Below are 57,671 nucleotides of genomic sequence, written 5' to 3'. Positions count from 1 at the left end.
GCTTGGAAAGCAACATCCACCTTTCGGGAAAAAACCTGGTGGTTTTGGGCACCGCGAATAAATACCAGATTTCGCCGATTATCGCGCATTTGCACAAATTGCAGGATGAGCTTTCTTATCGGATTAATTTGTTTGGACACCCCAACTGGTCCAAATTGGCGTTTGATGAACATGACGGATTGAGCAACTTTCAAGCTGCCATCACCACGTCATACTATATCGATAGCCAGGCATCGGACGTCCGCAGATTTGGTCTGCGATATCAGCAGGAATTCGGGATAGCACCCACCGAATTTGCCTACAAGGGGTACGACGCTGCCTATTATTTCGGCGGGTTGTTGGCTAAATATGGCGCCGGATATAAAGAGCACATCGTTCAGGAAGAATACGTCGGGTTGCACAATGCATTTAAATTTGAGTATAACCCATCCTGGGGCTATGTAAACAATGCGATAGCAATCCTGCAGTACCGGGACGGCGATTTCCGGCCGCTGAAATAACGTTGTGCCGCAATGTCTACGGAGAAACGGACAAATCAGCAAATCCGTACAGTTGACCGGCTATTGTCGGCATTCCGGCAGGAGCGCATGGGATTGCCGTTGGCCCGATTCCTTACAGGATATTATAAACAGCATCCCGAGATGGGAAGTAAGGACAGGCGTGCGGCTTCCCGCTTAGCTTACCACTATTTCCGCTTAGGCAACGCGGCCCTTCAATCCGAAACCTCTTTACGGCTGGCCATCGCTGAGTTTTTATGCAGCGACGAAAGTGCCGTTGCCGAGCAGTTATTGCCGGCGCTTTACCCGGCTATTCGTAGTTCTTTGGAAGAAAAGATATTTCTGTTGGAGCAGCATACGTCCTTCCGTCTGGCAGACGTCTTTCCTTTCCGCGAGCACTTATCAACGGGTATTGACCCACATAGATTCGTCACCAGTTTGTTTGAACAGCCGGCCCTTTTTCTCCGGTTGCGTCCGCATACCCAGGCCGAGGTACTTGCTGCGTTGGAACGAGAAGGTATCGATCACCGAAGCTTCGGAACGGCTACCGTTGCATTACCTAATGGTACCGCATTGGCACGTGTCGCCGGTATCGCCGGTAAGTACGAAGTGCAGGACTACTCGTCCCAGGAAACCGGCCGGTTTTTCAGGGCATCTGCCGGCGAAAGCTGGTGGGATGCCTGTGCGGGGGCAGGAGGGAAGTCGCTCCTGTTGTTAGACAACTACCCCGGCGTGCGACTCCTGGTGTCTGACATCCGCGGGAGTATCCTGCGCAACCTCGATGAGCGCTTTCAGGCCGCGGGCATTAAATCGTACCGGCAGAAAATCATCGATCTCAGCAAAGGGAATACAACCGCAATACTTGGACAGGAGCAGTTTGACGGTATTATCCTCGATGTACCGTGTTCCGGATCGGGTACGTGGGGGCGGACTCCTGAGATGATTACCGCTTTCCAGGCGGGGAGCATCCAGCGTTTCAGTGCGTTGCAGCGTCAAATCGCCGGGCAAGTAGTGAAACACCTGAAGCCTGGTAAGCCACTAATTTACATCACTTGTTCGGTATTTGCTGACGAAAATGAGCATGTCGTGCAGCATTTATTGGCGCATCATTCGCTTCATCTTGAACATATGGAAATCCTGCGGGGTTATCATCATCGGGCAGACAGTATGTTTGTGGCACGGCTGGTAGCGTTGTAAAGTTTATGAATAAAATAAGACAAAAGAACCTGTTTTGTGAACAGTATGACCTGGTAAGAAGTTCCAGACGCGTGCTGCTAGATTATTGCGGTACACTGCATGCAGCAGATTTTGTCAAGCAAGTTGTTTCATTCGGCCATGGTGGGAGCATCAGAAATACGTTGGTGCATATTGCCAATGTTTACGAACACTGGATTGCCCGCTTTACCCTGAAAAAAGATATTGCTTATTCGGCCCAGGACGCTTTTGTCGATACTTATGCTGTCGCTGGCTTGTTCAGTACCGTCGACGACTTTGTGAACGAGTTTATCAATATCATCAGCGAAAGCGATATGCGTACAATCGAAGGGCAAGTTAACGGCGAGTTACGGAACTTCACACCGTTGGCATTGTTTACCCATGTTATCACCCACGAATATCATCACAAAGGACAAGTTTTGTCGATGAGCAGGCACTTGGGTTACACGCCGGTAGATACAGACATGATAAGGTAATTCGCACTATATTCAAGAGGAGCTGGTGAGGCGCTTATAGACATTCTTTCCGGATTTCCTGCCATGCCAGATAACCTCCATCCAGCTCAATTACCTGGACAAAACCCATTTCGTTGAGTAATTGGGCGGCATGGTGGCTTCGCTTGCCACTTCTGCAATAGAGGAACACTGGCTTGTTCCGATCCAGCTTAGCTACTTGTCTTTTGAAGCGCTTTTCGCGGAGCACATCGCGATTGGTAAAACCTTCGATATGGCCTTGCTGGTATTCTTTTTTTGTGCGTACATCTACCCGTTGTGCGTGGGGGAAGCTATCGATCAGCGATGCGAACTCCGCAGCAGGGATGGTTTGTATGGTATCGGGTGACTGAGCATATCCCGTAATGCCGATTACAAGCAGCAGTCCTATCAACGCGATGTTTCGTCTCCAAATCATAGTTACAAAGCTTGTTTATACGTTTTCCTTCAGCAGTCGCTCCAGTTCATTCGCCGGAAAAACGCCCGACTGCCGCCATTTGATGGCGCCGTTTTTAAACAATATCAGCGTGGGCACCCCGCGGATTTGGTATTTGGTAGCGACCTGCGGGTTTTTATCCACATCTACCTTGATGATAGATGCTGCATCGCCAATCCGTTGTTTTACTTCTTCAAGTATGGGTGCCTGCGTTTGGCAGGGGCCGCACCATGTGGCAAAAAAATCCACTAATACAGGCTTTTTGCCGTTTATCAATTCATTGAATGTACTCATTGCTTACATCTCCTTGTAGTCAACCTGTTTTTTTTCCGATTGTTTTTATGATTCCATATGGCTTTCCCGTATATGGCAGTTGATACATGCCTGTACTGTTAACCCTACAAATATGGATAATTTTGTTGATTGCAGGAACAGGTTTGGATACACTTCTAAATTTAAATTATCAGCGATACTCCTTATCTTTACCGGTGAATTTGTGTATGTGTGCAACTGTCGCATCCGCAAGTGTTAGTTTGATGAATAAGGATCTGATTTTACGCGAACGACTTGCCTTGCAACGCACGATACTGGCTAACCAGTCGACATTCCTGTCTTTCCTGCGCACAGCCATGTATTTTGCGATAGCCGGTATTTCCATAGATCGCTTGCTTGACGTCCCCGGCGGTCATATCTATGAATATGTTTTTTTCGCTATTTCCATTACGGTGCTGATCGTCGGCGTAGTTAATTACTTCGTCCACAAGAAGAAAATCGCGCGAAGTGAAAAGCACATCGGTGACTACAAGCTTGATTACGAAAGACAGGACAACTGATGTTTGTGTCAATGCGGTAGTCTGTCCCTCACTTTGCCGTATACCCAAGTACCCGCTATCGCACTCAATAAAGCAACGGCCACTACGGTTGCCCCTGTGCCAATTTGGACGAATAACGGCCCTGGACAGGCGCCTGTAAGCCCCCAGCCCAGTCCGAATAGCAGTCCACCATAAATCTGTCCTTTATTAAACTGCTTTGGCGAGAAGGTAATGGGTTCACCGTAGATGGTTTTGATATTAAATTTCTTGATCAACCACACCGAAAGTGTGCCCACGATGACGGCCGATCCAATGATGCCATACATGTGAAACGATTGCAGGCGGAACATTTCCTGGATGCGGAACCAGCTGATGATCTCCGCCTTTACGAATATAATGCCGAACAGGATACCCACGATAAGGTACCTGATGTTGTGGTATCCTTTGTGCTGCAATTGCGATTCATTGACGTACATCGTATCCTGTGTGCGTACCTCAAAATCCGTGTTTGGAACGTTTGAATTGTTCATGATTATCCTAAAATAAAGGGAAGTAGTACATTCGCCATTAAAAAGCCACCAGCCATGAAGCATACCGTGGCCACCAAAGAAGGCCATTGCAATGTGCTCAGTCCCATGATGGCATGTCCGCTGGTGCATCCACCCGCATAACGGGAACCGAACCCGACAAGGAAGCCACCGCCAACCATCAGGATAATGCCTTTCACTGAAAGTAAGTACTCCCAGTTATATAGCTCCTGGGGCACCATATTCGAATAGTCGCTGATGCCATATCCTGCAAGCTCTTCGGCCAAAGCCGGATCGACCACGACGGGGTTTGGATTGGCCAACCACAAGCTGGCAATCACACCGCCGCCGAATGCGCCAGCTACAAAAATGAGGTTCCATAGCTCTTTTTTGTAGTCATAGTTAAAGAACTTAATGCCCGACGGAAAACATGCCGCGCATATATGGCGGAAATTCGCAGAAATGCCGAAGTGTTTATTTCCAAGTATCAAAAGGGCAGGAACAACTAATCCTACCAGGGGGCCGGCTATGTACCATGGCCAGGGTTGTTTAATAAAATCGATCATATACTTTTTAGTTACCGAGCATAAAAGCGCATTTTCAATGCCCGATTTGCTGTTTTTGATTTTAACGCGGTTATCATATTGTACCCGGACAAACATAATCGCTTATTGCAAATTTACCTGATTCTTTGATAGTTTTAATACGTCCTTTTATTTCGATGCGATTTAATATCCTCTTGCGTGCATATATCCACCGCGAGCAGGATGGAGCTGAAAATCATGGAGCGGTATCCACCTTGTGGTATTTGAGCCGGGGGTATACTAGGCAAGCCTTTTTTGTGATTCAATAAAAAATAAGGTAGATTTACCATTCATTCAAGTATTACCTTGGTTTGCTTAAGTTTGATAATTGTAGTCCTATTCGTTTTGCTATGAAACAATATTACATCAGGTTAACTCCCGTATTACTCATTGCGCTCGTGCTAAGTTCCTGCCAAAAAACGGCGATGCTCGAAACCGAACCCGACACTTTACAGCTTGAGATTGCCGGGGAGGGTGGAGAATCGACGGTGGAGCTGGGGGAGGGCGATTGGCAGATCACCCGCGTCGTCAATAACAATGGTAACCTGCGGATGTTTGGCGACATATATGCACTCGATGGCAAAATTATCCAACGGAATCAACTTTTGGAGTTGGCTGGATTAGGCGCATTGGCTTCATCCGGACCGTACAGTGGATTCCGTATCACGCACGAGACACCTGGCACTATCAACGTGTCGTTGCAGGAAAATGGCTTAAGGCAGCCACTTAATTTTGTTATCGTGGTCAGCAACGGTAGCGAAACGCGAGAAATCGTCATTAGCCAACCCCAGTCGGCAGGATACAGCTTTGATAGCATTGTGTATTTTTTGAATTTGGAAGACGGAGACGGGGATTCCATTTATGTTCGAAAGCAGATCGTCCAATATCAATTCAACCTTCTTGAAGCGAGACCGGTCGAGATTTCGCCATTTAACGGGCCGGATGTGGTTATCAATTCCAATTTTTTAAGCGACGACCCGCACGCCTTTGTCTGGTTGGCAGGAGACTCGGTCAAAGTCCCCGTACCATCCGATATCGTCGATGGCGAAATTCAGCTTTCTGATCATAAGGAGGTTTACGGAGCTATTTCCAATCAGCCGTATGGGACGGGTGCTGCCGTTACGATATTGGCACCAGCTGGGCAATCCATATATGCGGCCGATGTCGAAACGCGCAGACGAGCTGTGTCTTATAAATTGATCATGACCAATAACCGAACAGGTGAATCCAAGCAAGTCCTTGGTAAATGGCTCGAAACCAGCCCAACCGGTATTTATGAAATCAGGGAGATACGTTAAACTCCTGAATTGTTCCGGTTATATATGGCGGTTTTATAACGGGGATTTTGGTTTGTGGTGGAAATTCCTATTCATTTTCTTTTCTCCATTAGTTTTTCCATCGATGTCGTATAGATTTTATCATGTCCCCAATCCGCACTTTTTTCGGCGGGACTTTTGGTGGGATTTTTTTTCATGATAAAAAAAGCGCGATTCTGATATAGAATCACGCTTTTTTCCGTGCCCGGAGAGAGACTCGAACTCTCAAGGGACTGCTCCCAACGGCTTCTGAGACCGCAACGTTTACCAATTTCGCCATCCGGGCGGGCAAAGTCCCAAACCACGATTAGTTTGGGACTGCAAATATATACTTTTAGCGGATAATAAAAATCAAAAATATAATTTAACGACTATCCGTCGTTGATTGCCGGTCACCGGCCACTTACCATTACTCTTCTTCATCATCCGTGTGCAGCAAGTCTTGATGTTCTTCGGGCTTGTAGCTGGCTTGAAGTTCCGCTAATTTCTTTTTGCCGTAAGCCATCTTGGTAATCAAGACAAACAGAACAGGCACAATAAATATTGCAAAAAGTGTAGCAATCAGCATACCGCCGAATACCGTCCAACCGATTGTTTGGCGGGCGATAGCTCCGGCACCTGCGGAGTACATGAGCGGTACAATCCCCAGAATAAAGGCAAACGACGTCATGATGATGGGACGTAGACGCAGTTTGACCGCTTCCAGCGTGGCTGTGAGCAAGCCCATTCCGATATCCACCCGCTCTTTCGCAAATTCTACGATAAGGATGGCATTTTTGGCCGCTAAACCGATGATGGCAACCAACCCAATCTGGGCGTAAATGTTGTTGTCCAGCCGCGGAAGGAAGATGAGCATAAGAATGGCTCCAAACACACCGAGCGGAACGGACAGCAGGATGGAAAACGGTACGGACCAGCTTTCGTATAACGCCGCGAGCAACAGGAATACGAAGATGATACATAGGGTAAAGATCATGATTGTCATATTGCCTGCTTCTTTTTCCTGCAAGCTTAACCCTGAAAATTCGTAGGTATATCCTGCACCCAGTGTCTCCGCAGCGATTTCTTCCAGTGCTTGCAGTGCATCGCCACTGCTGTATCCCGGAGCCGCGCTTCCCATCACTTCGATTGAACGGAAGATGTTGTGGTGATTGATAATCGAGGGACTCTCGATTATCTCATGTGATACCAGCGTACTCAACGGAACGGCATTGCCCTGCTGATTTTTTACGTACAATTTGTTAATATCGGCGATGTCCATGCGGAATGCTGTGTCTGCCTGAGTCACCACCCTAAAGCTCCGCCCATAACGTGTAAAGTCGTTGACGTAGCTGCTGCCGAGGAAGGAGGAGATGGTACTGTATACGTTTGAGACCGGAACGCCCATGCGCTTTGCCTGTTCACGATCCACTTTCACCAGGTAGTTCGGGGTGCGCGAATTAAACAATGTATAAGCCATTCCGATTTCGGGACGTTGATTGGCGGCCATGAGGAACTTGCCCACCTGTGCTTCAAAATCCTTGATGTCGCCGCTGCGCTGGTCGATAAGCTGGATGCTGAATCCTCCACTCGTACCCAACCCGGGAATCGCTGGTGGCGAGACGGGCAAAATGGTAGCCTGTTGGAACCCCGCGTATTTTTGCTGGACGCCGGCGATGATTTCCTGTGCGGTACGGCTCCGTTCTTCCCACGGATGCAACTGGATGAAGAAAGTACCCCCGTTGGGCTTGAATGAGCGGTTCAACAGGTTGATGCCCGCGATACGCATCACGTTCTTGATCTCCGGATTGTCTTTGCGCAGGGAGTCGGACAATGCGTCAAGCACGTTGGCTGTGCGTTCGGACGATGCACCCTCAGGCAGCGTGACACCCACCATCATGACACCTGCATCTTCCGTGGGGATAAAGCCGGTAGGTTTAGCCGAGAACAGCCCGATTGTGCCCACATAAATGCAGACGAGGAGAATGATAACCAGTGGTGCCCGCTTGATCGCTACCCGTACGCCGTTTGAATAACGCTTGGTCACCCGCTCAAACCACGTATTGAACTTATAAAATAGCCGATTGAGGCCTTTCGATTTTTCGTTGAACTGCGACGGCTTCAACAACAATGAGCAGAGCGCAGGGGTAAGGGACAGGGCCACAAATGCAGAGAGCAATACAGACACGGCAATGGTGATGGCGAACTGCTGGTATAGCTGACCTACCATGCCCGGTATAAAGCCTACGGGTACAAACACTGCTGCCAAAATCAATGCGATGGCAATGACAGGCGCGGTGATTTCCTTCATTGCGCGCCGCGTCGCCTCGGGTGCGGGCAATTTGTCGTGATCGATATAATGCTGTACGGCTTCCACCACCACGATGGCATCGTCTACCACGATCCCGATGGCTAACACGAAGGCCAGCATTGTCAGGTTGTTGATGGAAAAGCCGAACAGGTTGAAGAAGATAAACGTGCCAATAATCGAAACCGGGATGGCGAGTACGGGAATCAAGGTGGCTCGCCAGCTCTGCAGGAAGATGAACACCACCAGTGTCACCAATATAAGGGCCTCTACCAACGTATGGAGTACGTTGCTGATGGACTCTTGGATAACCGTCACGGTTTCGTAGTTGACCACATAGTCCATGTCGCTCGGAAAGTCGGCCTTGAGCTGCTCCAATGCGGCATAAATGCCTTCGGCAGTTTCCACGGCGTTTCCGCCGGGCATCTGGTTGACCATCATGCCTGATGCGGTTAATCCATTAAGCTTGTTGGTAATGGAATAGGCAAATTCACCCAGCTCCACGCGTGCCACGTCCCTAAGGTAAACGATTGAACCGTCGGCATTGGTCTTGACGATAATCTGTTCAAATTGCTCTTCGAGGTTGAGATCGCTATCGAGGATGACGTTGTATTCGAAAACCTGCGTGTTGACCTGGGGGCGGCTGCCCACGGCGCCACCAGGCATCCGGATATTCTGTTCCTGGATGGCGGCATTGACATCGGCGGGGGTAAGTCCCAGGTTGGAGAGCTTGGTGGCATCAAGCCACACCCGCATACTGAACGGCTGGCCGAAGGCCATGACATCACCTACGCCCTTCACCCGCATCAGCGCATCGCGTACGTACAAGTTGGCATAGTTCGCTAGAAATTTCTGGTCACGGGTGCCGTTGGGTGAAATCAAGGAGATCATCATCAAGGCATCGGTGTTGGCCTTGCGGGTGATGACTCCGAGGCGCCGTACAGCTTCGGGTAGCGACGGCTCGGCGATACCCACACGGTTTTGCACATCCAAAGTAGCGATATCGATATCGGTGCCCACATCAAACGTGACGGTGATGGCTGACCGACCATCGGAGGTACTGTTGGATTGCATATACGTCATCCCCGGCGTACCGTTGATTTGGCTTTCGATGAGGGTCGTCACCGTCTGTTCTACGGTCTGCGCATCAGCTCCAGTGTAGGTTGCCTGTACCTGCACGGTGGGCGGCGTGATATTGGGATACTGACTGATGGGCAGCGTGGTGATAGAAATAACCCCAATCAACGTAATCAAAATAGAGATGACGATGGATGTAACGGGTCTTCTTATGAATACTTCTGAAATCATGTTGGTTCTGTCCTAAATAACGTTTGATAGTCGTTGTTCGCCCTTACTTTGTTGTCTCGGTGGGCTGGTTGATCTGTACCCTGGCGCCCGGCCGTAAGTTGATGATACCATCGGTTACTACCTGTTCGCCCTTCGACAATCCTTCGTTGATGACGACGCGATCAGCAACTTTCAATCCCAGCCGTACGCCGCGTTGTTCCACGGTGCTGCTGTCGGTCAGCACATAGACGGACGTTTGGCCCAGCTGCTCGATGATGGCCCGGTAAGGGATCACCAATTGGTTGGATTGCGATTGGTTGCGTACGCGCACGGTCGTATTCATGCCCGGCAGCAACGTATTGGCTTCATTGGGGAAGCTGGCCCGTACGGTAATGGTACCCGTATTGCGGTCTACCGCGCGGTCGATGGCGGTAATCCGGCCAGGGTGGGGGTATGCCTGTCCGCCTGGCAACGTAATGCTGATGCTGGAATCGCTGGCCGCACCCGATTGGCGCAGTGCATTAAAGCGTGTAATATCCCGCTCGCTCACAGGGAAATCCACGGCTATCGGGTTGGTCGAGGAAATGCTGTTAAGCAGCGTTGTTCCAGCCGATACCAAAGCGCCCATGCGTACTTGCGAAATGCCTATCGTGCCATTGAAGGGCGCCGTAATGATCGAGCGGTTTAAGTTAGTCTGTGCGGTGGTAAGTGCGGCCCGGGCAGCAATCACTTGAGCTTCTGCATTGTTAAAATCCGTTTCGGCATAATCCAGTGTTTGCTTGGCTATGGCATCCTGTTCGGCCAACTTCTGGTAGCGGCCCAAATCCCGTTTCAACCGGGCAAGATTAGCTTCGGCTATTGCCAGGTTTGATTCCGCTTGTTCGACCTCGGCAGCGTACCGTGTACGGTCAATTTCATATAATTTCTGGCCCTTGGCGACCGAAGCACCGTCTGCGACCAAAATTCCGGTGATGTATCCGCTCACTTCAGCACGTAGCTCCGTCTCGTTCAACGCGACCACGGTACCCGGATAATCGCTTACACCAACGACCGTTTCCTCGGTGGCTTCGGCTACAGTCACGGGGATAGCCTGCTGGCCGGGGGCCTGTTGCTGTTGATTGTTTCGGCAGGAGGCGATAAAACTTGCCCCAAAAATAAGTAAGCCGATGGTGATATGATTGCTGTTCATGGTTATGGATTTCGACATGTGTTTAATTCAGACAATTAGTTTGTTTGCGGTTCGATCTGACCCAGCGCCTGTTGCACGTCCAGTTTTCCTGCAAGTACGGCAAATAATGCATTGAGGTAATTGATTTGTGTCGTGCGGAGGTCGGTCTCGGCGGTCATCAAATCCAGGTAGGTCTTAATGCCTTCGTCATACTGCAATTTGATGGTATTGTAGACCTCTTCAGAAAGCGCCACATTTCGCTGGGCTACCTGCCAGTCATTCAGGTTGGCTTGGTAGGTGGCCATGGCCATTTCGTATTGCGTATTGATCTGGTTTTTGAGGTTGACGATGTCCCAGTCGATACGCGTTTCCTGTAATTGCGATTTGCGGATCTCGTGGATGCGTCTACCACCCTGGAAAACCGGGATATTCAATGTGAGCCCGAATACCGAACGAGGGAAAACCTCGTTGAACAATCCAGACAATTGTGGATCCCTGAAATCCCAGGCATAATTGTAGAAAGCCGACAAGCTGGGTAAGAAAGTCCATTTATTGTACTGTGTGTTAAGTTGTTGCAATTGTTTTACCGTCTGGATCTGCCTGAACTCGACGCGTTGCTCATAGTTTACCGTTTGTGTGGTGTCGAGCAACATTTCTTTTTCCATGGCGGATACACTGGCAAGCGATAGGGTCAGCTGCTGTTCTGCAGGGAGGCCGATGAGCTCCTTCAGGAAAGCATACTTGTAGGTGAGCAGTTCGTTCACTCGTTTCTGTTCGGCCAGCGTATTGCTCAGCGTGATTTGGGCCCGTTTGAAATCGGTATTGTCGACAATCCCGGTCTCATACCTTGCCTTGGCATCGCTGAGTTGCCGCTCCAGGCGCTGGATGTTTTCCTTGATAATGTTGAGCTGCTCTTCACTGGTGAGGATATCGTAGTAAGCTTTGCTGACCTCTACCACCGTGTTGATATAGCTGTTTTCCGTGTTCAAGGCATTTTGCTGGCGGATATACTTGGCCGCTTTGGACGCTTGGATAAGGCTCGGATTGAGGATTTGCTGGTCGGCCTGCAATACCGCGGCACCAACATGGCTTTGCCCCAGCTGGATGACATTGCCCGCGATGACATTCGTCGGTATTTTGATGTTCCAGTTATAAGTACCCGTGGCATTGATTTGCGGAAACCAGCCCGACAGGGCCGAGGCGATATCCCGTTCGCCGATCTCTTCATCGATTAATGCCTGGTGTACGGCTGGCCGGTTTTCGAGCGCATAAGATACGACGTCTTCCAAGGAGGCCCTCTCCGGCAACGAGGGCCGGGTTTCCTGTCCGAATAAACGTGTAACCGCAGAGGTGAGTACAACGGTAAAAACTAAGCTATTTCGCAATTTTCTATACATTGTCGTTCGTGTCTGAAAAAGATTCTATTTTTTAATTCCATCCCATATAATGGAGACCATTTCGTTCATGGAGGATTCGTCAAACGAATAGTGGCCGTTGATGTGCCGCTTTGCGGTAGCGGTCACGGTACCGATGAAGGCAGCACTGAGGATATTGATATCCAGTGGTTTGATGTGGTGTTCCTCGATGCCTTGTTGAAAAAAATTGGATAATTCGTTTTGCATCTGTACATTGCACCCATGGCCATGAATGGCTTCGACGTACGGCGATGAAAAAAACTGTTCCATAAAACTCAACACCTCCGGATGTTGGATGTAAAAATGTACCAAGTTTGTCCAGATCGCGACAAAGCGTGCCGGATAAGGTAGTTGCCCTTCTTCTACTTTAAACATTGCACTGCCTATTTTGTATTTGCAATGTTTAAATAATTCGACTATCAATTCATCTTTTGAAGAGAAATAATGGTAGATGGTACCCGTTGCAACACCTGCTTCCTGTGCTATCTGACTCATCGGGCTACCATGAAACCCTTGCTTCATAACCAATCGAAGCGTGCTTTCAAATATAGCACCTTTCTTGTCTGTTGTATGTTCCAATTGAATGTTCATTCGGTCGGCAAAGGAAAGTATTATTTGCGAAAAAAGCGTTGCTCTCGCTATTCTTAACGGAAATTTGACAAAAGCGGTCAAGAGGTCAATTCTTTTGTATGCGTATAATCTGCTGAAATTGCGTACTTTTGCATTATTATTTAACGAGATATACTTTGACGTTCAGCGATTTTAATTTTGATGACAGCCTTTTCGAAGGACTAAATAGCATGGGGTTCAAGACACCCACCCCCATCCAAGCCGAAACCATCCCGATTATCCAGAGCAAACATGACCTGATCGCCTGTGCGCAGACGGGTACGGGTAAGACAGCTTCGTATTTGTTGCCGGTCATGGACGCTATATGCCGTATGGAACACCGTCCGATTATTTCGGCCTTGGTGCTGGCCCCGACGCGCGAACTGGCAGTGCAAATCGATCAGCAGGTGGAAGGCCTGGCCTATTTTACCGGGATCACGTCTATCGCTATTTATGGCGGAGGGGACGGCATTGGTTATGAACAACAGCGTAAGGCATTGCGTGACGGGGTTGATATTGTGATAGCTACTCCCGGACGGCTCATCGCTCATTTGAATTCTGGGGCGGTGCGCCTGGATGAGATCAAGTTTCTCGTGCTCGATGAGGCCGACCGCATGCTGGATATGGGATTCAAAGATGATATCAACCGTATTGTACGGCAGGTTTCAACGGAACGGCAGACCATGTTGTTTTCTGCAACGATGCCGCCAAAAATACGCACATTTGCCAAAGCTTTGCTCAAGCATCCCAAGCAGGTCAACATCGCCATCTCGAAACCCGCAGAGGGTATTACGCAACGGCATTACCGTGTGCCAGATGAGCAGAAAATAGCTTTGTTGAAACAGCTCTTGCAGTCGGGGACATACAGTAGCGTGATCGTGTTTTCATCGACAAAAGAGAAGGTTAAAATATTGGGCCGCGAACTGGGAAAATTGGGATTGTCCGTTGAACCCTTCCATTCAGACCTTCCTCAGGATGAACGGGAAAAAATCCTGCTCCGTTTTAAAAATAAGCAGCTTCCCATATTAATCGGCACCGACGTGCTGTCCCGTGGTATTGACGTCGAGGGCATCGACTTGGTGGTCAACTATGACGTGCCGCCCGATCCGGAAGACTATATCCATCGGATTGGGCGAACTGCCCGTGCGGCACGCACGGGTACAGCCATAACGTTTGTAAACCAACGTGATACCAGACGTTTTGCCGCCATCGAACGGTTGATGGACAGCGAAGTGGAAGAAGGGCAGCTTCCTGAAGGCATGGCTGTCGAGCGGACAGCAGCAGCGACAGCAAATACGGCAAAAAGACGAAGCAGCAAACCAAAGAAGAAGCGTAATTTCAGGCAAAAAGGCAGAGGGAATGGACAACCGGCTGCCGAGGGCATGAATAATGCAACGGATTCGAATGCCGGCGCGAATTCGGCTTTGTAGAAGCGTTTTTGTTCGTTTGTTATAAATGGCAGTATTTAGGCAGTTGGATTTTAAATTGTTAAAATTCTGTAATTAATGATGAAAATTTGGAAATAATCTGATTTCTGTCATTAATTTTGCGGCAATTAAGACTATGGCTAAAAGAAGAAAAAAAACCGCCGAGGAGGTGGATGTAATTCTTATCGGCGCGGGTATCATGAGTGCCACCCTGGGCACACTGATCAATGAACTGCACCCCCGCGCAAGCATCGAAGTTTTTGAGCGATTAGATGAGGTGGCGGCCGAGAGTTCGGACGCTTGGAACAATGCGGGTACAGGGCATTCAGCACTATGTGAATTGAACTATACACCGCAGCGGCCAGATGGTTCGGTGGACATTAGCAAGGCGATCAAAATTGCTGAAGCGTTTGAAATATCCAAAGAATTTTGGGCGTACCTGGTTGCAAACGGATTGGTGGATCAACCGGAGCAGTTCATCCGCAGTGTACCCCATATGAGTTTTGTATTTGGTAAGTCAAATGTTTCGTTCTTACGCAGGCGATATGAAACCATGCGGGACCACCACCTGTTCCAGGGCATGGAATATACGGAAGACCATGAGGTGCTAAGGCAGTGGGTACCGCTGATCATGGAGGGACGGAATCCGGATGAGCAGCTTGCTGCCACAAAGATCGACATTGGAACGGATGTCAACTTCGGTGCGTTGACCCGCTCGCTATTTTTCCACTTGGCGAGGAAAAGCAATGTCAAATTGCGTTTGGCGCATGAGGTCCGTGATATCGAGCGCGCTGCAAATGGCCGGTGGGAAGTCACGGTAAAGAATCTTACCACAGACAAGAAACGTACTGTATCGGCGAAATTCGTATTCATCGGTGCAGGCGGCGGGTCGCTGTTGCTGCTTGAAAAATCAGGTATCCAGGAAGCCAAGGGCTTTGGCGGATTCCCGGTAAGCGGGCAATGGTTGAAATGCACTAATCCGGAGGTTATTGCGAAGCATCACGCCAAGGTGTATGGCAAGGCGGCCGTAGGGTCGCCTCCGATGTCGGTACCTCATTTGGATACCCGTGTCATCGACGGAAAGACAGCCTTGCTATTTGGACCGTATGCTGGTTTTTCTACTAAATTTCTGAAAAATGGCTCATGGCTGGATTTGCCTGCTTCCATTAAATTCAATAATATCAGGCCTATGCTCGCCGCCGGTATGGACAACATCCCATTGACCAAATACCTCATCAACCAGGTGCGGCAAAGTCCGGACGATCGGTTGGCGGCGTTGAAAGAATATGTGCCTACCGCTCGGAAGGAGGACTGGGAACTTGAAGTAGCCGGGCAACGGGTGCAGGTGATTAAAAAAGATGAGAAACATGGTGGGATACTGGAGTTTGGTACCGAAGTTGTGAGCAGTGCCGACGGTTCCATCGCCGCGCTTTTGGGCGCGTCTCCGGGCGCATCCACGTCTGTATCCATCATGATTGATTTGCTGGCGAGGTGCTTCCCCGAGCGGGCAAAGACCGCGCAATACCTGACCAAACTGCATGAGATGATCCCATCCTTTGGCCGTTCTATTGCCGCCGATGAGCAGCTCTGTAGGGAAATCCGGGAACGTTCGGCGGCGATATTGAAACTCGAGGGAACGCTTGAATCGGTTTAATGGTGATAGGCGAAGCCCTACCCGCTGATTGGATGGATGAACTGGTTGTACAGCTCACGGGAACACCGTTATTGCACTGGGTAGGGGTGGCCTGCGGTGTAGTTCAAGTGCTGCTGGCCAAAACCAATAATGTGCTGCTTTATCCTTTTGGCATAGCCAGTATCGTGATCACGATTTATGTCTTGAACGAGGCTGGATTATATGCCGAGATCCTGTTGAATCTTTACTACCTTGTGATGAGCGTCTATGGGTGGGCCTATTGGCTTAAGCGCAGCGGCGACGAACCAGTAAAGGCATCGTATGCTTCAGCAAGGGAGTGGGGGATCGCGCTGTTGATTGTCGCGTTGGGCTTCCCGGTTCTGTATGGTGCCTTGGTGCGTTTTACCGACTCAACGGGGCCGGTATGGGATGCCTGGGTAAGTGCCACCGCTTGGGCGGGTATGTGGCTGCTTGCTAAGCGCAAAATAGAGAACTGGATATTGCTCAATGTCAGCAATGCATTTGCCATACCCTTATTCGTTTATAAAGGGCTTCATCTTTACGCGTTATTAACCCTGTTTTTGTTTATCGTAGCGATCTTCGGCTATTTCGAATGGAAACGGATCATCAATCGGGAGCGGGCAGGCGCATGATTGCTGCGCGAATAGCCACGTTGCTTAGCGAGTTGTCGCGCCATGCGGAGACGAATGGCTGCCTGACATCCGAACAACTGGCCATTATTTATGACCAGCGATGGTTTAAGCTGTTTGTACCAAAACAGTATGGCGGACTGGAATTAACTGTGCCCGAAGGGGTTCGCTTGGAAGAAGAATTGGCATGTATCGACGGCAGTTTGGGGTGGACGGTGACGCTCTGTGCTGGGGCGAACCTGTTTGTGGGTTACATTGATCCGTCGGTAGCGGCGTCTATATTTTCGGAATGTACGGTATGCTTTGGTGGGAGCGGGCAGGCGTCCGGCAGGGCGGTGGTTGAAAACGGTGGCTACCGTATTACGGGCGTGTGGCGTTACGCCACCGGTGCACCCCATCTGACCCATTTCACGGTCAATTGCGTGCTTGAACAACGCGGTGTACCCTTGATGGACGATGCAGGCAACCCCCTGGTCCGGTCGTTTTTCCTTGCCAAGGATAACGTCCGGATTATCGAAGATTGGAAAGCCTTTGGGTTGAAAGCCACGGCGAGCCATTCGTTTGAGATTGCTGACAGCCGGATTGATGAATCCCAAGCGTTTACCATCGCGCCCGAACGAGCTACATTTCCCCATCCGACCTATCGGTATCCCTTTTTACAATTTGCGGAAGTCACATTGGCAGCCAACACGTTGGGTATGGCGCGCCACTTTGTGGCATGTGTGGCGGCAATAGATAAGGCCGATGCGGTTCAAGCGGCCGACATGGCGCAAAACCAGCTGGTGAAAGCAAGAGAGTTGTTTCTTCAAGTGGTGGACGCATCATGGGATGAATTGCAGCGGTTGGGAACAATAGCGCCGTCGCAGCTCCAGGCGGTAAGTGACAGCAGCAGGGCCCTGGTGCATAGGTGCCGGCAGCAAGTGATGGCGCTTTACCCCCTTGCCGGGATGGTGGCTGCCGACGCCGGTACCGAAATCAACCGGATATGGCGCGATATCTTCACGGCCAGCCAGCACAGTCTCCTTCGTTAGTCAGCCGCGCAATCCACCGGTTCGTAAGTCACCGAAAAGCCGCTAGTATCCCGTGTAACCTGCCGGCCGGTCAGCGAGTCTACGCTTAAGGGTTTCTGCATGAGCTTGCCGTCTCGTAATGTAAACACCACCCGCATGGTGTCTTGCATCCCTTCTTGCGAATATGTCCATACCAAATCGAATACATGGTCTTTGCGCTGCCCCAGCACGGTACCGCGCCGGGCATCTTTTTCATGAGGAATCGTATTGTAAATGCCGCTAACGGTCTCGCCCCTGATGACCAGTTGCACGTAAGACGAGTCTTGGCGCTGTGTGCCTTCCGTTCGCAGGAAGCAGTATTTTTGCTCCTGATCTTCCGGTAACCTGTCGGCTTGTAGCATGGTGTCATTGGCCGCCGTCTCGTTCCGGTTGCCGCTTTGGCATGCCATGCATAAGGCAAGGCTCCCCATTAGGAAGTAAGCGCGTATGTTCATCTCCATGCGAATTAATTTTCGAACGATCAACAATCAGCTGCCCGAATTGTTTGCCGTCGTCATGAATATCCGCTGGCAGACAGCTGTTAAGGTACTGCAAAACGTGCATGAATGGTTACGTACAATTGATGGAAATAAACACTTGTGAAAAAAAGCAATTTTGTCTTAGTTTGCAGATAACGATAATTAGACGATCTCATGGATAGAAAATCAATCATACAGCAATATTGGCAGTTTGCCGCCGAAAAGGAAGGATGGTATCCACCCTATGCGGATGCACTTCGGGACGTCGATGCATCACTGGCCTCCTGGAGGCCGGAGGGCGTGGCGGCAAATACCATCTGGGAAACCGTGGCGCACGTCATATACTTCAAAGAGCGGCTGATCAGACGGATAAAGGGATTCGCAGACCAGCCACTTTCGGGCAACGACGAAACCTTCGTGGTAAAAGGTAGTGGGGAAGCGGCATGGCAAGATGCGGTTGCAAAGTTGTTTGACACGCATCGTACCTTGGGGCGACTTTTACAGGATATGGAAGATGGCGACCTTGATACGCCGGCGCCAAGTGAGCCCATAGGTGCGCAGTTTTTGGATTTGACTGTACATGACGCCTATCATACCGGGCAGATCATTTTTATCCGCAAGCTCAAGGGGGCTTGGCCGTCGCATCGGAGTTTTTCTTAACGACAGGAAGTATGGTGACCTTTGCCAACGCAAAAATCAATATCGGACTTCAGGTGCTCAATCGCCGTGACGACGGATACCATAACCTGGAAACGGTTTTTTACCCGCTGAAAATCTACGACGTGCTGGAAGTGGTCGAGGCGGCAGAAACACGATTCGTCCCGTCCGGTTTGCCCATACCCGGGGATAGCCATGACAACCTGTGCCTCAAAGCCTACCATCTGCTTCGTGCGGCGTATGATTTGCCGCCGGTAACTATTTATTTGCATAAAACCATTCCCATCGGGGCCGGGCTCGGCGGGGGCTCGGCAGACGCTGCTTTTTTATTGAAACTGCTCAATTCGACATTCGGCCTTGGCCTCGAAGAACCGCAACTGATAACGTATGCACGCCAGTTGGGTGCTGACTGTGCTTTTTTTATCCGGAATACACCGGTCCTGGCCACGGGCATCGGCGATGTTTTCGAGGACGTGAACGTGGATTTATCGGCATACCAGCTGGTGCTGGTCAAGCCCAATGTGCATGTTTCCACCGGCGAGGCCTACGGTACGGTGATTCCCAATCCGGAAGGTAAACAATTGGCATCGGCCATTACCCGTCCGGTAGAAACCTGGCGCGACACCATCGCTAACGATTTTGAGCCGGGCATTTTTGCAGCCCACCCGGAAATCAGGGCACTTAAAATGCTTTTGTATGAGAAAGGAGCTGTGTTTGCCGCAATGAGTGGGAGCGGATCAGCAGTTTACGGCCTGTTTAATGAATCGGTAAGGTTGCAAGAGTTAAGCAGCTCTTGTGACGTACTTTATGTTGATTTAAGTAAAGCAGGATGACAGTGGAATTTCAAGCAGCGATACACCGATCGGAAACCCACGGGGCAGCCATGGTGGGGTGGGCGTATGTGGATGTGCCGTATCATATTGCCAACCAGCTTAAGCCGGACTACCGGCAGGCCTACCGTGTGCGCGGTGAAATTGATGGGCATCCTTTTTCGGGGCTTTCCTTAATGCCCAAGGGGGAAGGCGATTATTTTTTAGCCATTAATGCCGGTATGCGGAAAGCGTTGCGGAAAGGGGTGGGCGATGTCTTGGTCTTGCGGCTGGAGGAAGATAAGGATTTTGTTATCGAAGTACCGGAAGACCTCGAGATCTGTCTGCTGGACGATGAGGCAGATTTAATGGGACGCTTTATGGCCCTGGCCAAATCGCACCGTAATTACTTCATCAACCACATCAATGGCGCCAAGACGGCGCCTACACGCGCCAAGCGCATCGCCATGACCGTGGAGGCTATGGCGATGGGGCTTGACTTCGGCGCCATGATTAGGCTTGATAAAGCCAGGAGGCGGAGTGAATAAGTAACAACGATCACGGAGTGAGGACAATCAGCAGATTAGTGATCATGGTCGCCTTCAACGACATGGACCTCCACGTTGAGGTCGAGGTCATTCACCCCGCTGAACTGCGTATAATTGGGGTTGTTCCAATCGTCAGCCGTGATGCTGGATTTCACCCCTTCATTTAAATGACGCAGGATCAGGTTAAAGATAAAGCTGTCGGACGCTCTCAGCACGTGTAAATAACCGGTTATGCCTACCCGGGCATTATTGGGATCCGCATATTGGTAATCCAATACGCCATCGGGAGCACCTAAAAGGAATACTTGGTGGATATGAGCTTCATTCACAAATTCGTGCTGGCTTTCCCTGCCGGCAAAATCGTAGGTCGTCAATTCAAGCCGATAGGTCTTGCCGGCGTTTAAATGTAAGTGGGCGCCGACAGGCGGCAACCCCTGTGCGTCAAACTCAACTTCCACAACCTCGGGATTTTCGAGGTCATCCGCATGATCACCGTGCCATGCTACTTCGGTAAACGTCAGCCTGGCTCGGCCGACTTCTTCCTGTGGGATTTCAGGTGCGGGATCGTCTTTGCTGCAGGACGAGAAACATGCGAAAAGCCCCAATGCGATGGATGCGAGGGCGATCGTTTTGAATTGCTTTTTCATATCGATAATTTTTATTTGTTACTTATTGAATATCAGTGCCTATACGTGTGTTATTTAACGTGGTATTGAAAGCGTGTGGCTCAAAAAGAATACGATAACCGGATACCGACTTCACGGCCTAAATTGTGGCTGTAATAGCGGAATCTATTCATATATTCGCGGTATGCCGTATTGAACGCATTATTGAGCGAGATCCCGACATCCAGTTGGTGGCTGCCCACAGCAAGTTTGCTGCCTGCATATAGCGCGAACAAATGGTAGGCGGGCGGTGGCGGTGCGTAGTCCGAGTCAGGCTCATACCGTTTCTGCTCAAACACCCATCGGTGTTCAAGGGTAACGTAGGTATCACTGGCAACCTTATTCATTAACGGAATCTGCCACCGCACGCGGTGGTTAAGCCGGTCTGCGGGGATATAAGGCAGGAATACATCATTCCGGCTATCGCGTGCGCGGATGAGCGAAGCATTAAGCTGGTAATCCAAACTGTAAGGCAGCTCGTACGTCACGGAAAGGTCGGCGCCGAAAAATGTCGCGTCGGTCTGCCTGTACCTGAATACGGGGAATGTACCCCGGATGGTTTGAATAAACTCGCCGGGCGAAGGCTGTGCGTAGATGTAATGCTGTACGTATTGTGCATAGAAGTCGAGATCGACGCTCACCCGGCCCTGCACGTACGAAGGGCTTATCACCCATTTATAGCCGTGCTCGCTTTCCAGCTGGGCATCTCCGATTTCGTATAAGGCCGCACCATGATGCAAGCCATTGCTGTATAATTCATTTGCGTTGGGTGCCCGCCAGGCCAGGCCGATGTTGCTGCGCAATTGCCAAGCCGCGTTGGGACGCCAGATGCCACCGAACGATCCGCTGACGTTATGGAAGTCGCGCTGGCCTCCATAAAGGTTTTGGTTCCGGTCAAATCCTGCGGCATCGAATGCCCTGAAGTCATAGCGGATGCCCAATTCCCACTCATGGTTGTTTTCAATGAACCGTTGGATGGCGAAGGCTCCAGCGGTGAAACTATCATAATTGGGGATGAGTGGCGTGTTTAGCGTACCGGGGACATTGTTGTTTACCTGTAATGTGAGGTTTGTGCCCGCCTGTGTCCGCCATTTGCCATACAGAGGTGTCTGATAGGTCGCGTCCAGCGTCTGCGTGGTGAGCACCATATCGAGCATGGGCAAAGCGTCGCGGCCTGCGCGTCGGATATCGTACTCCTGGCGGTGGTTACGCTGAATACCATATTGGATATCCAGGCTTCCGCCGCCGGCGTGGTCGCGGTGCCATTTGAGCTTACCCAAGTCATGGGTGACACGTTGCCTTGGTGCATTGATGGCATATGTAAACGGATAGCGTTCGAACGGTTCGCCGGCTTCTACGCGGGCTTGTATATCTGCGATGGTGCCAACATGGGCTCCCGTGAAAATGCCCAGCGACGTCTGGAAACGGCTGTAATACGCTTCGAAGGCCGAACTGGTATGGTTGTAACGCACCGCTGCCGAAGCATTGTATTCAGCGACCCCGGTATTTCCTAGGTGGTAATCGGCCGTGCGCACGTTGCCGCTTCTTTTGGCCGTGCCCTGTACACGCCAGGCCAAGCCGCTAATGCCGTTGACGCCGGACTGCAGCATGCCGGATATTACGCCTCCCCGTCCGTTGGTCTGGTATATAGCGTTCAGTTCGCCTGATAGGTGGGGATCGATCGGTAAGGGCGGCGGGGATGTGATGATGACACCACCAATCGCATCAGCGCCGTAGCGTACGCCTTCCGCGCCCTTTATCAGCTTAAAATCCTTGGCAATGAACGGATCGATTTCCGGAGCATGCTCACTGCCCCACTGCTGCCCCTCTTGCCGGATACCATTATTCAGGATGAGAATGCGGTTGCTATGCATACCATTAATGACCGGTTTGGCAATGGTCGTGCCGGTCTGTAGCATGCTTACGCCGGGCAGCGTGCTAAAGATATCGGCCAATGTCTTACCCTGTACCTGCGCAACCTGCTCCCGGGACGTTGTTGTTACACGGTTTGTCGTGGCAATGGTCTGCTGATGGCCTACCACGTCGACGTCATGTAAGTGGATATGGCCGTGGTGTAGCGCAATGGTGACGATTTCGTCGTGGTCGAGCGGAAGGCTGATGGATAGGCTATCGAAGCCGATACTTGTGGCAGTCAGCACATACGGTGTACCCTTGCAGAGTTGCGACAGCCGGAAATAACCATGGCCATCCGAGATGACTTGGTATTCGCCGGGGCTAACACGTATCGTAACTCCGGATAATGGAAGCTGCGTATCGCTGTCGATGACCCTACCCCTGATGGTCAACGTACAATTCGCCGTTTGTGCATAAACCGTCGTCAAGAATAATAACGAAGCCAGAAATGTAGCAAGTACTTTTTTTATTTGCATCTGTGTTGCAATAGTCGGCTCAAAATTACGACATCGGTGCTTTAATACATAAATTAAATGCAACAAAATTTCATTAGTAGTCGATGTTACGAACGTGGGTGGTATTGCGTGATGACGGAATACAGGTAATCGCGGTCGACATGTGTATAGATTTCGGTTGTGGTGATGCTTTCGTGGCCCAACATTTCCTGGACGGCTCGCAAATCAGCACCTCCCTCGACCAGGTGACTGGCGAAGGAGTGGCGGAAGGTGTGGGGGCTGATTTTCTTTTTCAGTCCGGTGGCGTTGGCCAGTTCTTTAATAATGAGGAATACCATTACGCGGGTAAGCGGCGATCCACGTCGGTTAAGGAACACAAAGTCGGCACATTCCGCCTTTATTTTTTGGTGGATACGTACTTCTTCTACGTAGATGCGGAGGTGTTTGATGGCTTGGCTGCCAATGGGGACGAGGCGTTCCTTGTTTCCCTTGCCCGTGACCTTGATAAATTCGATGTCGAGGAATAGGTTGGATAGCTTCAGTCCGACCAATTCGCTGACCCGCAAACCGCAGCCATATAACACTTCAAGCATGGCCTTGTTGCGTATGCCTTCAGGCGTGGATAGATCGATAGCGGCGATGAGGCGGTCTATTTCCACGATGTTGAGTACATCGGGGATCTTGCGTCCAAGCCGCGGAGCCTGAATCAAGGCGGTGGGATTTTCGATTAGTCCGTATTCGAGGCTCATAAACAGGTAAAATGTCTTGATGCCCGACAGGATGCGCGCCTGACTATAGGCAGACAGCCCGAAGCCGTTAATCCATGCTAAGAAATCCTGCAGTTGGCTTGCGGTGACCGCATCGGGCAGAATACCCCGCGGTTCGGCAAACTGACACAGCTTGGTCACGTCATTGAGGTAGGCTTCCACGGTGTTGGCCGATACGGCCCGCTCCAATTGAAGGTAGTGCTTGAAATCGTTGATGGCGTGCTTCCAATCCATGGTCACCTGTCCGGCCGTACCCATTTTCGTAGCCGGTTTAAACAAATTTCGGGAAAAACACAATGATATGCAAATTCATTCCGAATTGTTAATTTTACAAACTATGGAAAAGATTGAGCTGGCATTAGAGCGCATTACCGAAGCGGTATTAGCCAAAGTGCCGAGTTTGTTGCTTGCCGTCGTGTTATTAATTGTCGGTAGCTGGCTTATTCGGTTGATACTGACGATTATGCGTCGGCGGTTTGAGCGGCGTAATGTGGATTTGTCGCTGCGGGATTTTGTGGCCAGCATCGTGAAAATTGCGCTGTACATCATGCTTATCCTGTCGGTTGCTTCGATGATAGGCATACAAACAACCTCGTTTATCGCGGTATTAGGGGCGGCTAGCCTTTCCATCGGCTTAGCCCTGCAGGGGAGTCTCTCGAATTTCGCCGGCGGAATGCTGATTTTGCTTTTCCGCCCTTTTCGGGTAGGTGATTATGTAAGCAGCGCAACGGGGGCATCCGGCACCGTAGAACGGATAGACATTCTTTATACGACGTTGCGTACGGCCGAGGGCATAGCCGTGTTTGTGCCCAACGGCCCCTTGGCTAATTCGGTCGTTACCAATTATTCCAGTATTTCGCAGCGACGCATCGAATACCGAATAGGCATTTCCTACGAGTCGAACATTAAAGAAGCACGTGCGGTCATTCTAAACGTGCTGGCCGAAGACAAGCGAATATTAAAAACACCAAAACCGGAAGTACATGTCGGCGAACTGGCCGATAGTTCGGTAAACTTGATTATCAGGGCCTGGGCGCCCAAAGACAGCTATTGGGATGCGTATTACGCTAATTTCGAAAACATCAAGTTGGCGTTAGACGCCAATAACATCACCATACCGTATCCGCAACAGGAAATGCGGATCGTCCATATGCCCGATGCCGGAAAAGCCGGGTAATGTAGACCTGTTGCCGTTAACGCCGCAGTTCCATCATACGTGCCACGTACTTACCGATAATATCAAATTCAAGGTTGACGGTATCGCCTGCGTTGACCTGTTTAAGGTTGGTGTGTTCGTAGGTGTAAGGAATGATGGCGACTGAAAACTGGTCGCGCTCGGAATCGACGACTGTGAGGCTGATCCCATTGACGGTGATGGAGCCTTTTTCCACGGTAATGTTGCCGGACGCATCATTATACCGGAATGTATAGCGCCAGCTGCCTTGTTGTTCTTCCACGGCGAGGCACTGCGCGGTCTGGTCGACGTGTCCCTGCACGATATGGCCGTCCAATCGGTCGCCCACCCGGGTGCAGCGCTCAAGGTTGACCAGGCTGCCTACCCGCAGCGTGCCGAGGTTGCTTTTCGACAGCGTCTCGGCAATCGCTGTGACGGTATGCTCGCCCGGCGACAGCCCCACTACCGTCAGGCACACGCCGTTGTGCGATACGCTCTGATCGATTTTTAATTCGTCAGATAGAGAGGAAGCAACGGTAATATGCAGGTTTCCTGCTTCTTGCCGAAGGTGGGTTACGGTACCGATAGTTTCGATGATGCCTGTGAACATAATTATTGATTACGACGTTTCCAACGTGTAGACAAGGCCAATAAGGCAAATACCAGGCTGCCTGCGCATCCGGCGTAGGCGAGGTAATCCCCTGCCTTCACGTAATATGTGATCTCCTCGTTGAGGTTGATGTCCTGTTTGAGGGCGGCGGGTACCCACCATTCCGTTCTTTGCACCACATCGCCGCGTTGATTGATGAATGCCGAAATGCCCGTGTTGGCCGATCGGGCTACCCATCGCCGGGTTTCGATGGCACGCAGTTTGGCATAAGCCAGGTGCTGGTCTTTGCCAGATGTATCGCCCCACCAGCCATCGTTTGTAATCACCGCAATGAACTGCGCGCCTTGTTCGATGTATTGTGCGACATAGTCTCCCCATATCGATTCGTAGCAGATGACCGGAGCCGCGCCAATACCACTTTGTGAATAAAAAACGGAGGGTTTGTCTTGGCGGCCATATCCGCCGGTGGTGCCGCCAAACGCCTTGAAGAGCGGCTTCATGAACGCCAGCGCACCGCCGAATGGAGTCTGCTCCACACCGGGTACCAGCTTAGACTTGTGGTAATACTGTAATTTCGCCGAGTTTTCGACCAATATCGCAGCGTTGAACGCATCGTAATATATACCGCTGAATTCACGCGCGGTAGGTGTTTCCGGACCGCTGTATATCAAATAGCTCTCGATGCCAGATAGCAGGTTTCCATTCTTATAGTGGGTGAGAAAGTCTTGTATACGGAGGAAGAAAGGATGTCGGAGGAACTCTTCTTCATTATAACCGTCTGGGGCTGCGATGGCCGTTTCGGGCCATATAAAAAATTCGGTATTCGGCTGGGCTACGGACTCCGAGAGGCGGATTAGGTTTTCAATTTGTTCGGCCGGTGGAATGGGACCAAATTTGCCGTATGGATCGATATTGGGCTGGACGACTACGATATTCGAGGGGTTTTCGCGTTCTTCGTACGTGGAATAACGCCATAGTGACCACGCAGATGGAAGGATAATTAGGGTACCCGCTGTTGCCAGCAAGCTATAGCGGCGCACCGGTGCAAACCCATCACGGGCGGACAATATCGCCAGAAAAAGCGCGATATTGACGGCTAAAATCCATACGGTACCGCCATATACGCCAGTATATTCGTACCATTGCACAAGTTGGTGGGTGTTGGCAAATCCGTTGCCCAAGGTCATCCACGGAAAGGCGAGATCCCACGTTTGATGCAGGTATTCATAGGCTATCCAAAAGCAAGCCAATCCGGCTAAGGACCACCCGATGGCGTAGCGTTTCCTCAGCTGGTAATATAGGCGAAAGGCGAACGCCATCAACACGGCGGCCAACCCAAAGGGGATTAGTGCGACAAACATTGCCGCATATATTGGCATTACGGCATTCATGGCGTTGAATACCCAATAGATGGAAGCCGTGTTCCATACCAGGCCCATGAGCCCTGCAAGCAGAAACACCTTGGCTCCCTTTTTTCGGTAATTGCTCCGCATCACCGATTCCAGCGCCAGCAAGATGGGCACAAAAGCCACCCAGAGGAGTGGAGCGGTGTAGGGGACTGGGGGCCAAGCCAGCCATAATAGGAAGGCACTCAGGAGGGCAAGCAAGTAATTCTTTTTCACAGTCAGAGTTGGGATAACAGTTCGTTTTTTTTGGTTTCGTATTCCGCTTGCGTGATCAATTGCCGCTCAAATAGCGATTTCAGCTTTTTGAGTTTTAGCGTAAGCTCGTCTTCCTGTTCGTTTACAGGCATGATTTTCAATGTAGGTTCTTCGTCGGCCTGCTTTTCCAGCCGACGTTGTTTTTCAAGCGCCTCGTTGCCCCATTGGTAGAGTTTGCGCGCCTGATTTTTGGGAATGTATCCCATCACGTAAGGTTCTTCGCCTGCTGAGCGTTTGACGATGACCTTAGCTCCTAAGACACCTTCTTTAAAGGAGAGGTCCAGGACATGATTCCACTGGAAGATTTCAAAATCGGTGGCCAAGCCCAGCTTGGTGGATTTACAGAAAAAAATGCGCCTGTCCGTCACCGCTATGCTGTCCGGAAACAAGGTCACGGCCGGCATTTTCTGTACAGCGATATAGTGGATATGCTCGCCTGCAGTGAGCATGTCCTGCAATTTAAGTAACAGTTTTTCGGCAACTTTGGGATCCTGCCCGTCGTTGATATATCGGTCAATGTTCATTTGCGATGCTAAGATACTAAAGATCTAAGCAAATCCCTGCACACATACCACAAATTCGCCTTTTAGCGTATGCGTTTGGAAGTGGCTGATTAACTCGGCGAACGTTCCCCGGACCGTTTCTTCGTAGACCTTGCTGATTTCACGTGATATGGAAGCCGGCCTTTCTGGTCCGAATACATCGGCAAACTCCTGGAGCGTTTTGAGTAGCCGATGGGGCGATTCATAGAAGATCATGGTACGGCTTTCGCCTGCCAACGCCTTCAGCCGGGTTTGGCGGCCTTTTTTCACCGGCAGGAATCCCTCGAAACAAAAGCGGTCGCAAGGCAAGCCGGACGCCACTAAAGCCGGTACAAAGGCCGTAGCACCCGGTAGACACTGTACAGCAATCCCCGATTTAATAGCCTCACGCACCAGTAAGAAACCAGGGTCAGATATCGCAGGCGTACCGGCATCAGAAATCAGCGCCACGTTTTGGCCTTCCCTTAAGAAGCGGATCACCTCGTTGACAGCCTTATGCTCATTGTGCTGATGGTGGGCATATGCTTTTTTTTCGATGCCGAAATGCTTGAGCAGTGGCGCGCTGGTGCGGGTGTCTTCCGCGAGGATGATATCGGCATCTTTCAAGATACGTATGGCCCGTAAAGTCATATCTTCAAGATTACCGATAGGAGTGGGGACGAGGTAAAGCATTTTTATTATTTTTGCCGCTGCAAAATAAGCGAAACCGTCATGATTTGCAAAAATCAAACAAAGAATAGTCAAGCCGAGCTTGCATGCCCTTGAAGGCCGAAGATCATGGCGGTCTTATCGCCATTAGAAAACAAACTTAGCGAAGCGATCGCATTGACGCCGTTAAAGAACAATATGAATGAATCAATAACTATTTTAGCGTATGTTGCAAGTTAATTATATTCGTGAAAACCGCGATCAGGTGATTGAACGCCTGGCTATCCGGAATTTCAAAGCATTGGAACTGGTGGATGAAGTGATTGCGCTGGATGAACGGCGCAGGGAAATCCAGACCGAATCTGATGCCCTTGCAGCGGAAGCTAATGCTGCGGCACGGCAAATCGGCGAGTTGATGCGCCAAGGGAAACGCGACGAAGCGGAAGCTATCAAAGCACGCTCCGGCGGGTATAAGGAACAGCAGAAAAAGCTGGCCGATGAGCAAGCGTTAGTTGAGGCCGACCTTTACGAAAAGCTGGTACTCCTGCCTAACCTGCCGCACCACACCGTGCCCAGAGGTGCCGGAGCGGAAGACAACGAGGTGGTGCTGGAGCACGGCCACCGTCCTGAATTACCGGACAATGCCCTGCCGCACTGGGAACTTGCCACAAAATACGATATCATCGATTTCGAACTCGGTACCAAAGTCTCGGGGTCTGGCTTCCCGGTGTATAAAGGCAAAGGTGCCCGTCTGCAGCGTGCGATGATTAATTTCTTCCTTGACCAGGCCGAAAAAGCTGGATACCGGGAAGTACAGCCGCCGATTTTAATCAATGAAGCTTCCGGGTTTGGTACGGGCCAGTTGCCCGACAAAGAAGGGCAGATGTACCACGTCGGTATCGACAATCTTTACCTGATCCCTACCGCCGAAGTACCGTTGACAAACCTTTACCGTGATACCATAGTGAAGGAAACCGATTTTCCCATAAAACTCACGGCCTATACTCCCTGTTTCCGGCGGGAAGCCGGATCATATGGTGCGCATGTGCGCGGATTGAACCGCCTGCACCAATTTGATAAGGTGGAGGTCGTACAGCTCGTGCATCCCGATACATCGTACGAGGTGCTGGAAACCATGAGCACGTATGTGCAGTCGCTGCTACAAGCGCTGAACCTCCCGTATCGGGTATTGCGCCTTTGCGGCGGGGATATGGGCTTCACGTCTGCACTTACCTATGATATGGAAGTATGGAGCGCAGCCCAAAAGCGCTGGTTGGAGGTGTCTTCCGTTTCCAACTTCGAAACCTACCAAAGCAATCGGCTGAAAGTACGCTTCAAGGGTGAAAACGGTAAAATGCAATTGGCGCATACGCTTAATGGCAGTGCATTGGCCTTACCCCGTATATTGGCGTGTATTTTGGAAGACAACCAAACGGACAGGGGGATTAAAATACCGGAAGTGTTGGTGCCTTATACCGGATTTGAGTGGATTGATTAAACAAGTTCAAACCCGTAGCGTTTTCCAAGGTCTTCTACTTGTTTGATAAAGGTGGGCAGGTTTTCAAGGCTTTCTTTATTGGCAGAGATGCTGATGTTGACAGTTATTTTGGGTTGCTGACCCAAGTATTTGACCTTTTGCTCCTCCGGCATCTTATCCATCACGTCATCAAAGGCATGCTTAGTAAAATCCAGCCCGGAGGCTTCCTTGAAGCTCTGGAGAAACTCGATGTCAAATTTTTTGCGCAGATCGATTTGATTGATCGTTTGCCTTGACACGTTCATCTTTCTGGCCACAACCGATCCCTTGATTCCCCGCTCTTTCATCGTCTCTTTGATGATCTCCCCCAGTGTTTTTGTGTTTATTTTGGCCATGCCGCAAAAATATCTTGCTTTTTGTTAATTATATATTGACAAAACGATGTCTTTTTTAATAAAAATGTCGCATTATTTTGCTTTTTGTAAATAATTAATTTACATTTGGCATATATTAATTGACATTACGCTTGGGTGTGTTGATGTTTTGAATTTATTAATCATTAATTATGTTGCTTATGTAAAAAAGTTACTTGAAAATCATTTGCTGCTCGTGAAACTTTTGATTAGCCAAGTCGTTTAGTCAACGGCTGAACCGTCATGTGCCTCTAAATCTAACACAAACATATTATCGAATTGCTCATAGTAATCAAAGCCTAAGATAATAAGAAATCCGATTTCTGGATAAGTAAGCTGTTTATTTTATTAATTAATCAAATCCATTAACAAATGAAACAAAAATTACTATGTTTCTTTATGTTGGCGACACTGTTCGGTGGAGCATTATACGCCCAAGACAGAAGAATCAGCGGTTCAGTGACCTCAGCTGACGACGGAAGCCCAATTCCAGGTGTTTCGGTCATTGTAAAGGATGTACAAATTGGCGTCCAAACCGATGTGGAGGGCAATTACTCGATTGCTATTCCAAGTGGGGCTACAGCATTGATTTTTCGTTCAATCGGTTATGCCGAGCAGGAGGTGCCTATAGGCTCAGGCGACGTAATTAATGTCAGGTTATCAGAAGACGCTTCTGTATTAACAGAAGTGATTGTTACCGGTTATGGTCAGGAGTTGAAAAAGCAAAGTTTGACAGGGTCGGTATCGGTCTTGTCGGGCGGAGAAATTGAAAACCTGCCGACGCAGTCTTTTGACAGGGCAATGCAGGGCCGGTTGGGCGGCGTTCAGGTCACGTCTAATGGAGGGCAACCAGGGGGCGGGTTGAATGTTAATATCCGTGGTGCTGTTTCGGTAAATGGAAGTGCGCAACCCTTGTATATCATCGATGGTGTGCAGATGAATCCGGGGGGATTGTCAACCCAAACCACTCAAAATCTATTTTCATTTATTAATCAGGAGGATATCGAATCTATCCAGGTCCTGAAGGATGCTGCAACAGCTTCGATTTACGGTGCGCAGGCCGCTAACGGGGTAGTGCTTGTCACCACCAAAAAGGGTAAAGCTGGAAGGACTGTTATTAAAGTGGATATTCAGCAGGGTTTCCAGGAAAATCCAAATCCCTATGATTTAGCCACAGGTCCAGAGTATTATGAGATATACCGGCAAGCATACTATAACCAATACCTAGTAGTGTCTGGGAATGGCGAAAATGGTACACGTGCATGGAACAATAGGCTTTACGGATCTCCGAACAACCCAGATCCCGCAAGTATTCCAAATATAAACTGGTATGATGCCGTATTTCGGAAGGGCAACATGGGGCAATATAACATCTCTTTTTCAGGAGGCAGTGAAAAAACAAGCTTTTTTATCGGCGGTGGGTATAATAAAACTGAAGGAACGAATATCGGGTCAGATTTTACACGAGGAAACCTTCGAGCGAACTTGGAGCATCGTGCGTCAGATAAGTTTTCGATTGAGACTCGCATAAACCTTCACAATACAATTTCCCGAGGCCCTGCTCATGGAAATGGGTTTTACACCAATACACCCTTTACAGGAGCCTTGTTGGTGCCGACACTTAATCCGATCTATGACGAAGAAGGTGGATGGAACAACGACCTGATTAATGGTTACGGTTATAATATTGTGCAAGTGCTGCATGAAGAAGATCGAGAAACGAATACTTATGGAACAATTAGTACAATTGCACTGAACTATGACATTATTCCAGGGTTGCGTGTCCGGGCTTATGGGGGTGTTGATTTTACTGATGCGCGGAACTTCAATTATCGGCCTTCAAGTATTCCCGCGTACGCCGGTACCGGTGGTACTGGGGCAGAAAACTATTATCGGACATTGAACTGGAACACGAGTTTGACGGCAAACTACAATACGGTGTTCGGGGCAGATCATAACTTCAGCGCAATGGCAGGGGTGGAATATCGTGATTATACGCAAAGGGTGTTAAGCGCATCTGCCCAGGGCTTTCCAAATACTATGTTGCGCTTGATCAGCCAAGCTTCCACGAATACGGGCTATGGTTCGACATTCACTGGATTCAAGTTGGCTAGTGTAATCGGAAATGTGAATTATGACTATCAGGGCAAATATCTGCTTTCGGGCAACGTACGTTATGACGGTTCCTCGCGGTTTGGCGCAGATAACAAGTTTGGTTTATTCTACGGGTTGTCCGGGGGTTGGAGACTTTCTGAGGAGAATTTCCTGTCTGACGTACGGTTTGTGAACGAATTAAAGTTACGGGCAAGCTACGGCGTAACAGGGGATCAAAGCGGTATTGGCAATTTCGCGGCCATGACCCTATTTAGTTCACCAGGTGCTGGCGCTGCTTACAATGGGCAGCCTACTTTGCGTCCTGACCAAATTGGAATTGCTGATCTGACCTGGGAGGAGGTAGAGTCCATCAATCTGGGTTTGGACTTCGGGCTATTCCGTAATCGGCTTTTTGGTTCGTTTGATATCTACCGCAACCACCGCAACCAAATGTTGCTATCTCAACAAATTCCCCAAGATTCTGGGTACGGCAGTATCACGGTCAATGCGGGGCGGGCTAGAATGGAGGGGATTGATTTGGAATTGGGGGGTGTGCCTGTTGATGCCGGCGGTTTTAAATGGACTTCATCATTCAATATAGCCCTTATAGATAACAAACTCCTTGAATTAAATGAGGATGCGGCGTTGGATCGTGACGGAAACCCGCAGATCAATGACGGACGGTACACAGTAGGAAAGAAACTGAATCAAGTGTATACCATTCCCTGGGCGGGTGTGAATCCTGCTGACGGCAGGGCAATGTATTACGACATCAATGGAAATATCACGTATTCCCCAATTTCAGCAGATGACCGTCGTGCATACGGAAGTTACGACCCTGATTTCTTCGGCGGTTGGACCAATACATTTAGTTATAAAGGGTTTTCTCTCGACGTGCTATTCCAGTATCAGTATGGGAATATGGCGTGGACGGATATGAATTACCCGCTGGAATTATCCGGCGCATACGGGTACAATCAACTGAAAAGCCAGTTGTATGACGCTTGGTCCCAGCCTGGTGACATTACTGGTGTGCCTCGACCATTTTATAACGGTGCTGAGCCCGGAAGCGTAGCCATTACGACCTTTTCATCGCGGTGGCTGCAGGACGCTTCGTATATCCGCTTAAAGCAATTGACATTTGGTTACAGTTTGCCGTCTTCGGTGCTGTCCGGTACCGGTATCCAGAGCGTCCGTTTGTTTGCTCAAGGGATGAATCTTTGGACTATCACGAAATATACCGGCGAAGACCCGGAAAACACTGCAACGAATAATAGCATGAACGTTTATCCCCACCCACGCACATTTACTTTTGGGGCAAACATCACATTTTAAATTGGCGACATATGAAAAAGAGAACTTTAATATATCTAGCGGTTTTTGGGATTGTATTTTCCTCGTGTGAAAGCTTGATTGAAGTAGATCCGCAAAACAATCTCTCTGCCAGTGCCGTATTCACTGACATTGATGCAGCACAGTCTGTATTGAATTCTGCATACAATAGGTTGATTAGGGGAGGTGACGGTCAACTCTACGGACGAGATTTGAAGCTCATGGGGGATGCGCTCGCGGATAACATTGTGACCGATGCGGATTTGGCTGGCCAACGGTGGAATACCGTTAATCGGAATGATCAGGGAGCGCATTACAATATTTGGGCACAGAGCTATAACGTCATTAATGATGTGAACGAGGTGCTGGATAAGACACCGGGCTTACCTGTCACGCCATCTCAGGAGCCTACGCGAAACAGTATTCTGGCGCAGGCTTATACGATACGTGCACTCACTTATTTCAATCTTGCCCGCGTGTACGGCTACGAGCCCAATAAAATTCCTACCACTGGTGCGGGGGCTGGTTTTGATAGATCGGCTGTTTTGAGGTTGACTCCCACAGGTAGTTTTGCTGATGCCCAACCGATGAGCCGGTCGTCGATTATCGATACCTATACGCAGATTGAGAGCGATCTGACCGAAGCAATTTCCCTTTTCGCCAACGCATCAACTCCCAGCAATCCTGTCCGTTATTTTACATTGGGCACTGCTTACGCACTTAGGGGTACACTTTACCTGTATTGGGAGAGGTATCAGCAGGCCATTGATGATTTCGACGCGGCATTTGCAAACAGTTCGGCGACGTTGACCGATGATATTGTCGCTGCCTTTACCTCGGAAATGAACCCCGAGGCTTTCACCCAACTGTGGATGGATTGGAGCACTCAATCCCTTGGATCAAATAACTCGCTATACTCCTATACGCATGCCCCGCTTTGGAACGGCATTTCTACGTTTGGCGGGCAGACGATCAGCCCGGAGTTATACAATTCGTTCGAGGAGGGAGACAGCCGCTTGGGACTCATTTATGTAGACGATCGGCATCCGCAGTATTATTGGTCTAACAAATACAATGGTGCGGCAGGATTGTATGCAGACCATTTGATTATTGTACGCTACAGCGATGTATTGCTCATGAAGGCCGAGGCGTTAGCTGCGTTGGGTCAATACAGTGCCGCTGCGGAACTGATTGTGCAATTAAGGATGGCGCGGAATGCATCCGTGGATGTCGTGCCGACAGATGTTCGGATTGTCGATTATATCAAAGATGAACGTAATCGGGAGCTTCATTTCGAGGGAGTCCGCTTCTTTGATCTCAAGCGTTGGGGGAATGGTGTGACAAAATCTGCAGCTGTAATCGGTGGTGTAGGTTTTCTGGCCCATGATCATCATCGCATGCTTGCTGGAATTCCAAATTCGCAAATTCTGTTAAATCCGGATTTGCCTCAGAACCCTGGGTATTAATCTGCATATAGTAATTTGAAACGAACGAACATGAAAAAGATAAGTATATATTTTTGCTTTGTATTCTTAGCGTCTGTAGCCTGCGTAGCTTGCATGGACGAACGAGAAATAATTTATGCCGGACCAACAGTTGTCGAATTTAAAAACCATTTGTTGGGAAGAAATACCGCTTATACCCCCGTGGGTGTATTCCCGAGTGGAACGGGTACAGCACAAACGCTGACTAGCAGGTATATTTCGGTGGATAATCGCGGCACCGATTCAATATTGGTTCAGCTGGTTGGTCCTCAGTTGAGCCGTGACATTGATATTGAATATACTATTGACGAAAGTAGTACGGCCATAGAGGGTACTCATTACGACTTTGTTAATGCTGGCACGAGAACTATTGTTTTACCCGCTGGTACTTCCAGTACATATATCCTGATAAATCCTACTCCTGGCAGTTTGGATGCAGGGGAAACCCGCTCATTAACGCTTAGGTTATTGGGGCATAACGAAGTAGGAGTAAGCGAGAATTACAGCACGTTTACAACTTATCTGAGGCCTTAGTTGCTAGTCCCACGGTATTTGACTAACATAGCTCTATAACGACATACCAGCGGTTTCCCAGAATTGTCCGCTTGTATTATGTGTTTGTGAACTCAAAACAATTCTATCGCTAAAAAGGGGCTCCCAGCCCCTTTTTTTTAGCTACAGCGAGCGAATAATACAGATTTGCCCAAATGCAGTTTTGGGTTTGAGGAGCGTCGGTTCTAACCGCATCGCTGAACTAAACAACATTATCTACTATCCGTATACAGCCATTGAAACCGTGTGATTAACGGTTGTTATTCCGTCTCTGTTATTTGTATAGATGAGGATAAATGTACGGAGTGTACCGGAAATCCGTTGTATAACGGCCTTGCGTGTAATGTGCTGATATTTCATCGTTGATGACGCAGCAGCCGTGTCAATTTTATTGATGTTTTGGTTATTTTCTTGGTCGTTTTGCTTTTTTTTGAAAAAAAACGAATGTTTAATTGCTTTTTTTTCTTATTTTTTTGCTATTATCTTGGTATTTTCATTAAAAAAAGCATTGTTTTATTTAATTTTTTATATAAATGCGATTAATTTTTAGTATTATATTATAATTTTTGTATTTTATTTGTAATTATTTAATTTTATTTTGTTATTTATTGCAATTGATTTACATTTGAAAATATAATTGGTTGTTTTTAATCTTTTTGTCTTTATATATTGAGGTTATTGTATTTAATTATTGCTAATTAGTGTGATTATCTCAAACAAATACATATTTTTTAAAACAAAACAACACGTAATTGAAAAAAACTTACTAAAGTTATTCTAAACCATTGAGTCAAGCAACGGCATTAAGTAGAAGCAAGCTTGTTGCCCGTCTAATCGACCTTAAGAATTAAGTACGAAGAAGTATTGTGAGCGGGGTTTCTATTTAGTGATGGAAACAAACGTATAGTGCCGCATACGAGTAATTTGTGTGCCTGGCTGACAATATCGGATATATATATCCGTAAAGGGATCCGTTTTTTCGGATAGTAGTAGTCGTTCATTATTCATTAACCAAATCAAAAACACATGCAACAAAAATTACTTGGGTTTTTCATGTTGGGTATATTGCTGATCGGATCGGCGTATGCACAAGACAAAAGGATCAGCGGTACTGTCGTCAGCGCCGAGAGCAATTCGCCGCTGAGCGGTGTCAGCGTTCGCGTAGTGGGGGCTCCCACATCGACGTCTACCGACGACAGCGGCCGATATACTATCGTGGCAAATACTGGAGATGTACTGATTTTTACCTATCTCGGTCACGCGGAACAGCGCATCACGGTCGGTGAAAGTTCGTTAGTGGATGTCTCCATGCTTACTGACGCACAGCAATTGGACGAAGTGATTGTATCCGGGGTAGCAGGGGCTACCGACAAAAGGAAAATGACTGTGTCAGTAACCAAGATTGGGGAAGCTCAACTTAACGCGGTACCTGCTACTTCGCTTTCTTCTGCGTTGACGGGAAAAGTAGCAGGCTTGAGGACATCTTCGGTAGGGGGCGCCCCCGGTCAACAGGCAGACATCCTGCTTAGGGGGGATAATGTATTGGGCGTCAGTGCCTCCCCGCTTATTTTGATTGATGGTATCATCATGCAGGGTAGCCTTGCCGATATCAACGTGGACGATGTGGAATCTATGGAAGTCATAAAAGGTGCCGCTGCTTCGGCTCTTTATGGTTCACGTGCGGGAAGCGGCGTTATCTCTATTACTACCAAAAGAGGTAAAAGTGGTGCTTTAGGACAGACACAGGTTACCGTTCGAAATGAAGTAGGCTTTCAAAATCTTCAGCGTTACATGGAAACTTCAGAATCACACATGTATAAACTTGCTGATGATTGGGAACAATACCGAGGCCAGTATACCAAATATGCTGGTGTTACTTTTCCAGACGGTTATACAGGCGGGTATAACGCTGGCATTTCGGGATCCAGGATAATCGATGATGACGGTTATATGGATAACCCGTATGGTGTATATCGTTTTAATCCGGCAGATGTGTTTCAGACAGGCAATACGCTGACTAACTTTATTGGTGTATCTAATCGGTCTGAGAAAAATAACATTTATTTATCTTTTGAAAATAATGTTCAACAAGGGGTGGTGGCGCACCGCGATGGGTATGAAAGACAAAATTACCGTTTCAATATCGACCAAGAACTAGCCCCCTGGTTAACTGTAAGTGCCACAAACTTGTTTATAAATAGGAAGGTAGAGCAACCGTCAGGTATATTCTATAATGTGGCCCGTATGGAGAAAGATATCGATTTGTTTGCCCCTAATTCAGATGGTCAGCCCTATAATATAAGAGTGAATCACTTTAATTCAGAGGTAACCAACCCACTGTACCCTTTATATAAACAGCGCGATAATAGGAATACCCGCCGCTGGATGGGTAACTATTCAGCCAATGTCAAGTTCACAGAATGGGCTAACCTCGATGTCAGCCAAACCCTGGAAATTGAAAATTACAGAAGGGAAGTGATTAATCCCAAAGATACATGGAACGCTGCGGCTACTGCTTACACAAATGGTTCGCTTCAACATGAGAGTGAGGAATTCGCTACTTACAACACACAAATCACGCTTAACCTGAGTAAGCAGTTTGGCGATTTGAGGGTCAATTCCAAGTTGTCGTACTTATACGAAAACCGCAACTATGAACGAACAAATACACAGGCTTCCGCATTTATAGTGACCGATATAGAGGCATTTAACAATTTCACCGCCATCAATAGTGCCGCCTCCAGCAAAGAGAAAGAAAGGGCGCAAAACTATTTTGCTATTGTAGGGCTGGATTACAAAGACCGGTATTTGTTGGACGGTATGTTCCGTTATGACGGATCTTCGTTGTTTGGTCCCGATGCGCGCTGGAATCCGTACTACAGGATATCAGGAGCTTATCGGATATCTCAGGATGTAAATATTCGGGGCATAGACGAATTGAAAGTAAGGGCGGCTTACGGTACTGCCGGAATACGCCCTGAATTCGCTTGGCAATATGAAGTATATACCCTGTCTTCGGGGGTGGCAACTGCGAGCCAAAAAGGTAACACGGAGTTGAGACCCTCCCAAACTGCAGAACTCGAATTCGGTTTAAATGTTGATTTCCTTAAAAAATTTACGTTTGAAGGCGTGTATGCGCGCTCGAAAACCACGGATCAGTTTCTTAATGTTCCACTTATTGGCTTCTTAAACGATGGATTTACCAGTCAGCGGCAAAATGCCGGTACCGTCGAATCGAATACGTTAGAGTTGATGTTGGGGGCCAACTGGTTGAGAAAGAATGACTTTTCCTGGAGCTCTAACATTGTGTTTTCCAGAATTCGCCAACAAATCACCGAATTACCGATTCCTGCATATTGGTTAAATGCGGTTAATGGCGATGTGAATGCATTCCGTATTGCGGAAGGGGAGACTTACGGTGCTATTTATGGTCGCAGGATGGTAAGAACCTTAGACGAAATGGCGAGACAGCTTCCAGCAGGAGCGAGTATTTCTGATTATACGGTGAATAGTGAAGGCTACGTGATCCTTGCGGGAACGGAAGGCACGACAACTGAACGACCGGTTGTCTACACCGAAAACGGTGCGCCTTGGCTGGGCAAAATAGGGGATGGAAACGCCAAGTTTAACATGGGTATTGCCAATACGTTTAATTACAAAGGGGTTACGCTCTATGTGTTGCTCGACTGGAAAAATGGAGGCGACGTATACAACAGTAATGAGCAGCGTATGGCGTTCAACAATGTCAGTCAGCGGCAGGATATGACCAACGTGCCGGATGGTCAAAAGAAAGCGGCCTCCTACTGGACCGTTGGAATGTACGATGGCAATAATGCCAATGCTTACTGGGTGGAAGACGCCTCGTATTTAAAGCTGAGGGAAGTGGCAATCGGATATACCATTCCTGCAAAAGCGCTTAGCGGTTTTTTGAATGGCACCGTTAAGGGGCTTACTTTCAAAGCCGTAGGTCGAAACCTATTTACATTTACAAATTATTCGGGCTATGATCCAGAAGTAGGTACCTTGAGACAACCTCTTGACGGGATTGGAACCAACCCTATCTATCGCAACCTTGCGTTCTCTCTCGGGTTCAATTTGTAAAATAAAAAAAATAAAAACATGAAAAAATTACATAGATTACTTCTTTTCTCTTTTGTTTCTGCGGGCCTAGTCGGTTGCGAAGACAACATCTTGGACATTCCAAATGAAAATAACCCGGATTTTGCAAGAGTATATGCTACGGGCCCTGACGTGGAAAATGTGGCCTCGGGTCTCTACAATGCAGTCTTTATTGGAGAAAATAACACGAACGGCGTACAACCAATGTTAGCAACGGCAGCAGATAATGTGACCTGTTCATTTGGTAACTTCGGTATGCGGGACATGTCTTGGGAGCCTCGGAATTTCGCTTGGGACAATTCTCCCACCTATGCTAATAGCGGTCAGACGAACAACTCTTATAATCGATGGTACTCGGCTATCGGCACGGCTTCGAACGTGTTGAGAGCCATTGATGGAGGGGTTCAGATTGGCGCTAACGGAGCCGATAACAACCGTACACGGGCTTTTGCCAAATTTACCTTAGGTCTTGCCTATGGAAATTTAGCACTGGTATTTGACAGGGCCCATATCGTTGATGAGACCAAAACAGTTGATGCTGCACTTGAGACTGCTGTTCCCTATGAGGAAGTTGCATCGGCCGCTATCGCTTATTTGGAAGAAGCGTTGGCGTTATCCAATGAATCTTTCACCATTCCTGCAAGCTGGTTAGGCGCACCTGCCGATATAAGCAGTGCTGATTTTAGAAAAATCATTAATACATCTGCGGCCCGTATCCTTTCCTATCTTCCAAGAAACAACGCAGCCGTTGTTGACGTGGATTGGGCTCGAGTACGTGCTTACGCGGACAACGGTATTACTGCTGATTGGCTTGTCTTGCAAGACGGTACAACCAGATGGTACTTTAATTCAGGAGACTATCTAAGACGCGTTGGTTGGGGAAGGACCGATATGTACGTGGTTAACATGATGGAGCCGTCTTTGCCTGCTTATTGGGAAGACCGCGGTGATTTCCCAACTCCCCCTGAACCTGCAACCGCTTTGGATAACCGTTTAAAGACAGATTTTCAATATATGCCATCCAATGATTTTATTGCTGACCGAGGGTATTATCACTTCAGTTGCTATAGGTTAAAAAGGTACGATGCCGTTTTTCAGCCGAATATCGGATCGAAACCAACCGTGGCGTTAGCCGAGAACGATATGCTGAGAGCGGAGGCGAGGGCCTATTTAGGCGATCTAGCAGGCGCAGCTGCTATTATCAATGCAGGTACCCGTGTTACGAGGGGTAACTTGGATCCCGTAGCTGCTGACTTTGATGATATTATTGAAGCGATTCACCATGAAAGACATGTAGAGCTTCACACGACCGGCTTTGGGGTACAGTTTTTTCAAATGAGAAAGTTAGACCTTTTACAAATTGGTACCCCCTTGCATTTGCCATTGCCGGGTGCATTACTCCAGAATTTAGGGTTAACAGAGTTCTATACATTTGGAACAGTCGCTGCCGCCGATGGTATCGGTACTTCAAATGGTGGGTGGAGATAGTATCCGCATACCAGCGGTTTCCCAGAATTGTCCGCTTGTATTATGTGTTTGTGAACTCAAAACAATTCTATCGCTAAAAAGGGGCTCCCAGCCCCTTTTTTTTGAGCTACAGCGAGCGGGGAACCATCCTTGCCAAGTATTGGTCGGTTTCGTCTTCATACAGGATTTGGACGACCCAGCCTTCGGTATTGGCAAGCTGGATTACGGTCTGCTGGTCAATAAATAGCCAGTTGAAAGGTTCACCCCAGATTCCTTGATATCCGTATTGGTACCTTATCTCACCGTAGTACCCCGAGGGTCTTTTTACTGAACCATCCGCATAGAGGTAAGCAATATCCGAAGAGTCAAACAGTAACTGGCCACCTTCGCTCAATAGCGATTGGCTGTGTCGAAGCAGTTTTTTCAGTCCATCGATGCTGCCGGCGATGCCGATACCATTCATCATGAATAGGAGGGTGTCGTATTTGCTGCCGTGGTGTTGGAAGAAGTCTGCCTGAATGATATTTCGGACGCCACGTTCTTGCATGAGTGCGCAGGCTTGCGGGGAGCGCTCCAGTGCGGTTACCGCCATGCCCCGGCTTTGGAGGTATAGTGCATGGCTTCCTGCACCGGCCCCGACGTCAAGCACATGGCCATCGCATAAGGCCAACGCAATATCTTCCAGTTCCGGAAAATTTTCAGGTTTTCGGAAAAATACATCTACGGGCATTTCTTCGATATCGGTATAACTGGTATGGAGTAGCAACTTATCACGGCGCTTGCCGTGGAAATAGTCAGTCAGGGCATTCCCAAGTACGTCGTTGGCCATATCAGGAGATGTGAAGGATCTGTTTAGCCAGCGCAATGGTTGCGGCATCGCCGGTATGCTTGCCGGGTTCGTCCGAAAGCTTGATGGTGGGTGTCCATTGGGCCTCGTCTGGAAATGCGTCGACCATCTTAATGACAATGTTCATGGGAGGCACCCCCACGTCGTTGGTAAAGTTAGTACCCACGCCGAAAGACATCCCGATACGGCCACGGCAATGTTCTACAATGCGAGCCACTTTTTCGTAATTCAGCCCATCGGAGAAAATGATGGTCTTGGAAAGAGGATCAATGCCTTTTGCCTGATAATGTTTGATGGCGCTGTCTGCAAATGACAGCGGATCGCCACTGTCATGGCGTACACCGTCAAATAGCTTGCTGAGCTTTTTGTCGAATTGAGAAAAGAAAACCTCCGATGTATACGTGTCGGAGAGTGCGATGCCCAAATCGCCGCGATACACCTCCGACCAATGTTCCAGCCCGAGTAGATTGGCCATTTTAAACCCGTATTTTGCGGCATGAAACATAAACCATTCATGGGCGTGGGTGCCAATGGGTTTGGTTTGGTTGAGCATTGCCATGTGTACGTTGCTGGTGCCGATGAATGTACCTTTGCCATATTGCTGGAGTGCTTTTACGACCAGGCGATGCACACCGTATGAATGCCGCCTTCGGGTGCCGAATTCGGCAATGGTGACACCCAGTGAATGATATTGCTCGATTTTTCTACGCGCTGTAGCAATGATTGCTTCATCCCGCTGCCGCTGCTGTGCCGTCAGGCGGTAATACAGCTCGCAGATGAGCGACATGATGGGGACCTCCCATAGGATGGTGCGATACCAGTAACCTTCAATAGCCACTTGTATTTCGTCGTCCTGCTGGCTGATGTAAACTTCCTCGGGGTCGTACCGGTAGCCTTGCAGGAAATCGAAATACGTTGGATCGATATAAGGGCAGGTAGCTGCAAAAAAAAGTTTCTCCTGGCGGGTAAGCTGTAGCTTTGCCAGCTCATCAATTGATTTTCGCAGTTCCTCGGCAAATCCATCGGGAAACCGATGCCCTCCACGGTTGATAAACTGGTACCTCGCTTTGGCCTTGGGAAACAGTTTCACCACGGCGTTTTGCATGGTGAATTTGTAAAAGTCATTGTCCAAGATGGAATTGATCATATTGGGCACAGCTATGGTGGTAGTCAGCAATCAGCTTATAGCGTCTGATTATTTGATAACAGAAAGCCATGCTTCGGCCATCAATTGTGCACCGGCCAACGTCGTATGCACACCGTCTCCGGTCCAATAGTCGGGCGATACGCGCTTAGCGGCTTCATCAAACACACGCTGGTAAGGAATGAATGCAGCGTTATATTCGTTCGCTATTTCCTGTGCGGCTTGGCGGTATTCATTGAACGCCGGAAACCAGGCGTCTGTCACAGCTTTTACATTGTTTACGGCAAAAGGTTCACCGATGATGAGCTTCACCTTAGGGATTGCCGACAACGTACGATCCAGTAGCTTGCGGTAGTCGTCGCGGTATACCTGTATCGTGCCGCTATACCCGCTCGATAATGTATGCCAGTAGTCGTTGACGCCGATGAGGATACTTAAGATGTTGGGGTTGATGTTGATGCAATCCTCTTCCCAGCGCTCGGCTAATTGGTGTACCTTATTGCCGCTGATTCCTTTGTTATATATCGTTAACTGATGAGCGGCATGCCCGTGTAGCAGGCGTGCAGCAGCCAGGAATGCGTAGCCATTACCGAGGGCCTGGCCGTTGTTCGGTGCTTGATGGCTTCTGTCGCGCCCTGCATCGGTAATGGAATCGCCTTGAAATAGGATGACGTCGTTTTGCTGAATTTGCACGTTGGGTGCGGCGTATGGCGACGTGGTCGCTGCTTTTACAATTTCAGGAAGATTGGCAGCCAAGGCTGCTCCCATGAGGGACCTTCCGATAAATGTTCTTCTGCTTTTATCCATATGGTCAATAATGGTTTGATGGTTTCAAAGGTAGGTATTTAAATGGAGAAAGGAGGGGTGACCTCCTTTCTCAAGCTAAAAAAATCCATGCTTTATCCCCTGCCGCGTCCGGAGGAGTTTCCGCGTTCGGATGCCCGGCTTTGGGTGGCACCGTTGTTTCGCTCTGTTTTTTGGCGTGTAGATACGCTTGGCCGAGACGTTGCGCGTGACGACACGGCGCCATTCCGGCTGGAGGTACTGCTTTGTGTCCGGGATACGGAGTTGCTTTCACCGGTACGTGCAGGTGTGGCCTGTGCCCGGTTTGAAACTTGGCTACCTGTGCCGGCAGACGAGCGGTTAGCTGGACGAGCGCTTGTTGCCGCTTCGCGTTGGCCCGAGCTTCTTGTCGCCTGGCTGCTTGTGCTGCTTGCGCGTGAAGCTTCGCGTGTCCGCTCAGCTGAACGTGCGGGCGCTACAGCCGACCCGCGATTTGCAGCGCCAGCGCTGGCGGACGTCGTGTTCCTGCCGCTCGATGTACCGGAGTTGCGGCTTGAACCGTTTCTTTCTGGTGCCACCGAGCTACGGGATGCCGACGCTTCGCTTCGGCCATTGCTGCGGGTACTGGCTGTCCGTACCGCCGTGGCGTCTGCTACACGGGAGGGTCTTGCCGAGGTGCGTGTGCTACGGTCTACTTCCGGACGGTAGATGCTCACCGTACGGCTGCTTACCGCAGCTCTCCCTGGCCGAGAAGCATTATTGATCTCCCGGACGGCAACCCTGCTGCGGGTGACGCGCTCAATTTCGCCGCGACCTGGGCCACTCACATAAGTGCGATTGTTGTACACGTAAGTGTTGTTGATGATGGTCGTACGGTTATAGATGGTCACACGATTTCGATAGGGTACATAATAGCTATAGATGCGTGGACTGGTTATATACCGCTGAGGCACAAACACCCAATGACGGTGCGGTATGCCCACATGGACACTGATGGTCATACGGGGGCCTAAGGGTGCCCAGCCATAGTAGCCGCCGCCGCTTCGCCAACTTACCCAGGCGGGGCCCCACTCATAGCCGGGCACCCATGCCCAACCGTAATAATCGGTATATAGCCAACGTCCGTAATGAAACGGCGCCCATCCCCAGGCATAGTTGGAGACCCAGGTATTCCCATAGGTAGTCATTACCCAATGGCCATTGGTGGCATAGGGCTGAAAACCGGGCTCGGCATTTGGCAGCCAGACATATCCGTGCTCTGGGTCGTTTATCCACTCCCCATATGGTGCAAGCTCGTCATAGAATAATTGGAACGAAACGCTCATACCGGGCTGAGCCTTCACGGTGTTCAATGCTGCCAAGGCTACAAATGCCAATGCAGCGAGTAATGATAGTCCGGTTTTCTTTAACGTTTTCATGGCATGCTGGATTAAATGTACAACACTTTGTTCGTTTCTGGTGGTATGACTGTGCAAAAGCGCCAATGGTTTAACGGCATGGGGCTATCCGCATAATTGTTACGATTGGCTTTTTTACGAACATTTTATGGAAATATACGTTAATATAAGGAAATTAAAGGCATTTTATCTAAGTTTGCAGCCTTAACTGCGAGAGCTCCCGATGATAAAAAACATACAACGTATACTGATCGAGCTGGCCAACATCCACCGGTTTGTCATGCGTTTCTTCCGGGAAGTATTTATGCCTCCCTACGAGTTTAAAGAAATTGTCAGGCAATGTTATGTGGTGGGATGGAAGTCATTACCGCTGATATCACTTACGGGCTTCATCACGGGTGTGGTGTTTACCAATCAATCCCGTCCGTCATTGGCTGAATTCGGGGCAACGTCATGGCTGCCTGCGCTGATATCCATCGCGATTATCCGTGCGTTGGCGCCGCTGGTGACAGCACTCATTGCTTCGGGAAAGGTGGGGTCACAAATTGGAGCGGAGCTGGGGTCCATGAAAGTGACCGAACAGATTGATGCGATGGAGGTTTCGGGAACCAACCCCTTTAAATTTCTGGTGGTGAGCCGGGTGTTGGCTACAACCATCAGCATCCCGATTCTTTCCTTTTATACGGCAGCCGTGGGGCTGTTCGGAGCGTTTCTGAGCGTCAATCAAAATGAGAATACCAGCTTCCGGGTGTATTTTGATCAGGTGTTTGATGCGGTGACATTCCTGGATGTGTTTTCCTTGGTACTTAAAGCTGTGGTATTTGGGTTTACCATCGGGATTGTAGGGTGTTACCAAGGATATCATTCTTCCAAAGGTACCGAAGGGGTAGGAAAGGCCGCCAATTGGGCGGTGGTTATGTCTATGTTTTTGGTCTTTGTGGAAGAGATATTGATTGTACAGATTATTCAAGCAATGCGGGCTTAACAATGTTAAAGACAGGCGGCCATATCGATTATAATACGGAGGTGATCACCGTTCGGCATGTCAGTAAGTCATTCGGTGAAAACCACGTGCTGCGTGGTGTTGACCTCAAGCTGCACAACGGCGAGAATTTGGTGGTACTGGGGAGATCGGGTACGGGAAAATCTGTTTTGATAAAATTGATATCCGGATTATTAAAACCGGACAGCGGCACGATTGAAGTCCTCGGCGAACATGTGGATGAACTGAATGAAAAAGAGCTTCAGCAACTCCGGCTGAAGATTGGTTTTTCTTTCCAGAATAGTGCGTTGTACGACAGTATGACCGTCAGGGAAAACCTGGAGTTTCCGTTGGTGCGGAATAAGCGCCATCTTTCAAGGGCGGAAATTAATCACGAGGTGGAGGATGTACTGGATGCCGTGGGGTTGCTGAACACCATCAATCAAATGCCTTCGGAGTTGTCCGGTGGGCAGCGGAAGCGTATCGGTATTGCACGGACTTTGATACTCCGGCCTGAAATCATGCTTTATGATGAGCCCACTGCCGGGCTTGACCCGATTACATGTATCGAGATCAACGGACTGATAAACGAGGTGCAGGAAAAATATAAAACATCATCTATCATCATTACGCATGATCTGGCTTGTGCCAAAAGCGTGGGCGACCGGATCGTGATGCTGCTTGACGGCAGGTTTGAGCGGCAGGGAAGTTTTGATGAGATTTTTGATACAGATGATGAACGGGTAAAGCCGTTTCATGACTATAATTTTATCACATAATTATGAGTGCTACAGAAAATAGACGTTCAATAATCGTGGGGCTGTTCGTGCTGGTTGGGCTGGTCATATTGGTGGCCGGTATCCTGGTGCTTGGCGGGCAACAAAACCGCTTTTCTAAGACCGTGACCGTGACTACTGTATTTAGCGATGTCAGCGGGCTGAAGGCTGGGAATAATGTCTGGTTTTCGGGGGTGAAAATCGGAACGATCAAGAGCATCCGGTTTAAAAGCCTCAAAGAAGTGGAAATCGCAATGGCCATTGAGGAAGCTTCGCGCCAGTATATCCGCAAGGACGCATTGGCGGAAATCGGTTCCGAGAGTTTCATTGGAAATAAATTGATCGTGATAAAAGGCGGCAGCAGCGATGCGCCAGCTATTGAGGATGGTGACAAGCTGCAGGCGGCTCCTACAGGTGGCCTGGATGCCATGATGGCTACGTTGCAGGTGAACAATGAAAACCTCGTGGAGATTACCAAGAATTTCGGAGACCTGAGCGCGCGTATTGCGCGTGGTGAAGGTACCGTGGGTACGTTGCTCACGGACTCGTTGATGGCTATCCATGTCAAGCAAATGATTGCCAACCTCAATCAGACAACGGCAAACACTGCAAAGGCGTCGCAGGCACTTAACCAACTGACGGCAAAGCTCAACCAGGAAGGGACACTCATCAATGATTTGCTTACCGATACGGTTGTCTACGGCAGCCTGCAATCCGCAGTTGCGCAGTTGGAGGGCATCACCCAGACTGCCTCGGCCTTGGTGACCAATTTGAACCAAACTGCCGGCAAGCTGGATGATAAAGATAATGCCGTGGGGGTGTTGCTGAACGATCCGGAAGCAGCGGAGACGATTCGCCAGACCTTGCAGAATTTAGAGCAAAGCACGGAGAAACTCGATCAAAACATGGAAGCCCTGCAGCACAATTTTTTATTCAGGGGTTTTTTCCGCAGGCAAGCGCGTGAAGCGGCAAAAAATGCAGGGGAGAATGATTAGTGGGGAAGCAATTCAGGTAACGCTTCTACTTCCATATCTCCGCCCGGCGCAATCTCCGAAAACCTGACAGGGACAAGCTCGTTTACCAACAAGGGATCATAGGGGGTACGTACCTTTACATAATTCCGGCTGAAGCCTTGCATGTAACCGTCTTTGATATCACCTTCGAACAAGACTTCACCTGCTTTGCCCAGCTGGGATTGATAAAAAGCCCGACGTTTTTTCTCCGAAAGGATATGCAGCATTTTGCTGCGTTCGCCACGTTGTGCACCCGGAACGGCCCCTTCCATTTGTGATGCTATGGTATTTTCACGTTCCGAATAGGTGAATACATGCAAATAAGAGACATCCAGATTGTTGAGGAAGTGGTAAGTGTCGAGAAAATCTTCCTTCGTTTCACCTGGAAATCCGACGATAACGTCCACGCCGACACAACAGTCGGGCATCAATTCCTTGATTTTTGCTATTCGGCTGGCATACAGTTCCCGACGGTAGCGCCTGCGCATCATTGCCAATACCTTGTTGGATCCGGACTGCAAGGGGATATGGAAGTGGGGAACGAACCGTGCCGATTGCGAAACGTACTCGATGATTTCATCACTGAGTAGATTGGGTTCGATGGAAGAAATACGGAACCGATCTATGCCTTCGACCGCGTCAAGTGCCTTGATGAGGTCAAAGAATCGGTCTTCCCGCTTGCCGTTCCGAATACCAAAATCGCCGATGTTGACACCGGTAAGTACAATTTCCCTTACTCCGGATGCGGCAATTTCCGCTGCTTGTTTTACCAGATCCGTGATGGTGCCGCTACGACTGGCGCCCCGGGCTAATGGAATGGTGCAAAAGGTACAGGAATAATCGCATCCATCCTGGACCTTCAGGAACGTACGCGTACGGTCGCCTATGGAAAATGCGGGAACAAACTGATTGGTATCTGCGATAGGTGCGTTGTATATAATTGCCTTAGGTTGTTTAGTTAAATCGTTGATGTGCTGTACGATATTGAACTTTTCTGCGGCACCCAATACCATATCCACACCTGGTATTTCGGTAATCTCACGGGGCTTCAGCTGGGCATAACACCCTACGACCACGATGTAAGCATTCGGCGAGTGATTGAGCGCTTCTTTAACCACTTTCCTGCATTTCCGGTCGGCATTTTCGGTGACCGAGCATGTATTGATGACATAGATATCCGCTGCGCTGTTGAAGGGCGTAGTCTCGTATCCGGCTTGTTGGAAAATACGGCCAATGGAAGAGGTTTCTGAAAAATTCAGCTTGCACCCCAATGTATAGAAGGCTACTTTTTTACTCATTTCGAGGGGCAAAGGTACGGAAAAACAGTGAATAACCTGCAAGGAAAGATAGCCCGCCCAGGACACAAAAAACTCGGCCATGAAGCCGAGGCGGTGGTGGGAAATACAGGGCTCGAACCTGTGACCCCTACCTTGTCGAGGTAGTGCTCTGAACCAACTGAGCTAATTTCCCCTGGTGGCACAAAAATAGCTTTTTTTATCGATGATGCAAATCATTTGTTGAAAAGCGCCGTAAATTTTGTTTTGGCCTGTTCGCTCCGGCTGTGCCCGGAATACGTGACAGGATTTCAGTGATTAAAATTAACAGCCTCACGACCTCGATCAAAAGTTACGGAATATTGCCGGAAATAGGGCGCACTTCATCAAACCGACAACGTAAAAAGCAAAAAACCCCTCATACAATCTGTACAAGGGGCTTTTTGTGGTACCAGCTGGAATCGAACCAGCGACACAAGGATTTTCAGTCCTTTGCTCTACCAACTGAGCTATGGTACCTTTCCGCTAAGCAACGTTACCGTTGTTTTGGGACTGCAAATGTAGCGCCTTTTTTCATTTATGAAAACTTTTTTTGAAAAATATTAGGTCTCTCGCGGCAAGCAGCTGATAGTGTTGGGGATAAAATGACAAGACCAAAACATACCGTAAGGGAAATTGCCCTATCTTTGCATCTTTAAATACCAGAAATGAGTAAAAGAGGACGAGTATTAGTTGCTATGAGTGGAGGGGTGGATAGTTCGGTCGCCGCCGTAATGCTTCATGAACAAGGATATGAAGTCATCGGGTTGACGATGAAGACCTGGGATTACGCCTCGTCGGGTAGTTCATCTAAAGAGACCGGATGCTGTAGCCTCGATAGTATTAATGACGCAAGGGCATTGGCTGTATCATACGGTTTTCCACACTATATATTGGATATCCGCGGCGAATTTGGTGATTTTGTCATCGATAACTTCGTCGATGAATACCTGGCGGGGCGGACGCCAAACCCTTGTGTGCTTTGCAACACTCATATAAAATGGGAGGCCTTGCTCAAGCGGGCCGATAAGCTGGATTGCGAGTTTATCGCGACAGGGCACTATGCCAATATCCGCCAACAGGACAACGGCCGTTATGTGATTTCTAAAGGTAAGGATGTCCACAAAGATCAATCTTATGTGCTTTGGGGAGTGTCACAGGAAAACCTTGCCCGTACCCAATTTCCGTTGGGTAGCTACACGAAAGCAGAGATACGGCAGATGGCTGCGGAAATGGGACAGCTGGAGCTTGCCAACAAGTCGGAAAGTTATGAAATCTGTTTTGTGCCCGATAATGATTACCGGGCTTTCCTGCGCCACCGCGTGAACGATATCGACGATCGCATCGGTAACGGGCATTTTGTGCTGACGGACGGCACGGTGGTAGGCCAACACCAAGGGTATCCCTATTACACCATTGGCCAACGTAAGGGGTTAGGTATAGCGTTGGGACGTCCTGTCTTTGTGATCGAAATACGCCCTGAAAGCAACACCGTGGTGTTGGGCGATGAGCACGAATTGGAACGCCGTGAAGCTTATGTGAAAAATGTAAACCTGGTGAAATATGCAACGATTGAAAAGCCGATGGAAGCCATTACCAAAATACGTTATAAGGACGCCGGCATGACCAGTACAATTGTGCAGGAAGCAGGTAATGTTAAAGTGGATTTTCACCACGCAGTAAAAGGTATTGCCCCTGGCCAGTCGGCGGTGTTTTATGAAGGTAATGACTTGCTTGGCGGCGGTTTTCTGATGTAATCGGTGCTGCAAGTACCGCCATCACCGACTATAGGGAAAAAGAAAAGGCCCATGATAAAACACGGGCCTTTCTTTTATGGTGGGGGTGGGGGTTAGATTTTGCCTACCAGTTCCACCAAATCAACCAATTTATTGGAATAGCCCCATTCGTTGTCGTACCATGACACGACTTTGACAAAGTTTTCATTGAGCGAGATCCCTGCTTTTGCGTCAAAAATTGATGTACGTGCATCGCCACGGAAATCTTCAGACACAACATCATCTTCCGTGTAACCAAGTATACCTTTCAGTTCGCCTTCGGAAGCTTCTTTGAATGCTTGTTTGATTTCTTCATAAGAGGCGGGTTTTTCAAGCCGCGCGGTGAGGTCTACGACCGATACGTCAGGCACGGGTACGCGGAAGGACATGCCAGTGAGCTTACCTTTCAACTCGGGCAGTACCAATCCGACAGCTTTCGCAGCACCTGTGGACGAAGGAATGATATTCTGGTATGCGCCCCGTCCGCCACGCCAGTCTTTTACAGATGGACCGTCTACGGTTTTTTGGGTGGCAGTGACCGCGTGGATGGTACTCATCAACCCCTCGATGATACCAAATTTGTCATGGAGGACCTTGGCAAGCGGAGCCAGACAGTTGGTGGTGCATGATGCGTTAGACACGATGGTTTGGTCGGCTTTAAGTTCCTTGTGGTTGACGCCCATCACAAAGGTGGGAGTGTCGTCCTTTGCCGGAGCAGACATCACCACTTTTTTGGCACCGGCATCGATGTGCTTCTGTGCAGTTTCCTTAGTAAGAAACAGGCCTGTAGATTCGATGATGACTTCAGCACCGACTTCATTCCATTTGAGGTTGGCGGGGTCTTTCTCGGCGGTCACACGGATGGTTTTGCCATTCACAATTAAGTTGCCGTCCTTTGCTTCCACGGTACCGTCAAATCTACCGTGGGTAGAGTCATATTTCAGCATGTAAGCCATGTATTCGGGATCTACCAAATCGTTGATTCCAACAATTTCAACGCCAGGACGGTTTACTGCTGCTCTGAATGCTAAACGGCCTATCCGGCCGAATCCATTGATTCCAATTTTCATTTTTAATTTTTATTTAAATAGTATTTCAATAAATTATGTATAGGTTCTTTTATGACAGTGCCAATCGTTATACCGTACCGTTGTGCCACCTCCCGTAACCATTCTTCATAGCCGGCTGCAACACTCCCCGTAAAGTTAACGGTCATATCCGGGTATTGTTTTGTCAGGGGCAGCAAGTACGTTTCGATATATAGTTTAAAGCCATGATGAATCATGCTTTTGATGAACCGGTGTTTGTGGTTTTCCATCACAAAGTCGGCAAAAGACGTCAGGAACAGTGTCGGATTCGCTTGGTTATATACCTTGTCAAGGATCACTTTGCGGTCAAGTGGGTACCGGGCAACAAATTTTTCCAGCAAATCCTCGGGCATCGTTTCGTTGAGAAAGCTTTTCAGCAGCATACGGCCAATCCAATTGGCGGAACCCTCATCGGCCAAAATATATCCCAGGCCAAAGTTGTTGTCTGACGTCCGCTTGCCATTGAAATACGCTGCATTTGAACCGCTGCCCAATATGCCGATAAGCCCTTTTCCATCGCCAAAAGTTGAAAGTGCCGACGCTTTGACATCGTGATCAACGGTTACCTTTGCGTTGATGAAGAATTGCCTAAAAACAGTAGCTATCTTTTCCTTTCGCTCGGGGGAAGACGAACCGGCACCGAAAAAGTAAATCCGTTTGATTTGTTCAGCGTAGTTGATGAGGTTATTGTTTTTATTCAACAGCTGGAAGATAAACCGTTCATCATGGAGATAGGGGTTTATGCCCATCGTCCGGAACCCGGTGATGATTTTTCGTTTATCTGCCAGTCTCCAATCGGAAAACCTTGAACCACTGAATACAACCGCTATCATATTGATAACACTTCCATCATTTCAAGCATATCTTCGCTCAGTTTGAACACTTTCTTGTTCAGCACTTCTTCAAGTGGAGTGGTTTGGATCTCGTTTCCTCGGATGCCCACCATGATGCGTGTCTTGCCCGAGAGTAGGTGGCGCACGGCGGCAAAACCCAACCGGCTGGCCAACACCCTGTCAAAGCTGCTGGGGGATCCGCCCCGCTGAAGGTGGCCCAGAATGGTAACTTTGGTGTCGTAAAAGTTGAACCGTGCCTTAACTTCCTTTGCGACATTATAAGCGCCCCCGTTTTCTTCTCCTTCTGCAACGATTACTATCGTGGATGATTTTTTGCTTTTAGCGGCGCTTTCCAGTTGGTTGCAAAGTTCTTCGATGCCGGTAGCTTTCTCTGGCAGTAGTATCGCTTCAGCCCCGCCGGCAATACCGGCATTCAAGGCGATGCAGCCGGAGTCACGTCCCATTACTTCTACAAAAAAGAGCCGGTCGTGGGAAGCAGCGGTGTCCCGTATTTTATCGATGGCTTCAATGACCGTATTGGTAGCCGTATCATAGCCAAGTGTGAAGTCTGAACCGTAAAGATCGTTATCAATGGTTCCCGGAATACAAACCACCGGAATGTTATGTTCGCGAGAAAAAATTTCGGCGCCGGTAAAGGTTCCGTCTCCGCCAATCGCAATGAGGCCATCAATGCCCACTGCCTTGATGTTGTCATACGCTTTTTGCCTGCCTTCCGCCGTATGAAAAGCTTTGCATCTCGCGGTCTTCAGGATAGTGCCGCCCAACTGAATGATGTTGCTCACCGAACGGCTGTTCATCTCGTGGAAATTAGCCTCAATCATTCCTTGGTAACCCTGGTAAATACCAACCACGGATTTGCCGGCGTGTAATGCTGTGCGGACCGCGGCACGAATACAAGCATTCATGCCCGGCGCATCGCCACCCGATGTAAATATCCCTAGTTTCGTTATGCTTTGCACTTTTCTAATAATCTTTATAAATTAGCAGCACGAATATAGTGTGTATTTGTTACACTATTAAATTTTTCAAGGATTATTTTTTTTCACTTGAAAGGTTTAAGTGAGCAAATTTAGCAAATAAAAATCAATTAATAAACAAATAATCAAAGCTTTGCAATCAGGTTTACCACATTTACAATCCATATTCACGACAGACTGTGTAATTTTCGGCTTTAAGGAAGGCGAACTAAAAGTTCTGCTTATTGAACGCAATGAGTATCCGTTTAAAGGATGGTGGGCGCTTCCGGGTTTTTTCGTGGAGCACAACGAAACGATAGATGATGCTGTGAAGCGGATTTTGTATGAACATACAGGGTTGCGCGGAATCTTCATGGAACAGTTATATACGTTTGGTGATCTAAAACGTCATCCGCAAGGTCGGATCATCACCGTTGCTTACTATGCCCTGCTGCGATTGGATGATCTGAAAAGCCAGCCAGAACCAGTGACCGATTATGCCCGCCAGGCAGTTTGGCACCCGTTGAATGACCTGCCGGAGTTAGCCTTTGACCACCGCCATATCATCGATAAAAGTATTATGAAGGTGAGACGGAAGATAAGTTATAGCCCGATAGCCTTCGAATTGCTGCCAGAGAAATTTACCCTTACCCAATTGCAGCAATTGTATGAGGCTATTTGGGGGCGCAAATTGGATAAACGTAATTTTAGGAAAAAAATGCTTAACTATAACATATTGAAAGAACTGCCTGAATTTCAGCGGGGTGTATCTTACCGAGCTGCCCGATTATACAAACTGGATAAACGGAAATATGCGAAGGTATTCCAGAATGAACTCACGTTTTCCAAGGATTAAGGCGGTTGTCATTCCCCACTGCCATAGGGTTGTCATTACCATACATTTTCTTTGCAATCGCTTGGTTTGTAAGCATTGTGTCATAAGATGAACCGAACCGCCGGTGTCGGTAATTTCTTTTTGCGGAATTCTTTTATTGTTGTACTTTTGACCAATTTTTAAAAATAGTCAAACAGTAAAACGGTAAAATAATACATGTTAGATGACAAAAGGAATCAAATTATCGCGGCAGCTTTAAGGCGGTTTTCGCATTTCGGTATCGCTAAGACGTCGATGAGCGAAATCGCCGATGACATGAAGCTTTCAAAGGCCAACTTATACTATTATTTTCAGGATAAGTTTGCACTGATCGAGGCTATCGCGTATCAGATTATGGACGAAAGCGACTTGGCGGTCGAACAAGCGTTGGAAGAAATTCCGAATACGTTGGATATGCTTATCCGATTGCTGGACATAAAAAAGGAATACCTCGAAAAATATTATATGCTGATCATCAATCTCCATGAAATGAATATGAATGAAGAGCGATGGATAGCCTTGTCGAAAGGCATGCTTCAACGGGAAACGGAAGTCATTTCGAAAATATTTGACCGGGGAATAAAACGTAACGAACTTGTAACATTTGATGTTTCATCCACGTCTGAACTGTACGTGGCAATCATGCGCGGCCTCGCCATGTTTTGCGACCACACCATACCGCACGCATTGGTGGATAAAGAAGAGTTAGATAGCATTATCGAAAAACAAAAGCAAGCAGCAACCATCTTCATTAACGGCATAAAAAAACAGATAAATAGCTGAAATCAATATGAATATATTAAGAATGAATATACGGTTAATTATAGCGGTGGTATTTGTGGGGTTGTGGGGAACCAACGCGGCTACGGCGCAGGAAGTACTGACCCTGAAGGATGCGCTCAACTATGCATTGAATAACAGCGAGGCGCTACGTAAGGCGCGGCTTGAAATCGAAGGTGGCAGGCACGTAGTGGCTGAGACCAGGGCAGCGGCCTTGCCTCAATTGGATGCAACCAGTACGCTGACAAATAATTTATTGGTACAGCAATTTGTGTTGCCCGCTGAATTTATGGGCGGTACTCCAGGAGAATTCGTAGCGATTGCAGCGGGCCAAACATGGAACGCGATGTCGCAGGTGCAGCTGAACCAGCAGATTTTCAACCAGCAGGTTTTTACCGGCCTTAAGGCCGCTCGGAGCTCGGAGGAGTATTATCGTCTGGCCGCTCAGCTTGCGGAAGAAAATCTCATTCAGCAAGTGGCTACCAATTATTATCAGGTCATCATTACCCGGCAACAGCTGGGGGTTATCGATGCCAATATCGAACGTGTATCTCAATTGGAAAACACCATTGGAAGTCAGTACGAGTTGGGTTTGGCCAAGAAGATTGACCTTGATCGGATAAAGGTAAACAAGAATAATTTATTGGCTCAGCGCGAACAATTGGAATACGCAGTCACGCAGCAAGAAAACTTGCTTAAATATTATATGGGCATGCCCATTGCCCAGCAAATCACTATTCCGGAAACTGAAATGAATAGCTTGGAGAACGAAGCGGTCGCCAGTTTGGGGAATGGTGCGGTCAATGTGGAACAATTGCTTGACTTTCAGGTGTTGAAAAAACAGGAAGAACTCTTAGGGTTTCAACGTAAGGCCTATGTCGCGGAATACTATCCAAGCTTGTCACTTAGCGGAAATTATACGTACTCCTCTCAAAGTGATAAGTTGAATGTGTACACTTCCCGAGCGTTGAGTTTTGACATGGCTGGTATCTCCCTGAACCTGCGTATACCGATATTCGATGGTAATGCACGGAGGGCGAGAGTCCGCCAGGCCGACGTGGAGCTGAAGAAGATTCATGAAGATTTGAGAAATACGTCCAATGCGCTGACAATGGCGTATGAAAACGCGAAGATACAAATAAAGAATAGTTTGAATACCATTGAATCACAGCGTGTTAATAAAGATTTTGCCGAAGAGGTGTTTAATAGCACGCAAAACAACTATAAAAATGGGCTGGCCAACCTCACGGATTTGCTTACTGCCGAAACGGATTTAGTAGCGGCTCAAAACAGCTACAATGAGGCTTTGCTCAATTATAAGGTGGCCCAAATAGAATTGGTTAAATCAAACGGACAAATCAAAACATTAGTAAACGAATAATCATCATCAATCACAATTAATATATGAAACGAGTCATCATCACCATCATTGTCGTCGTAGGAGTGCTTGCTCTTATCGGATGGGTATTAAGCAATAACAAAAAAGAAAACGAGGCGAAAACGGCTGTGGTGGCCGAAACAGGTGGTGCCATTGTGGTAAAAGCGGCTAAGGTGAATAGGCAACCCATCACGCTTGACTTTTCAGCGAATGGGACGTTTGCCGCAAACCAAGACCTGACCTTGCTTTCTGAAGTAAGTGGACGTGTCACCCGTATATTGGTGAAAGAGGGCGCGCGTGTAAGCAGGGGGCAGGTGTTGGCTGTTGTTGACCCTGAAATCCTGAGCTTGGACAAACAGGCTGCGGAAGACGCGCTTCAGAAGTTAAAGACAGACTACGAGCGTTATAAAAGCTCTTTCGAGACGGGCGGCGTAACCCGTG

General features: G+C 48.6%; 52 protein-coding genes and 3 tRNA genes (2 of these 55 cut by a window edge). 27 read left to right on the top strand and 28 right to left on the bottom strand.

The window, feature by feature from the left end:
• The 3 genes in view from JHJ32_RS15905 to JHJ32_RS15895 are tightly spaced (at most 12 nt apart) and all read left to right on the top strand, a layout consistent with a single transcriptional unit that may run on beyond the window.
• A protein-coding gene (locus JHJ32_RS15905) for a hypothetical protein (protein ID WP_200121614.1) crosses the window boundary here: on the top strand, positions 1-500 show its 3' portion. The gene continues 766 nt to the left of window position 1, outside the view; only the last 500 of its 1,266 coding nucleotides appear in the window; the start codon falls outside the window, past its left edge; it ends in the stop codon at positions 498-500.
• 12 nt (positions 501-512) lie between these two features.
• Positions 513-1,694 carry an RsmB/NOP family class I SAM-dependent RNA methyltransferase gene (locus JHJ32_RS15900; protein WP_200121613.1) on the top strand — a complete coding sequence of 394 codons (1,182 nt, stop codon included), beginning with the start codon at positions 513-515 and terminating at the stop codon, positions 1,692-1,694.
• 5 nt (positions 1,695-1,699) lie between these two features.
• Positions 1,700-2,188 carry a DinB family protein gene (locus JHJ32_RS15895; RefSeq protein WP_200121612.1) on the top strand — a complete coding sequence of 163 codons (489 nt, stop codon included), beginning with the start codon at positions 1,700-1,702 and terminating at the stop codon, positions 2,186-2,188.
• 34 nt (positions 2,189-2,222) lie between these two features.
• On the opposite strand, the gene JHJ32_RS15890 is transcribed toward JHJ32_RS15895, so the two are convergent.
• Positions 2,223-2,621: a rhodanese-like domain-containing protein gene (locus JHJ32_RS15890; RefSeq protein ID WP_200121611.1), complete on the bottom strand. Its 399-nt coding sequence runs from the start codon at positions 2,619-2,621 to the stop codon at positions 2,223-2,225.
• Between the two features lie 15 nt (positions 2,622-2,636).
• Positions 2,637-2,933 (bottom strand): thioredoxin, encoded by a 297-nt coding sequence (gene trxA, locus JHJ32_RS15885; protein WP_200121610.1) that lies wholly within the window; start codon positions 2,931-2,933, stop codon positions 2,637-2,639.
• A gap of 242 nt (positions 2,934-3,175) precedes the next feature.
• Between trxA and JHJ32_RS15880 the strand changes: the two genes are divergently transcribed.
• On the top strand, positions 3,176-3,472 hold the full coding sequence (locus JHJ32_RS15880) for a DUF202 domain-containing protein (protein WP_200121609.1): 297 nt from the start codon (positions 3,176-3,178) through the stop codon (positions 3,470-3,472).
• 8 nt (positions 3,473-3,480) lie between these two features.
• Here the strand turns inward: JHJ32_RS15880 and JHJ32_RS15875 are convergent, their stop codons facing one another.
• Together JHJ32_RS15875 and JHJ32_RS15870 are read right to left on the bottom strand one after the other, a co-directional pair.
• Positions 3,481-3,981 (bottom strand): DUF6691 family protein, encoded by a 501-nt coding sequence (locus JHJ32_RS15875; RefSeq protein WP_200121608.1) that lies wholly within the window; start codon positions 3,979-3,981, stop codon positions 3,481-3,483.
• A gap of 2 nt (positions 3,982-3,983) precedes the next feature.
• Positions 3,984-4,544, bottom strand: a complete 561-nt coding sequence (locus JHJ32_RS15870; RefSeq protein WP_200121607.1) for a YeeE/YedE family protein — start codon at positions 4,542-4,544, stop codon at positions 3,984-3,986.
• Between the two features lie 368 nt (positions 4,545-4,912).
• Between JHJ32_RS15870 and JHJ32_RS15865 the strand changes: the two genes are divergently transcribed.
• Positions 4,913-5,860: a hypothetical protein gene (locus JHJ32_RS15865; RefSeq protein ID WP_200121606.1), complete on the top strand. Its 948-nt coding sequence runs from the start codon at positions 4,913-4,915 to the stop codon at positions 5,858-5,860.
• Between the two features lie 220 nt (positions 5,861-6,080).
• On the opposite strand, the gene JHJ32_RS15860 is transcribed toward JHJ32_RS15865, so the two are convergent.
• From JHJ32_RS15860 to JHJ32_RS15840, 5 genes are all read right to left on the bottom strand, one after another.
• Positions 6,081-6,164, bottom strand: a tRNA-Leu gene (locus JHJ32_RS15860).
• Positions 6,165-6,287: 123 nt separating this feature from the next.
• Positions 6,288-9,473: an efflux RND transporter permease subunit gene (locus JHJ32_RS15855; protein ID WP_200121605.1), complete on the bottom strand. Its 3,186-nt coding sequence runs from the start codon at positions 9,471-9,473 to the stop codon at positions 6,288-6,290.
• 43 nt (positions 9,474-9,516) lie between these two features.
• The gene (locus JHJ32_RS15850) at positions 9,517-10,659 is read right to left on the bottom strand and encodes an efflux RND transporter periplasmic adaptor subunit (protein WP_233632699.1); all 1,143 of its coding nucleotides are present in this window, start codon (positions 10,657-10,659) and stop codon (positions 9,517-9,519) included.
• A gap of 17 nt (positions 10,660-10,676) precedes the next feature.
• Positions 10,677-12,017: a TolC family protein gene (locus JHJ32_RS15845; protein ID WP_200121604.1), complete on the bottom strand. Its 1,341-nt coding sequence runs from the start codon at positions 12,015-12,017 to the stop codon at positions 10,677-10,679.
• Positions 12,018-12,041: 24 nt separating this feature from the next.
• The gene (locus JHJ32_RS15840; protein ID WP_200121603.1) at positions 12,042-12,626 is read right to left on the bottom strand and encodes a TetR/AcrR family transcriptional regulator; all 585 of its coding nucleotides are present in this window, start codon (positions 12,624-12,626) and stop codon (positions 12,042-12,044) included.
• 155 nt (positions 12,627-12,781) lie between these two features.
• Here JHJ32_RS15840 and JHJ32_RS15835 point away from each other — a divergent pair, with 155 nt between their 5' ends.
• The 4 genes from JHJ32_RS15835 to JHJ32_RS15820 all read left to right on the top strand — a co-directional run bounded on the left by JHJ32_RS15835 (position 12,782) and on the right by JHJ32_RS15820 (position 17,385).
• Entirely contained in the window at positions 12,782-14,074 is a 1,293-nt protein-coding gene (locus JHJ32_RS15835) for a DEAD/DEAH box helicase (protein ID WP_079718573.1), read from the top strand.
• A gap of 109 nt (positions 14,075-14,183) precedes the next feature.
• Positions 14,184-15,725 (top strand): malate:quinone oxidoreductase, encoded by a 1,542-nt coding sequence (locus JHJ32_RS15830; protein WP_262497498.1) that lies wholly within the window; start codon positions 14,184-14,186, stop codon positions 15,723-15,725.
• Positions 15,725-16,357 carry a nicotinamide riboside transporter PnuC gene (pnuC, locus tag JHJ32_RS15825; protein ID WP_233632698.1) on the top strand — a complete coding sequence of 211 codons (633 nt, stop codon included), beginning with the start codon at positions 15,725-15,727 and terminating at the stop codon, positions 16,355-16,357. The genes JHJ32_RS15830 and pnuC overlap by 1 nt, the downstream gene beginning before the upstream one ends.
• Positions 16,318-17,385 carry an acyl-CoA dehydrogenase gene (locus tag JHJ32_RS15820; protein WP_200121602.1) on the top strand — a complete coding sequence of 356 codons (1,068 nt, stop codon included), beginning with the start codon at positions 16,318-16,320 and terminating at the stop codon, positions 17,383-17,385. Before pnuC ends, JHJ32_RS15820 begins: the two co-directional genes overlap by 40 nt.
• Here the strand turns inward: JHJ32_RS15820 and JHJ32_RS15815 are convergent.
• Entirely contained in the window at positions 17,382-17,864 is a 483-nt protein-coding gene (locus JHJ32_RS15815) for a hypothetical protein (RefSeq protein WP_200121601.1), read from the bottom strand. The two genes, JHJ32_RS15820 and JHJ32_RS15815, sit on opposite strands and share 4 nt — an antisense overlap.
• A gap of 192 nt (positions 17,865-18,056) precedes the next feature.
• Here JHJ32_RS15815 and JHJ32_RS15810 point away from each other — a divergent pair, with 192 nt between their 5' ends.
• Genes JHJ32_RS15810 through JHJ32_RS15800 form a run of 3 tightly spaced genes read left to right on the top strand, consistent with a single transcriptional unit; the run spans position 18,057 to position 19,896 of the window.
• Entirely contained in the window at positions 18,057-18,542 is a 486-nt protein-coding gene (locus JHJ32_RS15810; RefSeq protein WP_200121600.1) for a DinB family protein, read from the top strand.
• 11 nt (positions 18,543-18,553) lie between these two features.
• Positions 18,554-19,372 carry a 4-(cytidine 5'-diphospho)-2-C-methyl-D-erythritol kinase gene (ispE, locus tag JHJ32_RS15805; RefSeq protein ID WP_200121599.1) on the top strand — a complete coding sequence of 273 codons (819 nt, stop codon included), beginning with the start codon at positions 18,554-18,556 and terminating at the stop codon, positions 19,370-19,372.
• Positions 19,369-19,896, top strand: coding sequence for a YdeI/OmpD-associated family protein (locus tag JHJ32_RS15800; protein ID WP_200121598.1), 528 nt, complete (start codon positions 19,369-19,371; stop codon positions 19,894-19,896). Before ispE ends, JHJ32_RS15800 begins: the two co-directional genes overlap by 4 nt.
• Positions 19,897-19,931: 35 nt before the next feature.
• Here the strand turns inward: JHJ32_RS15800 and JHJ32_RS15795 are convergent, their stop codons facing one another.
• The 3 genes from JHJ32_RS15795 to xerD form a co-directional block, all read right to left on the bottom strand.
• The gene (locus tag JHJ32_RS15795; protein ID WP_200121597.1) at positions 19,932-20,543 is read right to left on the bottom strand and encodes a hypothetical protein; all 612 of its coding nucleotides are present in this window, start codon (positions 20,541-20,543) and stop codon (positions 19,932-19,934) included.
• An 80-nt stretch (positions 20,544-20,623) separates the two neighbouring features.
• Positions 20,624-22,951, bottom strand: a complete 2,328-nt coding sequence (locus JHJ32_RS15790; protein ID WP_200121596.1) for a TonB-dependent receptor domain-containing protein — start codon at positions 22,949-22,951, stop codon at positions 20,624-20,626.
• An 86-nt stretch (positions 22,952-23,037) separates the two neighbouring features.
• Positions 23,038-23,931 (bottom strand): site-specific tyrosine recombinase XerD, encoded by an 894-nt coding sequence (xerD, locus tag JHJ32_RS15785; RefSeq protein ID WP_200121643.1) that lies wholly within the window; start codon positions 23,929-23,931, stop codon positions 23,038-23,040.
• Between the two features lie 103 nt (positions 23,932-24,034).
• Here xerD and JHJ32_RS15780 point away from each other — a divergent pair, with 103 nt between their 5' ends.
• Positions 24,035-24,874, top strand: a complete 840-nt coding sequence (locus JHJ32_RS15780; RefSeq protein WP_079718590.1) for a mechanosensitive ion channel family protein — start codon at positions 24,035-24,037, stop codon at positions 24,872-24,874.
• 16 nt (positions 24,875-24,890) lie between these two features.
• Here JHJ32_RS15780 and JHJ32_RS15775 read toward each other — a convergent pair whose 3' ends face one another.
• From JHJ32_RS15775 to rsmI, 4 genes are read right to left on the bottom strand one after another with little or no spacing between them, the layout of a single operon-like run.
• Positions 24,891-25,481 carry a riboflavin synthase gene (locus JHJ32_RS15775; RefSeq protein WP_079718564.1) on the bottom strand — a complete coding sequence of 197 codons (591 nt, stop codon included), beginning with the start codon at positions 25,479-25,481 and terminating at the stop codon, positions 24,891-24,893.
• A gap of 2 nt (positions 25,482-25,483) precedes the next feature.
• A complete protein-coding gene (gene lnt, locus JHJ32_RS15770) occupies positions 25,484-27,103 on the bottom strand; it encodes an apolipoprotein N-acyltransferase (protein ID WP_200121595.1) in 1,620 nt (539 codons plus the stop codon).
• A gap of 2 nt (positions 27,104-27,105) precedes the next feature.
• The gene (locus tag JHJ32_RS15765; RefSeq protein ID WP_079718562.1) at positions 27,106-27,666 is read right to left on the bottom strand and encodes a PH domain-containing protein; all 561 of its coding nucleotides are present in this window, start codon (positions 27,664-27,666) and stop codon (positions 27,106-27,108) included.
• A gap of 24 nt (positions 27,667-27,690) precedes the next feature.
• The gene (gene rsmI, locus JHJ32_RS15760) at positions 27,691-28,356 is read right to left on the bottom strand and encodes a 16S rRNA (cytidine(1402)-2'-O)-methyltransferase (protein ID WP_200121594.1); all 666 of its coding nucleotides are present in this window, start codon (positions 28,354-28,356) and stop codon (positions 27,691-27,693) included.
• 202 nt (positions 28,357-28,558) lie between these two features.
• Here rsmI and serS point away from each other — a divergent pair, with 202 nt between their 5' ends.
• A complete protein-coding gene (gene serS, locus JHJ32_RS15755; RefSeq protein WP_200121593.1) occupies positions 28,559-29,830 on the top strand; it encodes a serine--tRNA ligase in 1,272 nt (423 codons plus the stop codon).
• Here the strand turns inward: serS and JHJ32_RS15750 are convergent.
• On the bottom strand, positions 29,827-30,204 hold the full coding sequence (locus JHJ32_RS15750; protein ID WP_079718560.1) for a helix-turn-helix transcriptional regulator: 378 nt from the start codon (positions 30,202-30,204) through the stop codon (positions 29,827-29,829). The genes serS and JHJ32_RS15750 overlap by 4 nt on opposite strands.
• Before the next feature lie 390 nt (positions 30,205-30,594).
• On the opposite strand from JHJ32_RS15750, the gene JHJ32_RS15745 reads away from it, so the two are divergent.
• The 5 genes from JHJ32_RS15745 (at position 30,595) to JHJ32_RS15725 (ending at position 41,291) form a co-directional block, all read left to right on the top strand.
• On the top strand, positions 30,595-33,651 hold the full coding sequence (locus JHJ32_RS15745; protein ID WP_200121592.1) for a TonB-dependent receptor: 3,057 nt from the start codon (positions 30,595-30,597) through the stop codon (positions 33,649-33,651).
• An 11-nt stretch (positions 33,652-33,662) separates the two neighbouring features.
• On the top strand, positions 33,663-35,114 hold the full coding sequence (locus tag JHJ32_RS15740; protein ID WP_200121591.1) for a RagB/SusD family nutrient uptake outer membrane protein: 1,452 nt from the start codon (positions 33,663-33,665) through the stop codon (positions 35,112-35,114).
• Positions 35,115-35,144: 30 nt separating this feature from the next.
• The gene (locus JHJ32_RS15735; RefSeq protein WP_200121590.1) at positions 35,145-35,666 is read left to right on the top strand and encodes a hypothetical protein; all 522 of its coding nucleotides are present in this window, start codon (positions 35,145-35,147) and stop codon (positions 35,664-35,666) included.
• 1,044 nt (positions 35,667-36,710) lie between these two features.
• Positions 36,711-39,785: a SusC/RagA family TonB-linked outer membrane protein gene (locus tag JHJ32_RS15730; RefSeq protein ID WP_200121589.1), complete on the top strand. Its 3,075-nt coding sequence runs from the start codon at positions 36,711-36,713 to the stop codon at positions 39,783-39,785.
• Between the two features lie 18 nt (positions 39,786-39,803).
• On the top strand, positions 39,804-41,291 hold the full coding sequence (locus tag JHJ32_RS15725; RefSeq protein ID WP_200121588.1) for a RagB/SusD family nutrient uptake outer membrane protein: 1,488 nt from the start codon (positions 39,804-39,806) through the stop codon (positions 41,289-41,291).
• A gap of 106 nt (positions 41,292-41,397) precedes the next feature.
• Here JHJ32_RS15725 and JHJ32_RS15720 read toward each other — a convergent pair whose 3' ends face one another.
• The 4 genes from JHJ32_RS15720 to JHJ32_RS15705 form a co-directional block, all read right to left on the bottom strand.
• Positions 41,398-42,099: a bifunctional 2-polyprenyl-6-hydroxyphenol methylase/3-demethylubiquinol 3-O-methyltransferase UbiG gene (locus tag JHJ32_RS15720; RefSeq protein WP_200121587.1), complete on the bottom strand. Its 702-nt coding sequence runs from the start codon at positions 42,097-42,099 to the stop codon at positions 41,398-41,400.
• Between the two features lies 1 nt (position 42,100).
• Entirely contained in the window at positions 42,101-43,264 is a 1,164-nt protein-coding gene (gene pncB / locus JHJ32_RS15715; protein WP_200121586.1) for a nicotinate phosphoribosyltransferase, read from the bottom strand.
• A gap of 48 nt (positions 43,265-43,312) precedes the next feature.
• Positions 43,313-44,068: an SGNH/GDSL hydrolase family protein gene (locus tag JHJ32_RS15710; RefSeq protein ID WP_079718552.1), complete on the bottom strand. Its 756-nt coding sequence runs from the start codon at positions 44,066-44,068 to the stop codon at positions 43,313-43,315.
• A gap of 92 nt (positions 44,069-44,160) precedes the next feature.
• Positions 44,161-45,462: a DUF6600 domain-containing protein gene (locus tag JHJ32_RS15705; protein ID WP_079718551.1), complete on the bottom strand. Its 1,302-nt coding sequence runs from the start codon at positions 45,460-45,462 to the stop codon at positions 44,161-44,163.
• Between the two features lie 202 nt (positions 45,463-45,664).
• Between JHJ32_RS15705 and JHJ32_RS15700 the strand changes: the two genes are divergently transcribed.
• From JHJ32_RS15700 to JHJ32_RS15690, 3 genes are read left to right on the top strand one after another with little or no spacing between them, the layout of a single operon-like run.
• On the top strand, positions 45,665-46,426 hold the full coding sequence (locus JHJ32_RS15700) for an ABC transporter permease (protein WP_079718550.1): 762 nt from the start codon (positions 45,665-45,667) through the stop codon (positions 46,424-46,426).
• Positions 46,427-46,428: 2 nt separating this feature from the next.
• Positions 46,429-47,202 (top strand): ABC transporter ATP-binding protein, encoded by a 774-nt coding sequence (locus JHJ32_RS15695; RefSeq protein ID WP_079718549.1) that lies wholly within the window; start codon positions 46,429-46,431, stop codon positions 47,200-47,202.
• Between the two features lie 2 nt (positions 47,203-47,204).
• On the top strand, positions 47,205-48,194 hold the full coding sequence (locus JHJ32_RS15690; protein WP_079718548.1) for an MlaD family protein: 990 nt from the start codon (positions 47,205-47,207) through the stop codon (positions 48,192-48,194).
• Here the strand turns inward: JHJ32_RS15690 and mtaB are convergent.
• The 3 genes from mtaB to JHJ32_RS15675 all read right to left on the bottom strand — a co-directional run bounded on the left by mtaB (position 48,191) and on the right by JHJ32_RS15675 (position 50,005).
• Complete coding sequence (mtaB, locus tag JHJ32_RS15685) at positions 48,191-49,510, bottom strand: tRNA (N(6)-L-threonylcarbamoyladenosine(37)-C(2))-methylthiotransferase MtaB (protein WP_200121585.1); 1,320 nt, start codon at positions 49,508-49,510, stop codon at positions 48,191-48,193. The genes JHJ32_RS15690 and mtaB overlap by 4 nt on opposite strands.
• A gap of 94 nt (positions 49,511-49,604) precedes the next feature.
• Positions 49,605-49,682, bottom strand: a tRNA-Val gene (locus JHJ32_RS15680).
• Between the two features lie 250 nt (positions 49,683-49,932).
• Positions 49,933-50,005: transfer RNA gene (locus JHJ32_RS15675), tRNA-Phe, on the bottom strand.
• Positions 50,006-50,193: 188 nt separating this feature from the next.
• Here JHJ32_RS15675 and mnmA point away from each other — a divergent pair.
• Complete coding sequence (mnmA, locus tag JHJ32_RS15670) at positions 50,194-51,282, top strand: tRNA 2-thiouridine(34) synthase MnmA (protein ID WP_200121584.1); 1,089 nt, start codon at positions 50,194-50,196, stop codon at positions 51,280-51,282.
• Between the two features lie 92 nt (positions 51,283-51,374).
• On the opposite strand, the gene gap is transcribed toward mnmA, so the two are convergent.
• The 3 genes from gap to pfkA are packed head-to-tail and all read right to left on the bottom strand — an operon-like array spanning position 51,375 to position 54,201.
• Positions 51,375-52,370, bottom strand: coding sequence for a type I glyceraldehyde-3-phosphate dehydrogenase (gap, locus tag JHJ32_RS15665; RefSeq protein ID WP_079718546.1), 996 nt, complete (start codon positions 52,368-52,370; stop codon positions 51,375-51,377).
• 2 nt (positions 52,371-52,372) lie between these two features.
• A complete protein-coding gene (locus JHJ32_RS15660) occupies positions 52,373-53,221 on the bottom strand; it encodes a hypothetical protein (protein WP_079718545.1) in 849 nt (282 codons plus the stop codon).
• Complete coding sequence (gene pfkA, locus JHJ32_RS15655; protein ID WP_079718544.1) at positions 53,218-54,201, bottom strand: 6-phosphofructokinase; 984 nt, start codon at positions 54,199-54,201, stop codon at positions 53,218-53,220. The genes JHJ32_RS15660 and pfkA overlap by 4 nt, the downstream gene beginning before the upstream one ends.
• Positions 54,202-54,352: 151 nt before the next feature.
• Between pfkA and JHJ32_RS15650 the strand changes: the two genes are divergently transcribed.
• From JHJ32_RS15650 to JHJ32_RS15635, 4 genes are all read left to right on the top strand, one after another.
• Positions 54,353-55,054 carry an NUDIX domain-containing protein gene (locus tag JHJ32_RS15650; RefSeq protein WP_079718543.1) on the top strand — a complete coding sequence of 234 codons (702 nt, stop codon included), beginning with the start codon at positions 54,353-54,355 and terminating at the stop codon, positions 55,052-55,054.
• A 195-nt stretch (positions 55,055-55,249) separates the two neighbouring features.
• Positions 55,250-55,855 (top strand): TetR/AcrR family transcriptional regulator, encoded by a 606-nt coding sequence (locus JHJ32_RS15645; protein WP_200121583.1) that lies wholly within the window; start codon positions 55,250-55,252, stop codon positions 55,853-55,855.
• A 22-nt stretch (positions 55,856-55,877) separates the two neighbouring features.
• Positions 55,878-57,233, top strand: a complete 1,356-nt coding sequence (locus tag JHJ32_RS15640) for a TolC family protein (protein ID WP_233632697.1) — start codon at positions 55,878-55,880, stop codon at positions 57,231-57,233.
• Between the two features lie 23 nt (positions 57,234-57,256).
• Positions 57,257-57,671, top strand: the beginning of a protein-coding gene (locus JHJ32_RS15635; protein ID WP_079718540.1) for an efflux RND transporter periplasmic adaptor subunit. 689 nt of this gene lie beyond the right edge of the window; the window shows 415 of its 1,104 coding nt (coding positions 1-415); its start codon is at positions 57,257-57,259; its stop codon lies beyond the right edge, outside the window.

It is taken from the genome of Parapedobacter sp. ISTM3 (genome assembly GCF_016533505.1).
Classification (GTDB): Bacteria; Bacteroidota; Bacteroidia; order Sphingobacteriales; family Sphingobacteriaceae; genus Parapedobacter; species Parapedobacter luteus.
This window is presented reverse-complemented; position numbering and strand designations above follow the sequence as displayed.

Bases quoted from the DNA above. Each gene is read 5' to 3' on its own strand.
- JHJ32_RS15690 (WP_079718548.1), top strand. From the start codon at position 47,205: ATGAGTGCTACAGAAAATAGACGTTCAATAATCGTGGGGCTGTTCGTG.
- JHJ32_RS15800 (WP_200121598.1), top strand. From the start codon at position 19,369: ATGACAGTGGAATTTCAAGCAGCGATACACCGATCGGAAACCCACGGG.
- JHJ32_RS15815 (WP_200121601.1), bottom strand. From the start codon at position 17,864: ATGGAGATGAACATACGCGCTTACTTCCTAATGGGGAGCCTTGCCTTA.
- JHJ32_RS15700 (WP_079718550.1), top strand. From the start codon at position 45,665: ATGATAAAAAACATACAACGTATACTGATCGAGCTGGCCAACATCCAC.
- pncB (WP_200121586.1), bottom strand. From the start codon at position 43,264: ATGATCAATTCCATCTTGGACAATGACTTTTACAAATTCACCATGCAA.
- JHJ32_RS15880 (WP_200121609.1), top strand. From the start codon at position 3,176: ATGAATAAGGATCTGATTTTACGCGAACGACTTGCCTTGCAACGCACG.
- JHJ32_RS15725 (WP_200121588.1), top strand. From the start codon at position 39,804: ATGAAAAAATTACATAGATTACTTCTTTTCTCTTTTGTTTCTGCGGGC.
- JHJ32_RS15810 (WP_200121600.1), top strand. From the start codon at position 18,057: ATGGATAGAAAATCAATCATACAGCAATATTGGCAGTTTGCCGCCGAA.
- JHJ32_RS15790 (WP_200121596.1), bottom strand. From the start codon at position 22,951: ATGCAAATAAAAAAAGTACTTGCTACATTTCTGGCTTCGTTATTATTC.
- JHJ32_RS15865 (WP_200121606.1), top strand. From the start codon at position 4,913: ATGAAACAATATTACATCAGGTTAACTCCCGTATTACTCATTGCGCTC.
- JHJ32_RS15820 (WP_200121602.1), top strand. From the start codon at position 16,318: ATGGAAACGGATCATCAATCGGGAGCGGGCAGGCGCATGATTGCTGCG.
- mtaB (WP_200121585.1), bottom strand. From the start codon at position 49,510: ATGAGTAAAAAAGTAGCCTTCTATACATTGGGGTGCAAGCTGAATTTT.
- JHJ32_RS15660 (WP_079718545.1), bottom strand. From the start codon at position 53,221: ATGATAGCGGTTGTATTCAGTGGTTCAAGGTTTTCCGATTGGAGACTG.
- JHJ32_RS15840 (WP_200121603.1), bottom strand. From the start codon at position 12,626: ATGAACATTCAATTGGAACATACAACAGACAAGAAAGGTGCTATATTT.
- gap (WP_079718546.1), bottom strand. From the start codon at position 52,370: ATGAAAATTGGAATCAATGGATTCGGCCGGATAGGCCGTTTAGCATTC.
- JHJ32_RS15745 (WP_200121592.1), top strand. From the start codon at position 30,595: ATGAAACAAAAATTACTATGTTTCTTTATGTTGGCGACACTGTTCGGT.
- JHJ32_RS15720 (WP_200121587.1), bottom strand. From the start codon at position 42,099: ATGGCCAACGACGTACTTGGGAATGCCCTGACTGACTATTTCCACGGC.
- JHJ32_RS15775 (WP_079718564.1), bottom strand. From the start codon at position 25,481: ATGTTCACAGGCATCATCGAAACTATCGGTACCGTAACCCACCTTCGG.
- JHJ32_RS15750 (WP_079718560.1), bottom strand. From the start codon at position 30,204: ATGGCCAAAATAAACACAAAAACACTGGGGGAGATCATCAAAGAGACG.
- JHJ32_RS15705 (WP_079718551.1), bottom strand. From the start codon at position 45,462: ATGAAAACGTTAAAGAAAACCGGACTATCATTACTCGCTGCATTGGCA.
- JHJ32_RS15895 (WP_200121612.1), top strand. From the start codon at position 1,700: ATGAATAAAATAAGACAAAAGAACCTGTTTTGTGAACAGTATGACCTG.
- JHJ32_RS15870 (WP_200121607.1), bottom strand. From the start codon at position 4,544: ATGATCGATTTTATTAAACAACCCTGGCCATGGTACATAGCCGGCCCC.
- JHJ32_RS15765 (WP_079718562.1), bottom strand. From the start codon at position 27,666: ATGAACATTGACCGATATATCAACGACGGGCAGGATCCCAAAGTTGCC.
- JHJ32_RS15795 (WP_200121597.1), bottom strand. From the start codon at position 20,543: ATGAAAAAGCAATTCAAAACGATCGCCCTCGCATCCATCGCATTGGGG.
- xerD (WP_200121643.1), bottom strand. From the start codon at position 23,931: ATGGATTGGAAGCACGCCATCAACGATTTCAAGCACTACCTTCAATTG.
- JHJ32_RS15780 (WP_079718590.1), top strand. From the start codon at position 24,035: ATGGAAAAGATTGAGCTGGCATTAGAGCGCATTACCGAAGCGGTATTA.
- JHJ32_RS15645 (WP_200121583.1), top strand. From the start codon at position 55,250: ATGTTAGATGACAAAAGGAATCAAATTATCGCGGCAGCTTTAAGGCGG.
- mnmA (WP_200121584.1), top strand. From the start codon at position 50,194: ATGAGTAAAAGAGGACGAGTATTAGTTGCTATGAGTGGAGGGGTGGAT.
- JHJ32_RS15850 (WP_233632699.1), bottom strand. From the start codon at position 10,659: ATGTCGAAATCCATAACCATGAACAGCAATCATATCACCATCGGCTTA.
- JHJ32_RS15855 (WP_200121605.1), bottom strand. From the start codon at position 9,473: ATGATTTCAGAAGTATTCATAAGAAGACCCGTTACATCCATCGTCATC.
- serS (WP_200121593.1), top strand. From the start codon at position 28,559: ATGTTGCAAGTTAATTATATTCGTGAAAACCGCGATCAGGTGATTGAA.
- JHJ32_RS15875 (WP_200121608.1), bottom strand. From the start codon at position 3,981: ATGAACAATTCAAACGTTCCAAACACGGATTTTGAGGTACGCACACAG.
- JHJ32_RS15710 (WP_079718552.1), bottom strand. From the start codon at position 44,068: ATGGATAAAAGCAGAAGAACATTTATCGGAAGGTCCCTCATGGGAGCA.
- JHJ32_RS15695 (WP_079718549.1), top strand. From the start codon at position 46,429: ATGTTAAAGACAGGCGGCCATATCGATTATAATACGGAGGTGATCACC.
- JHJ32_RS15845 (WP_200121604.1), bottom strand. From the start codon at position 12,017: ATGTATAGAAAATTGCGAAATAGCTTAGTTTTTACCGTTGTACTCACC.
- JHJ32_RS15740 (WP_200121591.1), top strand. From the start codon at position 33,663: ATGAAAAAGAGAACTTTAATATATCTAGCGGTTTTTGGGATTGTATTT.
- rsmI (WP_200121594.1), bottom strand. From the start codon at position 28,356: ATGCTTTACCTCGTCCCCACTCCTATCGGTAATCTTGAAGATATGACT.
- pnuC (WP_233632698.1), top strand. From the start codon at position 15,725: ATGGTGATAGGCGAAGCCCTACCCGCTGATTGGATGGATGAACTGGTT.
- JHJ32_RS15735 (WP_200121590.1), top strand. From the start codon at position 35,145: ATGAAAAAGATAAGTATATATTTTTGCTTTGTATTCTTAGCGTCTGTA.
- ispE (WP_200121599.1), top strand. From the start codon at position 18,554: ATGGTGACCTTTGCCAACGCAAAAATCAATATCGGACTTCAGGTGCTC.
- JHJ32_RS15640 (WP_233632697.1), top strand. From the start codon at position 55,878: ATGAATATACGGTTAATTATAGCGGTGGTATTTGTGGGGTTGTGGGGA.
- JHJ32_RS15730 (WP_200121589.1), top strand. From the start codon at position 36,711: ATGCAACAAAAATTACTTGGGTTTTTCATGTTGGGTATATTGCTGATC.
- trxA (WP_200121610.1), bottom strand. From the start codon at position 2,933: ATGAGTACATTCAATGAATTGATAAACGGCAAAAAGCCTGTATTAGTG.
- JHJ32_RS15900 (WP_200121613.1), top strand. From the start codon at position 513: ATGTCTACGGAGAAACGGACAAATCAGCAAATCCGTACAGTTGACCGG.
- JHJ32_RS15890 (WP_200121611.1), bottom strand. From the start codon at position 2,621: ATGATTTGGAGACGAAACATCGCGTTGATAGGACTGCTGCTTGTAATC.